This is a genomic window from Castellaniella sp. MT123 (genome assembly GCF_039614765.1).
GTDB lineage: Bacteria > Pseudomonadota > Gammaproteobacteria > Burkholderiales > Burkholderiaceae_B > Castellaniella.
The window spans coordinates 57,672-114,598 of the sequence record NZ_CP154879.1; the positions used below are offsets into that span (position 1 = coordinate 57,672).

Annotated in this window: 48 protein-coding genes, 2 tRNA genes and 1 CRISPR repeat array (2 of these 51 cut by a window edge); of the genes, 27 read left to right on the plus strand and 23 right to left on the minus strand. The window is 62.9% G+C overall.

The genetic code is table 11. The annotated features are described in order from the left end of the window. Window positions 1–1,599, plus strand: the final stretch of a protein-coding gene (gene cas3f, locus ABCV34_RS00280) for a type I-F CRISPR-associated helicase Cas3f (RefSeq protein ID WP_345797257.1). It extends 1,803 nt beyond the left edge of the window; 1,599 of the gene's 3,402 nt are visible here — the last part of the coding sequence; its start codon lies off the left edge, out of view; the stop codon is at window positions 1,597–1,599. A gap of 33 nt (window positions 1,600–1,632) precedes the next feature. On the opposite strand, the gene ABCV34_RS00285 is transcribed toward cas3f, so the two are convergent. Continuing rightward, window positions 1,633–1,944: a HigA family addiction module antitoxin gene (locus ABCV34_RS00285; protein ID WP_345797258.1), complete on the minus strand. Its 312-nt coding sequence runs from the start codon at window positions 1,942–1,944 to the stop codon at window positions 1,633–1,635. 50 nt (window positions 1,945–1,994) lie between these two features. After that, on the minus strand, window positions 1,995–2,276 hold the full coding sequence (locus ABCV34_RS00290) for a type II toxin-antitoxin system RelE/ParE family toxin (protein ID WP_345797259.1): 282 nt from the start codon (window positions 2,274–2,276) through the stop codon (window positions 1,995–1,997). 180 nt (window positions 2,277–2,456) lie between these two features. Here ABCV34_RS00290 and csy1 point away from each other — a divergent pair, with 180 nt between their 5' ends. The 5 genes from csy1 to ABCV34_RS00315 all read left to right on the plus strand — a co-directional run bounded on the left by csy1 (window position 2,457) and on the right by ABCV34_RS00315 (window position 12,687). After that, window positions 2,457–3,842: a type I-F CRISPR-associated protein Csy1 gene (gene csy1, locus ABCV34_RS00295; RefSeq protein WP_345797260.1), complete on the plus strand. Its 1,386-nt coding sequence runs from the start codon at window positions 2,457–2,459 to the stop codon at window positions 3,840–3,842. Between the two features lie 26 nt (window positions 3,843–3,868). Next, entirely contained in the window at window positions 3,869–4,882 is a 1,014-nt protein-coding gene (csy2, locus tag ABCV34_RS00300; RefSeq protein WP_345797261.1) for a type I-F CRISPR-associated protein Csy2, read from the plus strand. A gap of 36 nt (window positions 4,883–4,918) precedes the next feature. Continuing rightward, window positions 4,919–5,944, plus strand: coding sequence for a type I-F CRISPR-associated protein Csy3 (gene csy3 / locus ABCV34_RS00305; protein WP_345797262.1), 1,026 nt, complete (start codon window positions 4,919–4,921; stop codon window positions 5,942–5,944). Window positions 5,945–5,949: 5 nt separating this feature from the next. Then, window positions 5,950–6,516 (plus strand): type I-F CRISPR-associated endoribonuclease Cas6/Csy4, encoded by a 567-nt coding sequence (gene cas6f, locus ABCV34_RS00310; RefSeq protein WP_345797263.1) that lies wholly within the window; start codon window positions 5,950–5,952, stop codon window positions 6,514–6,516. A 130-nt stretch (window positions 6,517–6,646) separates the two neighbouring features. Next, window positions 6,647–10,877: a CRISPR direct-repeat array (repeat unit 28 nt; unit sequence GTTCGCTGCCGCGCAGGCAGCTGAGAAA). A 232-nt stretch (window positions 10,878–11,109) separates the two neighbouring features. Continuing rightward, on the plus strand, window positions 11,110–12,687 hold the full coding sequence (locus tag ABCV34_RS00315) for an MFS transporter (RefSeq protein ID WP_345797264.1): 1,578 nt from the start codon (window positions 11,110–11,112) through the stop codon (window positions 12,685–12,687). A 7-nt stretch (window positions 12,688–12,694) separates the two neighbouring features. On the opposite strand, the gene hutG is transcribed toward ABCV34_RS00315, so the two are convergent. The 5 genes from hutG to ABCV34_RS00340 all read right to left on the minus strand — a co-directional run bounded on the left by hutG (window position 12,695) and on the right by ABCV34_RS00340 (window position 16,593). After that, entirely contained in the window at window positions 12,695–13,627 is a 933-nt protein-coding gene (hutG, locus tag ABCV34_RS00320; RefSeq protein WP_345797265.1) for a formimidoylglutamase, read from the minus strand. A gap of 8 nt (window positions 13,628–13,635) precedes the next feature. Next, window positions 13,636–14,400: an amino acid ABC transporter ATP-binding protein gene (locus ABCV34_RS00325; RefSeq protein ID WP_345797266.1), complete on the minus strand. Its 765-nt coding sequence runs from the start codon at window positions 14,398–14,400 to the stop codon at window positions 13,636–13,638. Beyond that, window positions 14,397–15,065 carry an amino acid ABC transporter permease gene (locus ABCV34_RS00330; RefSeq protein ID WP_345797267.1) on the minus strand — a complete coding sequence of 223 codons (669 nt, stop codon included), beginning with the start codon at window positions 15,063–15,065 and terminating at the stop codon, window positions 14,397–14,399. The genes ABCV34_RS00325 and ABCV34_RS00330 overlap by 4 nt, the downstream gene beginning before the upstream one ends. After that, window positions 15,062–15,757 (minus strand): transporter substrate-binding domain-containing protein, encoded by a 696-nt coding sequence (locus ABCV34_RS00335; RefSeq protein WP_345798646.1) that lies wholly within the window; start codon window positions 15,755–15,757, stop codon window positions 15,062–15,064. Before ABCV34_RS00335 ends, ABCV34_RS00330 begins: the two co-directional genes overlap by 4 nt. Before the next feature lie 80 nt (window positions 15,758–15,837). Further along, window positions 15,838–16,593, minus strand: a complete 756-nt coding sequence (locus ABCV34_RS00340) for an IclR family transcriptional regulator (RefSeq protein WP_345797268.1) — start codon at window positions 16,591–16,593, stop codon at window positions 15,838–15,840. Between the two features lie 451 nt (window positions 16,594–17,044). On the opposite strand from ABCV34_RS00340, the gene ABCV34_RS00345 reads away from it, so the two are divergent. Continuing rightward, complete coding sequence (locus tag ABCV34_RS00345; RefSeq protein ID WP_345797269.1) at window positions 17,045–17,881, plus strand: mechanosensitive ion channel family protein; 837 nt, start codon at window positions 17,045–17,047, stop codon at window positions 17,879–17,881. A gap of 19 nt (window positions 17,882–17,900) precedes the next feature. Here ABCV34_RS00345 and cysE read toward each other — a convergent pair whose 3' ends face one another. Together cysE and ABCV34_RS00355 are read right to left on the minus strand one after the other, a co-directional pair. Beyond that, the gene (gene cysE, locus ABCV34_RS00350) at window positions 17,901–18,860 is read right to left on the minus strand and encodes a serine O-acetyltransferase (RefSeq protein ID WP_345797270.1); all 960 of its coding nucleotides are present in this window, start codon (window positions 18,858–18,860) and stop codon (window positions 17,901–17,903) included. Between the two features lie 6 nt (window positions 18,861–18,866). Then, window positions 18,867–19,691, minus strand: a complete 825-nt coding sequence (locus ABCV34_RS00355) for an RNA methyltransferase (RefSeq protein ID WP_345797271.1) — start codon at window positions 19,689–19,691, stop codon at window positions 18,867–18,869. Between the two features lie 40 nt (window positions 19,692–19,731). On the opposite strand from ABCV34_RS00355, the gene ABCV34_RS00360 reads away from it, so the two are divergent. Together ABCV34_RS00360 and ABCV34_RS00365 are read left to right on the plus strand one after the other, a co-directional pair. Continuing rightward, the gene (locus ABCV34_RS00360) at window positions 19,732–20,514 is read left to right on the plus strand and encodes an inositol monophosphatase family protein (RefSeq protein ID WP_345797272.1); all 783 of its coding nucleotides are present in this window, start codon (window positions 19,732–19,734) and stop codon (window positions 20,512–20,514) included. A 15-nt stretch (window positions 20,515–20,529) separates the two neighbouring features. Beyond that, window positions 20,530–22,110 carry a TerC family protein gene (locus tag ABCV34_RS00365; RefSeq protein ID WP_345797273.1) on the plus strand — a complete coding sequence of 527 codons (1,581 nt, stop codon included), beginning with the start codon at window positions 20,530–20,532 and terminating at the stop codon, window positions 22,108–22,110. Here the strand turns inward: ABCV34_RS00365 and ABCV34_RS00370 are convergent. The 3 genes from ABCV34_RS00370 to ABCV34_RS00380 form a co-directional block, all read right to left on the minus strand. Further along, window positions 22,102–22,887, minus strand: coding sequence for a UDP-2,3-diacylglucosamine diphosphatase (locus tag ABCV34_RS00370; protein ID WP_345797274.1), 786 nt, complete (start codon window positions 22,885–22,887; stop codon window positions 22,102–22,104). The two genes, ABCV34_RS00365 and ABCV34_RS00370, sit on opposite strands and share 9 nt — an antisense overlap. Continuing rightward, window positions 22,880–23,389: a peptidylprolyl isomerase gene (locus ABCV34_RS00375; RefSeq protein ID WP_345798647.1), complete on the minus strand. Its 510-nt coding sequence runs from the start codon at window positions 23,387–23,389 to the stop codon at window positions 22,880–22,882. The genes ABCV34_RS00370 and ABCV34_RS00375 overlap by 8 nt, the downstream gene beginning before the upstream one ends. Before the next feature lie 185 nt (window positions 23,390–23,574). After that, window positions 23,575–24,303 carry a tetratricopeptide repeat protein gene (locus ABCV34_RS00380; RefSeq protein WP_345797275.1) on the minus strand — a complete coding sequence of 243 codons (729 nt, stop codon included), beginning with the start codon at window positions 24,301–24,303 and terminating at the stop codon, window positions 23,575–23,577. Window positions 24,304–24,432: 129 nt separating this feature from the next. Between ABCV34_RS00380 and cysS the strand changes: the two genes are divergently transcribed. The 7 genes from cysS to ABCV34_RS00415 all read left to right on the plus strand — a co-directional run bounded on the left by cysS (window position 24,433) and on the right by ABCV34_RS00415 (window position 30,634). Then, window positions 24,433–25,875 carry a cysteine--tRNA ligase gene (gene cysS, locus ABCV34_RS00385; protein WP_345797276.1) on the plus strand — a complete coding sequence of 481 codons (1,443 nt, stop codon included), beginning with the start codon at window positions 24,433–24,435 and terminating at the stop codon, window positions 25,873–25,875. 8 nt (window positions 25,876–25,883) lie between these two features. After that, entirely contained in the window at window positions 25,884–26,528 is a 645-nt protein-coding gene (locus ABCV34_RS00390; protein ID WP_345797277.1) for a DNA-3-methyladenine glycosylase 2 family protein, read from the plus strand. Between the two features lie 27 nt (window positions 26,529–26,555). After that, on the plus strand, window positions 26,556–27,518 hold the full coding sequence (locus tag ABCV34_RS00395) for an acetyl-CoA carboxylase carboxyltransferase subunit alpha (RefSeq protein ID WP_345797278.1): 963 nt from the start codon (window positions 26,556–26,558) through the stop codon (window positions 27,516–27,518). 107 nt (window positions 27,519–27,625) lie between these two features. Next, on the plus strand, window positions 27,626–28,669 hold the full coding sequence (gene tilS / locus ABCV34_RS00400) for a tRNA lysidine(34) synthetase TilS (protein WP_345797279.1): 1,044 nt from the start codon (window positions 27,626–27,628) through the stop codon (window positions 28,667–28,669). Between the two features lie 69 nt (window positions 28,670–28,738). After that, a complete protein-coding gene (locus ABCV34_RS00405) occupies window positions 28,739–30,007 on the plus strand; it encodes an aspartate kinase (protein WP_345798648.1) in 1,269 nt (422 codons plus the stop codon). Between the two features lie 46 nt (window positions 30,008–30,053). Then, window positions 30,054–30,146: transfer RNA gene (locus tag ABCV34_RS00410), tRNA-Ser, on the plus strand. Between the two features lie 161 nt (window positions 30,147–30,307). Next, window positions 30,308–30,634, plus strand: a complete 327-nt coding sequence (locus ABCV34_RS00415; protein ID WP_345797280.1) for a single-stranded DNA-binding protein — start codon at window positions 30,308–30,310, stop codon at window positions 30,632–30,634. A 16-nt stretch (window positions 30,635–30,650) separates the two neighbouring features. On the opposite strand, the gene ABCV34_RS00420 is transcribed toward ABCV34_RS00415, so the two are convergent. The 5 genes from ABCV34_RS00420 to ABCV34_RS00440 all read right to left on the minus strand — a co-directional run bounded on the left by ABCV34_RS00420 (window position 30,651) and on the right by ABCV34_RS00440 (window position 36,078). Beyond that, a complete protein-coding gene (locus tag ABCV34_RS00420) occupies window positions 30,651–31,097 on the minus strand; it encodes a hypothetical protein (RefSeq protein ID WP_345798649.1) in 447 nt (148 codons plus the stop codon). Between the two features lie 184 nt (window positions 31,098–31,281). Next, window positions 31,282–32,511, minus strand: a complete 1,230-nt coding sequence (locus ABCV34_RS00425) for a nucleoside recognition domain-containing protein (protein ID WP_345797281.1) — start codon at window positions 32,509–32,511, stop codon at window positions 31,282–31,284. Between the two features lie 64 nt (window positions 32,512–32,575). Further along, window positions 32,576–33,742 (minus strand): alpha-hydroxy acid oxidase, encoded by a 1,167-nt coding sequence (locus ABCV34_RS00430; RefSeq protein WP_345797282.1) that lies wholly within the window; start codon window positions 33,740–33,742, stop codon window positions 32,576–32,578. Between the two features lie 138 nt (window positions 33,743–33,880). Continuing rightward, window positions 33,881–35,005 (minus strand): YncE family protein, encoded by a 1,125-nt coding sequence (locus ABCV34_RS00435; RefSeq protein WP_345798650.1) that lies wholly within the window; start codon window positions 35,003–35,005, stop codon window positions 33,881–33,883. 173 nt (window positions 35,006–35,178) lie between these two features. Beyond that, window positions 35,179–36,078 (minus strand): creatininase family protein, encoded by a 900-nt coding sequence (locus ABCV34_RS00440; RefSeq protein WP_345797283.1) that lies wholly within the window; start codon window positions 36,076–36,078, stop codon window positions 35,179–35,181. 140 nt (window positions 36,079–36,218) lie between these two features. On the opposite strand from ABCV34_RS00440, the gene ABCV34_RS00445 reads away from it, so the two are divergent. Next, window positions 36,219–36,293, plus strand: a tRNA-Arg gene (locus tag ABCV34_RS00445). Between the two features lie 9 nt (window positions 36,294–36,302). On the opposite strand, the gene ABCV34_RS00450 is transcribed toward ABCV34_RS00445, so the two are convergent. From ABCV34_RS00450 to hflK, 4 genes are all read right to left on the minus strand, one after another. Further along, window positions 36,303–37,286 (minus strand): TerC family protein, encoded by a 984-nt coding sequence (locus ABCV34_RS00450; RefSeq protein WP_345797284.1) that lies wholly within the window; start codon window positions 37,284–37,286, stop codon window positions 36,303–36,305. Between the two features lie 42 nt (window positions 37,287–37,328). Then, a complete protein-coding gene (locus ABCV34_RS00455) occupies window positions 37,329–38,495 on the minus strand; it encodes a divalent metal cation transporter (RefSeq protein ID WP_345797285.1) in 1,167 nt (388 codons plus the stop codon). A gap of 68 nt (window positions 38,496–38,563) precedes the next feature. Next, on the minus strand, window positions 38,564–39,442 hold the full coding sequence (locus ABCV34_RS00460; protein WP_345797286.1) for a protease modulator HflC: 879 nt from the start codon (window positions 39,440–39,442) through the stop codon (window positions 38,564–38,566). Continuing rightward, entirely contained in the window at window positions 39,442–40,647 is a 1,206-nt protein-coding gene (hflK, locus tag ABCV34_RS00465; protein WP_345797287.1) for an FtsH protease activity modulator HflK, read from the minus strand. Before hflK ends, ABCV34_RS00460 begins: the two co-directional genes overlap by 1 nt. Before the next feature lie 312 nt (window positions 40,648–40,959). On the opposite strand from hflK, the gene ABCV34_RS00470 reads away from it, so the two are divergent. Genes ABCV34_RS00470 through ABCV34_RS00505 form a run of 8 tightly spaced genes read left to right on the plus strand, consistent with a single transcriptional unit; the run spans window position 40,960 to window position 54,124 of the window. Then, window positions 40,960–43,620: a sugar ABC transporter gene (locus ABCV34_RS00470; protein ID WP_345797288.1), complete on the plus strand. Its 2,661-nt coding sequence runs from the start codon at window positions 40,960–40,962 to the stop codon at window positions 43,618–43,620. After that, window positions 43,613–47,410: a tetratricopeptide repeat protein gene (locus ABCV34_RS00475; RefSeq protein ID WP_345797289.1), complete on the plus strand. Its 3,798-nt coding sequence runs from the start codon at window positions 43,613–43,615 to the stop codon at window positions 47,408–47,410. Before ABCV34_RS00470 ends, ABCV34_RS00475 begins: the two co-directional genes overlap by 8 nt. Before the next feature lie 20 nt (window positions 47,411–47,430). Beyond that, window positions 47,431–47,964, plus strand: a complete 534-nt coding sequence (locus tag ABCV34_RS00480; protein WP_345797290.1) for a penicillin-binding protein activator LpoB — start codon at window positions 47,431–47,433, stop codon at window positions 47,962–47,964. 6 nt (window positions 47,965–47,970) lie between these two features. Beyond that, window positions 47,971–49,332 (plus strand): PelD GGDEF domain-containing protein, encoded by a 1,362-nt coding sequence (locus ABCV34_RS00485; protein WP_345797291.1) that lies wholly within the window; start codon window positions 47,971–47,973, stop codon window positions 49,330–49,332. Next, window positions 49,329–50,339 (plus strand): hypothetical protein, encoded by a 1,011-nt coding sequence (locus tag ABCV34_RS00490; RefSeq protein WP_345797292.1) that lies wholly within the window; start codon window positions 49,329–49,331, stop codon window positions 50,337–50,339. The genes ABCV34_RS00485 and ABCV34_RS00490 overlap by 4 nt, the downstream gene beginning before the upstream one ends. After that, window positions 50,336–51,898 (plus strand): GT4 family glycosyltransferase PelF, encoded by a 1,563-nt coding sequence (gene pelF / locus ABCV34_RS00495; RefSeq protein WP_345797293.1) that lies wholly within the window; start codon window positions 50,336–50,338, stop codon window positions 51,896–51,898. Before ABCV34_RS00490 ends, pelF begins: the two co-directional genes overlap by 4 nt. Then, the gene (gene pelG, locus ABCV34_RS00500) at window positions 51,886–53,262 is read left to right on the plus strand and encodes an exopolysaccharide Pel transporter PelG (RefSeq protein WP_345797294.1); all 1,377 of its coding nucleotides are present in this window, start codon (window positions 51,886–51,888) and stop codon (window positions 53,260–53,262) included. The genes pelF and pelG overlap by 13 nt, the downstream gene beginning before the upstream one ends. A 4-nt stretch (window positions 53,263–53,266) precedes the next feature. After that, window positions 53,267–54,124 (plus strand): endo alpha-1,4 polygalactosaminidase, encoded by an 858-nt coding sequence (locus ABCV34_RS00505; protein ID WP_345797295.1) that lies wholly within the window; start codon window positions 53,267–53,269, stop codon window positions 54,122–54,124. Window positions 54,125–54,133: 9 nt separating this feature from the next. On the opposite strand, the gene ABCV34_RS00510 is transcribed toward ABCV34_RS00505, so the two are convergent. After that, window positions 54,134–54,631, minus strand: coding sequence for an aminoacyl-tRNA deacylase (locus ABCV34_RS00510; RefSeq protein ID WP_345797296.1), 498 nt, complete (start codon window positions 54,629–54,631; stop codon window positions 54,134–54,136). 241 nt (window positions 54,632–54,872) lie between these two features. Continuing rightward, a complete protein-coding gene (gene xerD, locus ABCV34_RS00515; RefSeq protein ID WP_345797297.1) occupies window positions 54,873–55,778 on the minus strand; it encodes a site-specific tyrosine recombinase XerD in 906 nt (301 codons plus the stop codon). Between the two features lie 186 nt (window positions 55,779–55,964). On the opposite strand from xerD, the gene modA reads away from it, so the two are divergent. Together modA and modB are read left to right on the plus strand one after the other, a co-directional pair. Then, entirely contained in the window at window positions 55,965–56,714 is a 750-nt protein-coding gene (gene modA / locus ABCV34_RS00520; protein WP_345798651.1) for a molybdate ABC transporter substrate-binding protein, read from the plus strand. A gap of 4 nt (window positions 56,715–56,718) precedes the next feature. Continuing rightward, window positions 56,719–56,927 carry the 5' portion of a molybdate ABC transporter permease subunit gene (gene modB / locus ABCV34_RS00525; protein ID WP_345797298.1) on the plus strand. Its footprint extends 478 nt past the window's final position, so the window shows 209 of its 687 coding nt (coding positions 1–209); its start codon is at window positions 56,719–56,721; its stop codon lies off the right edge, out of view.

A 56,927-nucleotide genomic window follows, 5' to 3' on the forward strand; every position in this document is an offset into this window, starting at 1 on the left:
ATGCTGCGCTTGATGACGGGGGATCTGGTGCTGGACGAACCGGATGATTTCGACTTGTCCGACCTGCCGGCGCTGGCCCGTCTGGTCCATTGGGCGGGGTTGTTGGGCGCGCGCGTCCTGGTGTCTTCGGCGACCTTGCCACCGGCTTTGATACAGGGCTTGTTTACTGCCTATCTGGAGGGCCGCCGCTGGTTTCAGCGCAACCGTGGCGTGCGCCCATCGGAAGCTCCTGCCGTCTGTTGCCTCTGGGTTGATGAGTTCGCGCAGACCCATGCGGATTGTCCAGATAAAGAAGGATTCAGCCAGGCGCACCAGGCTTTTGCGGCGAAGCGCGCGCAGAGGTTGGTAGAGCAGGCGGTTCGTCGCCGGGCCCGTCTGCTACCGCTCCCGGGGGCGCTGGGAACTTTGGACCGGGCTGGCCGCCGGGAGGCCTTTGCCGGCATTCTGCGGGACGCCGCCTTGGGTTTGCATGCGCTGCACGGCACCGAAGACCCGCGTAGCGGCAAGCGTGTCAGCTTCGGTCTGATCCGTATGGCGAATATCGATCCGCTGTTCGAGGTCGCCCTGGCTTTGTTCCGCCTTGGGGCGCCCCAGGGCGTGCATATCCACCTATGCGTTTATCACTCCCAGTATCCGCTGTTCCTGCGGTCCAGGATCGAGAACCTGCTGGATACAGCCCTGGATCGGCGCCGGGAAGCGGCGGTGTTCGACTTGCCTGATGTGCGGCGGCGTATCGATGCCGTGGAGGCGCGGGATCAGTTGTTCGTGGTGCTGGGCTCCCCCGTGACCGAAGTCGGCCGGGATCACGACTATGACTGGGCCGTGGTCGAGCCTTCATCGATGCGTTCGCTGATCCAGTTGGCGGGGCGGGTCTGGCGCCACCGCCGCGACAGAGTCGCGTCACAGCCCAATCTGCTGGTGTGCGACAGCAATCTGAAGCATTTTGACCGGCCCGGGCAGCCAGCCTTCTGTCGGCCGGGTTTCGAGAGCCAGGAGTTTCCTTTGCGGCCGCATAACCTGGCGGCGCTTCTGGCACCCTGGCTGGGTGACGACCAGAGCATGCCGATCGATGCGCAGCTGCGGATCGTCGCCCGCGCCGAATCGGATCGTCGGCCTTCCGGCAACTTGGTCGATCTGGAACATGTCCGGATGGAATCCCAGATGCTGCCGCCGAGTCGGGCGCACATGTTGAACGCCACCAGCTTCTGGCTGCGGGATCATGCGCGGCTGACCGCCTTTTTGCAGCAGGCGCAGCCGTTTCGTGATCAGCCTCGCCCCGATGCGGAGGTGGTCTGGCGGCCCGATGAGGACGATGAACTTCGCTTGTATCGGGTGGAGGACGGGGAACGGAAGTTCCAGGAACTCTATGTCCGCATTGATGCCAGCAAGTGTTGGGACGTGCCGGAGGCCGCTGTTCAGGGGGAAGGAATCAGCTATTGGGGCGCCGAGGAGGGTTTTGCGCGTTGCATGGCGGAACAAGCCGAGGCTATGGACCTGCCCTTGGATGTGTTCGCCCTGAGGTATGCGCGGGCCAGCCTGCCCGCCAGCCAGGAAGGCTGGTACTGGCACCCGGCGCTGGGATTTTCGGTGAAGGGGTGAGCGTGAGATGTGGGTCGTATGGCGAGTTTGCCGCTATGCCGGAATGGACTCCATGGGTTGGAGCGACTCCAGTGTCGTCTGCAGAGCAGGGTTGCGCTCGGCGGTGCGCAGGTCAAAGGCGGTCTGTAGGTTCAGCCACGATTGTGCATCGCCGCCGAAATAGCGGCTCAGGCGTAATGCCGTGTCTGCCGTGATGCCGCGCCGCTCGAGCAGGATGTCGTTGATGCGTGAGGCAGGGACGAGCAGATGACGGGCCAGTGCATTGCCGCTCATCCCCAGGGGGATCAGGTAGTCCTCGCGCAGAACTTCGCCGGGGTGTACCGGGCGCATGCCATTTTTGATCATGTTCGGATCCTTCTGTTCTATTGACGTGTCGTTTCCAGTGAGGAGTCTTGTCAGTGATAGTCTACGATCTCGACTTTTGCCGGGCCTTCATCGGTCCAGATGAAGCAGATGCGCCATTGCGCATTGATCCGGACGCTGTACTGTTCCGATCGGTTGCCTGTCAGCTTTTCCAGCTGGTTGCCCGGTGGGCTTCGCAAAAATTCCAATGACACTGCGGCATCCAGCTGTGCCAGCTTGCGTTCGGCCACCCGTTGGATGCTTGTAAATCGGCGTGTCCTGCCAGTCGTGAACAAGCGCTGAGTTTCCTCACAAAGAAAGGACTGGATTGTCATGTGGCTACCATTTTATACCGTTTACCGGGATGAAGGATGCTGCCTGTTCGGCAGAAGGAGTGCCTGTCGTGAGGGCATCTTAGGGACAGTTTTCCAAGATGCTTATTGCAGCTGTTAATTAAAAAATGTTACATATAGTAGTGTTATTTCAGAGGCGGCATCTTCGACACTGGGGGATTAATGCTGGAAGCACAAGGTCATACAGGACAAATTCATCACATTCGTGATGCGATCACTGCCTTTCTGCAGGATCGTCTGCAGGCCAAACTCAAGAGTTCAAAGCTATCTGCGGAGGAACCGGCGTATGGTCTGTTGATTGACCAACACCAACCTGAAGCCTGGCTGGAAAATGCAGCTGGGCGTGTGTACCAACTTCAGGCTGTGACGCATGCGCTCAAAGCCGTTCATCCTGATGCGCGTGGCACCAACCTGTATGTGGATCCATCAGGGATGACGCCTCGCACGGTAGTGGGCAGCCATGTGCTGGGAGCCGAGTTCACCAGTGATGTAGTGGGTAATGCAGCGGTGTTGGATGTCTATAAATTCCTGAAACTGGAAGTCGACGGTCGCACGCTGCTGGATTGGCTGTCGGAGGATGACCCGGCTGCCGTGCGGGCGTTGAGTGATGACGAAGCCAAGGCGCGGGAGTGGCAATCGGCGTTCGTAGGCCTAGTGCATGCCCAAAAGGGCCACGGCGTGGCAAGCCATGCCCTAGCCAAGCAGACGTACTGGTTAGTGGGTGAGGATGTGGCTGATGATGCGCAATATCATCTTCTCGCGCCGTTGTTTGCGACATCCCTGGCACAGTCTGTCCATGAGGCTCTACAGGAAGATCGGTTTGGCGAAGCCAACAAGGCGGCTCGGGTTGCGCGACGGGAGGGCAGGGAGCATGAGAGCGCTTTCAGGGACTACCCCGCGCTGGCCGTGCGTAAGCTGGGCGGCACGAAACCACAGAATATTTCGCAGCTCAATTCGGAGCGTGGTGGAGTCAGCTATTTACTAGGCTCGTTGCCTCCCCAATGGAACCAGAACGTACCTCGTCAACTCTGGGGCGTGACTTCGGTGTTCGGGCCTGTATTGATGCGGTATGGCGATGTCAGGACGACGCTTCGAGCCTTGCTGCGGTTCTTGCAGAAGGATCCGCCGTCGAACATGGAAACCCGCGGTCGGGTGGATGCGTACCTGGACCGTCTGATCGATGAATTGGTCGCCATGGCAAGCGAAATCCGCCGTAGTTTGCCCAAGGGCTGGACGGCTGATCCTCGCTGCGTGCTGGTACGTGAAGAGCAGTTCTGGCTTGATCCATGGCGTGGCGAAGAGGATGGCGAGTTCCGCAGCAAATGGCTGTCCATGGACTGGCCGGCGCAGATCGGCCATCGCTTCGGCAATTGGCTGAACGAACGACTCAAGACACTTTCACCCTATCTGGGAGACGTTGAGCAGCGCCATTGGAGGAATGAACTGCTGCTCGATGAGGACGAGGCAGGCTGGGCGCGTGCACTGCATGGGTTGCAGACGGACCTGGATGCGCCGCACTACATTCCGACGCGAGGAGGCTCTGTATGAATCTGAAAGACCGGGAACCCGACGGCTTGTTGATTCTGCCGCATGTGCGCGTCCAGAACGCCAACGCGATTTCCAGTCCGCTGACGCATGGTTTTCCATCCATGACGGCATTCCTGGGATTCATGTGGGCGTTGGGACGCAAGCTGGCAGCAGCGGATATTCCCTTGAAACTGGAAAAGATCGGGGTGATCTGCCATTGGCACCAAGAGCAAACCCAGGAAGGGTATGTCCGGACCTTCCGTCTGACGCGTAATCCGGTGGACAAGGATGGCAGTACGGCCGCCATCGTTGAAGAAGGCCGCATCCATCTGGACCTGACCTTGGTATTCCAGCTAGGCGTGGTCGAGCAAGAGGGTGAGACTCATCTTCTGTTTCGAAGCGATGAGGCGCTACGGCAAAAAACCGCCTGGGAAATTAGGGAATTGGTGGGATCCATGCGGATTGCCGGCGGGACGGTACTGCCGCCGAAACCGAGTCCAGGTATTCGTGTCACACCAGCGCTGATTGGCTGGCCTGATCAGGAAATGGAGCGGCACACACTGTTCCGTCGCTTGCGCCGTCAGTGGCTGCCGGGATTCGCCCTGGTGGAGCGGGACGATCTGCTGCAGCAGCGCCTGGATCAACTGTGTCGTCAAGACCCGAAGAGCACACTGCTTGACGCTTGGCTGGATCTGTCGCGGTTCAATTTTCGCAGCAGCCAGGATGAGAAGGGTCACATCGCCTGGACCCATGATCGACCGAAGGGTTCCGGCTGGATCGTGCCTATTCCTATCGGTTATGCCGCGCTATCGGATCTATACGCCGGCGGACAGGTCGCCAACGCGCGTGACCAGAGTACTCCATTCCGGTTTGTAGAGGGGGTGTATTCCATCGGTCAATGGGTCAGTCCGCATCGCCTGCAAAGCGTACGCGATCTGCTCTGGTGGAGCGAGTCTCATGACGACGGTCTCTACCGCTGCTGCAACGACTATGCGCCCTTGCTAGTGGAAGATGACGCCGAATATTCATCCAATCCGCCGATCAGCGCGGAAACTCTTTGATTGCAATCCAACATTCATCAGGAAAGGAAATCTGCCATGTCCTTGAAGACCGCTTCCGTCCTTGCTTTTGAACGCAAGCTGGACCCGTCCGACGCCTTGTTTGCCGCAGGCTCGTGGGATGATCAGGCCAATGCCTCCCAGTGGCCTGCAGTTGGGATCAAAGAAAAGTCAGTGCGCGGCACTATTTCCAATCGGTTGAAGGCTGCGGAGCAGGACCCAGCCAAACTGGATGCCGCAATCGAGAATCCTAATCTGCAGACGGTGGATGTCGCCGCCCTGCCAGCCGACGCGGATACGCTGAAAGTCAGCTTCACCCTGCGCGTGCTGCCGGGAACCGGAAAACCTTCCGCCTGTAATAGTGCGGATTACGAGGCTAAGCTGCAGCAGGTTGTCGGCGGATATGTCGAAACCCATGGCTTCGGTGAATTGGCACGTCGGTATGCCCATAACCTTGCCAGTGGCCGTTTCCTGTGGCGCAACCGGGTCGGCGCCGAAGAGGTTCGCGTGATCGTAGCCTTGCTCGAACGCGGGCAACCCACGCAGAGCTGGGCCTTCAACGCGTTGTCCCTGAGCCTGAGGGGTTTTGAGGCAGGAGACGCTCAGGTGGATCGGGAAGCTGTGGCAGCATTGATTGCCGACGGGCTGGCTGGCAAGCGGCATGTTTTGCTGCAAGTCACGGCTTTTGCCCGTCTTGGGGCGGGGCAGGAGGTCTTTCCTTCCCAGGAACTGTTGCTGGAGCGCGGCCGAGGCGACAAGAGCAAGACACTCTACGATGTGGACAAGGTCGCCGCCATCCATTCTCAGAAGTTGGGCAACGCCATTCGCACGATCGACGATTGGTACAACGGGGCGGATAATCTAGGGCCGATTGCAGTGGAACCGTATGGCTCGGTTACTACGCAGGGCACAGCCTACCGTCAACCCAAGGTCAAGCCGAGCCTCGACTTCTACAACCTGTTCGATGATTGGGTACTCAAGGACAAGGCCCCTGGTATCGAGCAGCAGCATTTCGTCATGGCGGTGCTGGTGCGGGGCGGTGTATTCGGCGATGCAGGGAAGTGACAGCCATGGCAACTCATTATGTGGATATCAGACTTTTGCCTGATCCCGAGTTTAGTCAGGCTCATTTGCTGGGGGCCTTGTATGCCAAGTTCCACCGCGCCTTGGTGGGGCTGGGTACTCATGAAATCGGGGTCAGTTTCCCCCAATACAGTATGCAGCCCCGTACTCTGGGATGGATCATGCGGGTGCATGGTCGAGACGGCGCCTTGAATGCATTGTTATCCGCAGACTGGTTGCGAGGGATGCGGGATCATGTGGAGTTGGGAGCCTTGTCTGCTGTTCCACAAGAAGTCCAATACCGCCGGCTGTTGCGGCGCCAGTTCAAGACCAGCGTGGATCGTCTTCGTCAACGACGGATGCGCAGAAAGGGGGAAACCTATGAACAGGCGGCACAGGCCATCCCTGATGGCGTGGAACGACAGCCGGATCTCCCTTATGTGCAACTGCGCAGTGCCAGCACGGGGCAGCGGTTTTGCCTGTTCCTGTCATTGGGCGACCCTGAACTGAAGGCCGTGGTAGGAGAGTTCAACGCCTATGGCTTGAGCAGCACGGCGACGTTGCCCTGGTTCTAACCCTTTTCCACAAGGCCGATTCAAGTCTCTTATTAATCAGCAGGTTACGAAACACCCAAGAATTTGGGTGTTTCGTGTTTTCCCGCTTAGGATCTTTAACAAATCAATGAGTTGAGAGCTTTTTTCTCTAGTTCGCTGCCGCGCAGGCAGCTGAGAAAAGCATCCAGGCCCACAGGCCCCAGATAGCCCGGGTTCGCTGCCGCGCAGGCAGCTGAGAAAATACGATGCGACCGACCTCTATGGTGGTCATGGTTCGCTGCCGCGCAGGCAGCTGAGAAAAATCAGCTCGCGTAGCGCCGGCGTCACCCGAAGTTCGCTGCCGCGCAGGCAGCTGAGAAAATACTCGATACTTGTGGCCGGAGGCCTCTTTCGTTCGCTGCCGCGCAGGCAGCTGAGAAAAAAACCATGCCGGAACTGGCCCTGCTGCTGCAGTTCGCTGCCGCGCAGGCAGCTGAGAAATTCCTGGGGCAGATGGATTCTGGCCAGGCGCTGTTCGCTGCCGCGCAGGCAGCTGAGAAAAGTCCAGGACTGCCGCTATGACCCGAAGCAATGTTCGCTGCCGCGCAGGCAGCTGAGAAAAAATTCGAGGGCTTCGACATCGAGGATGGCGAGTTCGCTGCCGCGCAGGCAGCTGAGAAATTCCTGTCGATTCGAGATTCGTATCTGTCCCAGTTCGCTGCCGCGCAGGCAGCTGAGAAAAAGCACAAGGCACAGATGACCTCTGCTGGTGAGTTCGCTGCCGCGCAGGCAGCTGAGAAATTGGAGCGATACCCCGGCGCATCGGCCTTTACGTTCGCTGCCGCGCAGGCAGCTGAGAAAATAACGAAACCGGGAGACAGCGGCGGGAGTTTGTTCGCTGCCGCGCAGGCAGCTGAGAAAGGATCGCCCTTATCGATGTGGTCGCGCAGCATGTTCGCTGCCGCGCAGGCAGCTGAGAAAATATCGCGCGTTGGGACGACGACAGATACGCCGTTCGCTGCCGCGCAGGCAGCTGAGAAAATTCCCAGGCAGGCCGCCGATGCCAGACGAGAGTTCGCTGCCGCGCAGGCAGCTGAGAAAAGCCAGGCCGCCGGCTCAATCCTCACCCTCACGTTCGCTGCCGCGCAGGCAGCTGAGAAAAACTGCCCGTCGGGCCCCGGCAGCCAGTCGACGTTCGCTGCCGCGCAGGCAGCTGAGAAACTGCCGTCGCTGCACTTGATCCAGCCATGCAGCGTTCGCTGCCGCGCAGGCAGCTGAGAAAACGTGTCGCGGAAGGCGTGCTCGGGAAATTCAGTTCGCTGCCGCGCAGGCAGCTGAGAAATCGACAAGGCTTCCGGTCTTGCGTTCGTAGACGTTCGCTGCCGCGCAGGCAGCTGAGAAATATGCCGGTTTTGGTCGCGCCTGGGCGGTTATGTTCGCTGCCGCGCAGGCAGCTGAGAAAGCGAACATGACGATCTCAGAAGTGCTCAGCATGTTCGCTGCCGCGCAGGCAGCTGAGAAAAGTTGCGCATCCGTGCCAAGCGTCCAGCCAGTGTTCGCTGCCGCGCAGGCAGCTGAGAAAACCAGATGCGATCCTGTGCGAGCGATGCGAGCGTTCGCTGCCGCGCAGGCAGCTGAGAAAATCGTCGTGGCAGCATCAGCCAGCAATGGGAAGTTCGCTGCCGCGCAGGCAGCTGAGAAATGTTGGATTGCGCTCATGATTCCCTCTAGTAAGTTCGCTGCCGCGCAGGCAGCTGAGAAAAGTGTGATCTGCCAAAGAGCCGCACCCCCAGCGTTCGCTGCCGCGCAGGCAGCTGAGAAAACCGAAGATCGTCTTTTCGGCGTGAGCGTGGAGTTCGCTGCCGCGCAGGCAGCTGAGAAAAATTTCGCCCCCAGCAAAACGCAGTTCTCGGGGTTCGCTGCCGCGCAGGCAGCTGAGAAAACAAGCAGTGTCAGCCCTGCAACACCCACCTAGTTCGCTGCCGCGCAGGCAGCTGAGAAAAAGATCGTGGCCCGGTACTCCCTCGTGAAGGGGTTCGCTGCCGCGCAGGCAGCTGAGAAATCGCATGGCTCGATTGCCTGGAAGCTGCAGGGGTTCGCTGCCGCGCAGGCAGCTGAGAAAGTGCCCAGCATCTGGATGCGAAAACCGGCCATGTTCGCTGCCGCGCAGGCAGCTGAGAAATACTCAAAATCTACATCGTCGCCACCGCGTTCGTTCGCTGCCGCGCAGGCAGCTGAGAAAATCTGGTCGTACCACTTCGTCCAAGGACTATTGTTCGCTGCCGCGCAGGCAGCTGAGAAAATCGAAAAACTGGGTAAGGCCTTGTCGGCTGAGTTCGCTGCCGCGCAGGCAGCTGAGAAATGTCAAAGGGCGCGAAAACCTATCTTAGGAGCGTTCGCTGCCGCGCAGGCAGCTGAGAAAGCATCATCGCGGTTGCCTCTTTCATCTCGGCCGTTCGCTGCCGCGCAGGCAGCTGAGAAATACGGATCGTATGGCCTGCCGCTTTTTGGCGGGTTCGCTGCCGCGCAGGCAGCTGAGAAATTGAGCCAGACGAAATGATCCCAGCTACTGCCGTTCGCTGCCGCGCAGGCAGCTGAGAAAAATTTTTCGCGAGGGTTTGTAAATGAATCAGAGTTCGCTGCCGCGCAGGCAGCTGAGAAAAGCCGCGCAGCCCTGTCGGCAGCCGTGCGCAGGTTCGCTGCCGCGCAGGCAGCTGAGAAATCATAGCCAGATCCGCCCTCTGATGATAGTTGGTTCGCTGCCGCGCAGGCAGCTGAGAAATGCCGAAGCAGGCCGGAAGACTGGTTGATGGTGTTCGCTGCCGCGCAGGCAGCTGAGAAAATCCAGCGTGTGGATGTTCTCGGCGCCGAAAAGTTCGCTGCCGCGCAGGCAGCTGAGAAAGGATTGCGGCTTTGTCAGGCTCGCAGTTGCACGTTCGCTGCCGCGCAGGCAGCTGAGAAACGATGTTTGCCGCCAGGTTCTCGCGGAACCGCGTTCGCTGCCGAGCAGGCAGCTGAGAAAGCCACAGCCGGCCTAGAAATCGGCGGTCTTGAGTTCGCTGCCGCGCAGGCAGCTGAGAAATCTGCGGCAAAGAGACGCTGGATAGTAGCCAAGTTCGCTGCCGCGCAGGCAGCTGAGAAAACCAAGGCTCAGAGCGTGGCATTTCGCACGGCGTTCGCTGCCGCGCAGGCAGCTGAGAAAAAGGTAGGCCGGTCAAAACAGGCCATCGAACGGTTCGCTGCCGCGCAGGCAGCTGAGAAAATTGCAATCCTGGCGGTCGCCGGATTCACGGTGTTCGCTGCCGCGCAGGCAGCTGAGAAATGCCCCGGCCGTCGCTGCACCAGCCTGCGATTGTTCGCTGCCGCGCAGGCAGCTGAGAAAGGCGTACGCCGTAGGCCTGGCCGTCCTTCCAGGTTCGCTGCCGCGCAGGCAGCTGAGAAAACCCATGGACTTCACGATGGCGTCCAGGGCGTGTTCGCTGCCGCGCAGGCAGCTGAGAAAAGGGAGCGCGAAGGCGGAGAGCCAATGGCGGTGTTCGCTGCCGCGCAGGCAGCTGAGAAATGTTCGATACCGATGCGGCTTGTATATCCGGGGTTCGCTGCCGCGCAGGCAGCTGAGAAAATTCCAGACCGGCGCGGCTGCCGCAGCCATGGGTTCGCTGCCGCGCAGGCAGCTGAGAAATTCCCGGTCGCGTCGTAATCCCGCAGGGGCGTGTTCGCTGCCGCGCAGGCAGCTGAGAAAATAACGGGCAACTTCAAAAAGTCGCCCGGGGTGTTCGCTGCCGCGCAGGCAGCTGAGAAAAACGATGAGAGCCGCCGTCGTGGTGTCAGTAAGTTCGCTGCCGCGCAGGCAGCTGAGAAAACCTTGCCCTTGCGCGGGCCGCGCTTGAAACGGTTCGCTGCCGCGCAGGCAGCTGAGAAAGTAGTCGTCCAGCGAGGACATGCCGAGGGAGGCGTTCGCTGCCGCGCAGGCAGCTGAGAAAATGATCGTCCCGGCAATACGCGGTAGGCGGCTGTTCGCTGCCGCGCAGGCAGCTGAGAAATCGCGCAGACGCAGCACTTCATCCATCAGCGCGTTCGCTGCCGCGCAGGCAGCTGAGAAAATGGGCGTGAATTTCGTCGGTTACCGGATCTGGTTCGCTGCCGCGCAGGCAGCTGAGAAAATGTTGATCGTGCCGCGCTTTCAGCTTGAAGCGTTAGCTGCCGCGCAGGCAGCTGAGAAAAGACCAGTGATGGCGTCCGTGCTGCTGGTGCCGTTCGCTGCCGCGCAGGCAGCTGAGAAAATGTCGCGCAGTTGCGTCATAGTATCTGGCATGTTCGCTGCCGCGCAGGCAGCTGAGAAAACCCCGGCACCACGAATCAGGCCGTACAGGAAGTTCGCTGCCGTGCAGGCAGCTGAGAAGCCCGGCGGATACGGCCAGCAAGACAGTACCGATCGGGCGCTTGCTGATCTCCACCCCGCTCGGGCCGAACATAGCGGACATTCTCGCGTTGCGCCAACAGCTGGCACTCGATGCGTTGCTCGTCGACGGTTCCTGATGCGATGATGTTCGCATATGGGGTGTTTCAGCGCGAATCGAATGACGAGGGCAATCCGATGAAGAAGCCAATAACTTGCGATGTGAGCGGTTGCTGATGGCTGCGGGGACCTCGCCATTGAGTCCGTTCCGGCACCGCGCATTTGCGGTGATATGGACGGCGACCCTGGTTTCGAACATTGGCGTTTGGATGCAGAGCGCGGCCGGTGGTTGGCTGATGACGGCGCTCGCCCCCGAGCCGCGCATGGTCGCGTTGGTACAGGTTGCCAGCGCTTTGCCCATGTTCCTGCTGGGCTTGCCGGCGGGCGCCCTGGCCGACCTGTTCGACCGGCGCCGCCTGCTGCTCGCCATGGAAATCGTCGGTACCGCGCTGACGGCGGGGTTCGCGATCCTGGTTGCTCAGGGGCTCGTCACACCAGCTGTACTGCTCGCCTTTGTGTTCCTGACCAGCGCTGCGGCTGCGGCGATCGCGCCGGCCTGGCAGGCAATTGTCCCGCAGCTGGTCGAGAAAAGAGAGGATCTGGCGCCAGCGGTCGCGCTCGACAGCGTCAGTGTCAACATCAGCCGTGCCATCGGGCCGGCGCTGGCCGGCGTGCTGATCGGCAGCTGGGGCATGGCGGTACCGTTCGCGGCTTATGTCGTGCTCAACTTGGCCTGCATCCTGGCACTGTACCGGTGGCACCCGGCGGGCCGCCCGGTGGGGGATCTGCCGCCGGAGCAGTTTGGCAATGCTATCCTCGTCGGCCTGCGCCATGCCCGCTATAACCGGCCTCTGCGCGCGACGCTCGTGCGAGCCTGTGGTTTCTTTCTGTTTGCGAGCGCCTATTGGGCCTTGCTGCCGCTGGTGGCCAGCCGGCAGCTTGCGGCGGGCCCCGCAATCTACGGGCTACTGCTAGGGGCGATTGGCATCGGCGCCATCGCCGGCACGGTCGCACTGCCGCGGCTCAAGGCGTGGCTGGGCGTGGACCGGATTGTCGCTGTCGGCACGGCCGGCACTGCGGTGGCGATGGTGCTGTTCGCCCTGGCCCGGCAGGCGCCGCTTGCGCTGATAGCTGGGGCGCTCGCCGGCGCATCCTGGATTGCGGTGCTTGCCACGCTCAATGTTTCGGCCCAGATGTCGCTACCGGGTTGGGTCCGCGGCCGGGGATTGGCAACCTATGCGACCGTGATGTTCGGTGCGATGACAGTGGGCAGTCTGGCGTGGGGCGAATTCGCTTCCCTGTACGGGCTGCCGGCTGCGCATTTCGGCGCCGCCGCCGGTGTGTTGCTGACCGTACCGCTCTTGCGGCGATACAGGTTGCAGGCGGGGGTCGGCGCCGACCTGACGCCTTCCATGTACTGGCCACAGCAGGTGGTTGCCAGGGACATCGATGGCGATCAGGGGCCCGTCTTGGTGACGGTCGAGTACCGGATCTCGGTTGACGATCGAAGCGGGTTCATCGCTGCGATCCAGCGTCAGGGCGTGGCCCGCCGGCGCAACGGCGCGTACCGCTGGGGCATCTTTGAGGATGCCGCCGTTTCCGGTCGCTGGATGGAAACGTTCGTCGTGGATTCGTGGCTCGAGTACCTGCGTCAATTGAAACGCGTCTCTCACGCCGACCGAGTGCTGAACGAAGCCGTCTTGCAATATCAGCAAGGCGATCCACCAGTCGTCACATATTTCATTGCGCCTTGATTCTTGATCAGGCCAACAACCCCCAAGCCAACCGCGCCGCCACTCGCGCCGTATGCCCGTCGATGTCGAACTCCGGGTTCATTTCCGCCAGTTCCGCCAGGCGCAGCTTGCCGGATGCCCGCAGGTGCCGTGCGAATGCCTCGACGACCGACAGCGGTACGCCGAAGGCGGCCGGGGCCGACACGCCTGGCGCCACGCTGGCGGGCAGGCAGTCGATGTCGATGGTCAGGTACACGTGATCGGCCTGCTGGACCAGGGCGTCCAATTCCGCCAGGCGGGCGTCCAGGTGCCGTTCCTGCATCTCGGTGTCTTCGACATAATGCACGCCCAGTTTGCGGGCATGCTGGAATAGTCCAGCCGTATTGCCCAGGCGCGAGATGCCGAACACCGCATACTGGATGGCCTGGCCTTGCTCTTGGCAGTATTCCAGGATCTGGTCGAACGGGGTGCCGGAATTCCCCGGGCGCCGGGTTCGCAGGTCGAAATGCGCGTCCAGGTTCACGATCAGGATGGATCCGCCGCCCGCCTTTTTCAGATGGGCGTGCAGCCCCTGGAAGCTGCCCCAGGCGATGGCGTGTCCGCCGCCCAGGGTGACCAGCCGGGCGCCGGTGTCCAGAACCTGGGCGACTCGCCGGCCGAAGGCCGCCTGGGCATCTTCCAGGGCGTCGCCATGGCATTCGACATCGCCGGCGTCCCACAGGACGGTCATGTCGTGGGCTGGCAGCCCGGCGAGCTTCTGGCGGATGGCCTGCGGGCCGGACCGGGCGCCCGCGCGCCCCTGGTTGCGCCGCACGCCGGCGTCGCTGGCGAATCCCAGCAGGGCGGGGGTGCCCGGTGCGATGCCGGTATCGGCGGTGGTGACGATCTGGAACAGGCGGCGGGTGTCGCCGATTTCGGCGGAGTCGTCGCGCCCCTGCCAGAGATTCGAGGGTGCTTGCATGGAAAGACTTAACCTTCTTTCTTGAGTACGGCCTGCAGGAAGGACCGTGTGCGTTCTTCCCGGGGGTTTTTGAAGATGACGTCGGGGACGTCGGCCTCGATGACTTTGCCGCCGTCCATGACGACGACGATGTCGGCCATTTCGCGGGCGAAACCCATTTCGTGGGTGACGACCATCATGGTCATGCCTTCCTTGGCCAGCAGCTTCATGACGTTGAGCACTTCGCCGACCAGTTCCGGGTCCAGGGCCGAGGTCGGTTCGTCGAACAGCATGACCTTGGGCTGCATGGCCAGGGCGCGGGCGATGGCGACGCGCTGTTTCTGTCCGCCCGACAGGCTGGCGGGCATGGCGTCGGCTTTGTTTGCCAGACCAACTTTTTGCAGCAGCTGATGCGCCAGTTCGTCGGATTCCTTCGTGCCCATGTGCCGCAGGGTGCGCGGGCCGATGGTGACGTTTTCCAGCACGGTCAGGTGCGGGAACAGGTTGAAGGACTGGAACACCATGCCGACCTGGGTGCGCAACTGGTTCAGGTCCTTGTCGGACAGGATTTTGCCCTGGTCGACCAGGCGCTGGCCGCAGATGTCGATGGTGCCTTTTTGCGGGACTTCCAGCCCGTTGCAACAGCGCAGCAGCGTGCTCTTGCCGGACCCGCTGGGCCCGATGACGACGACGACCTGGGATTCGTCGACCTCGAAGTCCACGCCTTTCAGCACGTCGTTGCTGCCGTACGATTTATGCAGCTGGTCGATCTTGATCATGGCTTGGCGGCTCATTGCACCATTCCTCCTGCTTGCATCCGAAGTTCCACGCGGCGCAGCACGGTGGTCGTGAAGGTGGTCATGATCCAGTAGATGACGGCGATGACCAGGTAGATTTCCAGCGACCGGTAGGACACGCTGATGATCTTCTGCCCTTCGTGCATCAGGTCATGGATGGTGACCAGGGACACCAGGGCGGAATTCTTGATCAATGAGATGAACTCGTTGCCCAGCGGCGGGATCATCCGGATGAAGGCCTGGGGCAGGATGATCTTGATCATGGCCTGGCGCGACGACATGCCCAGCGACCGGGCGGCTTCCATCTGGCCGCGGTCGATCGACTGGATGGCGCCGCGCACGACCTCGGACACGTAGGACGCGGAATACATCCCCAGCCCCAGTACCCCGCAGACGAAGGCCGGCAGCAGGATGTTGAAGCGCGGCAGGCCGAAGAACCAGATGAACAGCTGGACCAGCAGCGGGGTGCCGCGAAACATGGACAAATAGACGCTGCAGATCCGGTAGGGCAGTTTGTGCTGCGGATTCAGGCGGCCGATGCCGATGAGCAGGCCCAGCAGACAGGACAGCACCAGGGCGCCGACCGTCACCTCGACGGTGACGGCCGCGCCGCTAAGCAAAGCCTGCCAGTTGGTCCAGGCGGGCGTGAAATCAAAGTTCATTGGTGGCCTTCCCCAAACCATTTCACGACGATCTTGTCATAGGTGCCGTTGGCCTTCAGGCGCGCCAGGGCGGCGTTCAGGTCCTTGGTCAGCTGGGGTTCGTTCTTGCTGACGGCGAAGCCGTATTCTTCCGTGGTGACCTGCTCGTTCAGCACCGTCAGGTTCGGGTGCGACTGGGCGTAGCGTTTGGCGGCCGGCTTGCCGGTGACGGCGGCGTCGGCCCGGCCCACTTCGACCAGGTTGAACATTTCTTCATTCTTTTCGACTTCGACGCGCTGGGCCTGCGGGTAGTGGTCCTGCAGGTATTTGACGGACTTGGTGCCGACCTGCACGGAGACCTTCTTGCCCGCCAGATCCTTCAGGGTTTTGATCGGACCGTCTTTTTTGGTCAGGACGACCAGGCCGCCGGCGTAGTAGGAATCCGTGAAGTCCACGACCTGCTTGCGCTCGGGCGTGATGTAGATGGCCGAGACGGCCATATCGGCGCGGCCCGACAGAATGGCGGGGATCAGGCCCTTGAAGTCGATGTCGGTCCATTCGATGGTCTTGCCCATTTCCTTGGCCAGGGCCGTGGTCAGATCGATGTCGAAACCGGTGCGGTGGCCGGCCTCGGTGAATTCCATCGGGGGGAAGGTCGGGTCGGTGACGGCGCGGATCGTGCCGGCGGCCTGGCTGGTGGCCGAGGCGCCCATCAGGCTGGCGGCGAGCAGCAGGGCGGTCAGGGTGGGACGAAGGGTCATGGCGGTTCCTTAGGGGGAAATGAGAAAGGGGGCTACAGGCTCTGCAGCCGGGAAGAAAGACGGGCGGCCACGTGGACCGTCATGTCGGTGAGCGCCTGGGCGCGGTTGCCGATCCGGGTGTTGGGCGCCATCAGCGTGATGGCGGCGACGGCATGGCTGGAGACCTGGAAGATCGGGGCGCTGATCCCCCAGACCCCGGCATCGACCTCGCTGTCGGTGCAGGCATAGCCCCGCGCCCTGATGTCGGAGAGTTCGGTTTCCAGGTGCCGGCGCTGGGTTTCGTCGAGCAAGCCATCGCGTTCCAGGTCGCGCAGGACGATGGCCTGGCGCTTGGCCGGCATGAAGGCCAGCAGGGTCTTCGCCGAGGCGCCCTTCAGCAGCGGCAGCCCGCGGCCTTTCACGAAGGAACAGCGCAGCTGCTGGTTGCTTTCGATCATTTCGATGCAGACCACCTGCTGGTTGACTTCCATCAGCAGTCCAGCCGATTCGCCCGTCTGGCGCGACAGCTGTTCCAGTTCGGATCGGGCTTCCAGCCGCAGATAGGAGGATTGTTCGAACCCCCGGACCAGCGGCAGGCACATTGGCCCAGGCAGGAACTGATCGTCGTGGTCCATGACGAAGCCCCAGCGCCTGAGCAGCGCCAGCTGGCGGTACAGGGTGCTTTTCGCCAGACCGGTTTCGACCATCAGGTCGCCGATGGAGGCCGGGCGTTCCAGGCGACCCAGGGTGGACAGAACCAGCAGCATGCGTTCTGCGCCTCCTTTGATCTCGGTGTCCTTTGGCGTCATGGATTGTGTCTTGCGGGTGGTTGACCCGTGCCCGGCGGTCGTTGGGGGAAATTCGATGGGTTCATTATGAGATCCTGTTCTCAAAAAATGTTTTCCATAATCCTGTTTTATGAGAATCAAAGGGTAATCCCTAATCGATGATGCCGTCGCCGACAACAGTGCGTAGTTTTCGCCCAGCGTCTTTAAGTCCTTGAGCGGCCAACGGAACTTGGGGTAACCCGCAGTTTGTCCAGGGGTTTGTCCACAGTCGGCGTGGATAAATGGGGCACGGTCGCCTGGGCCACAGGCTGGTCAATTTTTTATCTGTAGTTCCAACTATCTGATTTTTAGTCTGAAAATCGGGTGATCCAGCACTTGTCCATGAGCTTGTCCACATTCCGCGTGGACAAATCCGGCCTGGTCCGCCCGCACACTAAAATGTCTGGATCCCATTTCGTTGAATAGGATTTCCATGGAACAGTTTCAGGCCTTCTGGGCGTCGATGCCCGATTTTCAGGATGCCGCCGTGCATCTGCTGGTGACGCTGATCATCCTGGTCGTGGGCTGGACGGTCTCCAACCTGCTGGGGAACTGGGTGCGGCGGCTGTCGAGGCATTCCGCGCGGATCGATCCCACGATCATCCCGATCGTGCGCAGCGTCACCGTCTGGTCGGTGCGCACCGTGGTGCTGCTGGCGGTACTGGCGCGGCTGGGGGTGCAGACCGCCAGCCTGGTGGCCATGCTGGGCGCGTCAGCCTTGGCGATCGGCCTGGCCCTGCAGGGAACCCTGCAGAACTTCGCCGCCGGCATCATGCTGCTGCTGTTGCGGCCGGTGCGCGCCGGGGAATATGTCTCGGTCGAGGGCAAGGGCGCCGGTACGGTCGATGAAATCGGCCTGTTCATGACGCGGCTGGTGCAGTCCGACGGCATCCAGGTGCTGCTGCCCAATTCGGCGGTCTGGGGCAACCCCATTGTCAATTACAGCCGCAACTCGACGCGCCGTCTGGACATGCTGCTGGGCGTGCGCCACGATGATGATCTCGAGACCGCCTTGGGCGTTTTACGGGATCTGGTGGCCCGGCAGGCCGACGTGCTGCCCGACCCGGCGCCCGAGGTCATGGTGATGGAATACCGCGACAGCGCCGTGATGCTGAACATCCGCCTGTGGACGCTGGCCGACAAATACTGGGACGTGCGCTTCGACCTGCATCGCCGCGCGCCGCAGGCGCTGCGTCAGGCGGGCCTGCGCAGCCCGATTCCGCTGCGCGAGGTGCGCACAGTGGACGCGCCCGCCGCCAGTGATTCCTGAACCCCGCGCCGGTTAAAGCCTATTCGTCCACCATCCGGTTCAGGCGGTCCGCATCCAGCGGCCGCTGGCCGTTTTCGATGCGTTGCCCCAGGTCTTCCATGGCCTGGCAGAGCTTGTGGATGCGCTGGTCCTGCTGCGCACTGTGATTGATCAGTTCGTGCAGCACCTGGACCAGCGGGTCGTCGTCCGAACGCCCGACCCCATAAGGCGCGAAGTCCTCGGGGCGGTCTTCCGCCGCGCCACCCGTCCGCGCGCGGCCCTCGTCCGCCCGTCCGCGCTGCAGCAGGTCCTGCAGGGGGCGTGCGGCCCATTCGGACTGACAGGGCAGGCCCTGGGCGGTGGCGGATGCCGTATCGCCCGGCCGCGCGGTCACGCCGTCGGGCGTGGTCGCCGATGGGAATGGGGCGGGTTGCGCCTCGGTGTGGTCCGGCACGTTCGCCGGATCGGGCGCGGCCTCGTGGTCCTGCGGCAGGATGATGCGGGCCGGATTGCCCACCGCAGTGGCACCCGCCGGTACCGGCTTGATGACGACGGCGTTGGACCCGATGCGCGCATGGGCGCCGACGGTGAAGCCGCCCAGGATCTGCGCGCCGGCCCCGACCACGACGCCTTCTTCTAGCGTGGGATGGCGTTTTTCGCCTTTGTACAACCGTGTGCCGCCCAGGGTGACGCCCTGATAGATCGTGCAGTCGTCTCCGATCTCGGCGGTCTCGCCGATCACGACGCCGAAGCCGTGGTCGATGAAGACGCGGTTGCCGATCCGGGCGCCCGGATGGATCTCGATGCCGGTCAGCAGCCGCCCCAGGTGCGAGACGAACCGCCCCGCCCAGTACCAGTGCCGGATCCACAGACGGTGGGCCATGCGGTGGATCAGGATGGCGTGCAGGCCGGGATAGCAGGTCAGGATCTCGATACGGCTGCGGGCGGCCGGGTCCCGTTCGTGGATGCAGGCGATGTCTTCGCGAAGCTGATCAAACATGATGGTTCAGGTAGGGTCCTGGGGGTGTGTGTGGCGGGCGGTGCGGATCATGGCGGTGCACAATCCTCGCATCATATCCACTTCGTCGGTGGTCAGGCGGCTGCGGGTCCACATCTGCCGCATGCGTGGAACGAGCTTCTTCGGGTGCTGCGGATCCAGGAAACCCACGGCGATCAGGGCTTGTTCGAAATGGTCGAGCATGGCCTGGAGCCGTTCGCTGCTGGCCGGATCGGCGCCCGGGTCGTGGCGCCCGTGCGTGTCGGGCAGGCGGGCTTCGTGCGTCAGCGGCAGCAGCGCGTAGCGCATTTCCCATGCCGCCAATTGCAGCGCCTGGGATACGTTCAGAGAGCTGTATTCCGGATTGGCCGGAATGTGGCAGACCTGCTGGCACAGCGTGATGTCGTCGTTGGACAGGCCGGATCGCTCGGTGCCCAGGACGATGGCGATCCGCGCGCCGGCCCGCGACAGTTCGGTCGCGGCCTGCGCGGCGGCTTCGCGGATGTCACAGGGTGGTGGGCCCAGGGCGCGGGCGCGCGCCGTCAGGGCGAAGGCCAGGGTCGTGGGACCCAGCGCGTCGGCCAGGCTGGCGTGGATGCGGGCCTGTTCCAGGACGTCGCCCGCTCCGCTGGCCAGCGCCTGGGCATCCGGATGCCGCAGCACGTCAGGGTCCCCGGGGGTGACCAGATGCAGCGCGTGGAACCCCATGGTCTTGATGGCCCGGGCAGCCGATCCGACGTTGCCGGGATGGCTGGGGCTGACCATGATGAAGCGCACGCGGGCGAACGGATCGGGGGCCGTCGCAGCGGAATCGGAGGAAACTGGCAGAGTCATTTAAAATAGAAAACTTATTACCCGTGATCTTTGGAAACCTATGCATCCGATGCTCAACACCGCCATCAAGGCGGCACGCCGCGCAGGCGCCATCATCAACCGCGCCGGCCTGGACCTGGAACGCCTGAACGTGGCGCGCAAGGGTCCAAAGGACTACGTCACCGAGGTCGATCGGGCTGCCGAGGAATCCATCATCGACATTTTACGCACAGCCTATCCCGATCATGGCTTTCTGGGCGAGGAAACCGGTGTGCACGCGGTCGCCGGCGGTCGCGCAACGCCTGAATTCCAGTGGGTGATCGATCCGCTGGACGGCACCACGAATTTCATCCATGGCTTTCAGCACTACGCCGTGTCCATCGCGCTGATGCAGCGCGGGCAGGCCACTCACGCGGTGATTTACGACCCGACCCGCAACGAGATGTTCACCGCCAGCCGGGGCAGCGGCGCCTTCCTGAACGATCGCCGCGTGCGCGTGTCGTCCTGCCTGCGCTATCACGACGCCTTGCTGGCTTCGCATATTCCGCAATCCACGGCACTGCCGGCCACTTCGCCCTTCGTGCCGCTGCTGGCCGAATGCGCTGCCGCGCGCCGCACCGGCTCGACGGTGCTGGATCTGGCCTGGGTCGCCAGCGGGCGGCTGGATGGTTTCTGCGGCGTGGGCCTCAAGCCCTGGGATATGGCCGCCGGCAGCCTGCTGGTCCTGGAAGCCGGCGGGCTGATCGCCGATTTCCAGGGCGAGCAGGGCTGGCTGGAATCCGGCAACGTGCTGGCCGCCACCCCCAAGATCTTCGCCCAGATGATGGCCCATCTCCACGTCTGACAAGGAATCCCCAACATGGAGTGGTTGCTGGATCCGGCAGCCTGGGTGGGCCTGTTCACCCTGATCGTCCTCGAAATTGTCCTGGGCATCGACAATCTGGTCTTCATCGCGATTCTGGTGGACAAGCTCCCGCCCAAGGAACGCGACCGTGCACGGGTGACGGGGCTCAGCCTGGCATTGGTCATGCGGCTGCTGCTGCTGACGCTGATGTCCCACCTGGTGACCTTCACCACGCCCTTGTTCCATGTGGGCGACATGGGGTTTTCCGGCCGGGACGTGATCCTGATCGTCGGCGGGTTCTTCCTGCTGTTCAAGGGCACGTTCGAACTGCATGATCGGATCGAGGGCCGCACGCAGCGGGCCTCGGGGTCCCGCCTGCACGCCGGCTTCGCGGTGATCGTCACCCAGATCGTGATCCTGGACGCGGTGTTCTCCATCGACTCAGTGATCACGGCGGTGGGGATGGTGGATCATCTCGCCATCATGATGGCGGCGGTGGTGATCGCCATGGGCATCATGCTGGTGGCGTCCAAGCCGCTGACGACGTTTGTCAATGCCCACCAGACCGTGGTCATCCTGTGTCTGGGGTTCCTGCTGACCATCGGCTTTTCACTGATGGCCGACGGCTTCAAATTCCCGGTCCCCAAGGGCTACCTGTACGCCGCCATCGTCTTTTCAGTGCTGATCGAGACCCTGAACCAATGGGCCAAACGCAACGTCCGGCGTGCCGAGATGCGCCGGCCGCTGCGCGAACGCACCGCCGAAACCGTCCTGCTGATGCTGGGGCGCAAACCGCTGGTCGGCCCGGAACCTGAAGACGGCCAGGCGGCCGCCAAGCCCATCGAGGTGTTCGGCGACGAGGAACGCAATATGGTCAGCGGGGTGCTGACGCTCAGCGATCGCAACGTCCATTCCGTGATGACCCCCCGCACCGATGTTTCCTGGATCAATCTGGAAGCGCCCGTCGAGGAATTGCGCGAGCAACTGATCCGCGAGCCGCACAGCTTTTTCCCTGTCTGCCGGGGCACCCTGGACGAGGTCGTCGGGGTCGGGCGCGCGAAAGATCTGCTGCTGGACCTGATCGAACACGGCGGCATCCGCGAAACCCGCCTGCGCGAACCGATCATCGTCCATGAAAGCATCCAGATCCTGTCGCTCATGGAAACGCTCAAGCGCGCCCATGGCCTGCTGGTGCTGGTGGCCGACGAATTCGGTTCCATCGTCGGCGTGGTGACGCCCATCGACATCTTCGAGGCCATCGCCGGTGAATTCCCCGACGAGGACGAGGCCCCCGACATCATCGACCAGGGTCAGGGCCGCTGGCGGGTGGACGGCGCCGCCGACCTGCACCATCTGGAACAGATCCTGCATACCGACGGCCTGGTGGACGAGGACGAGGAATACTCCACCATCGCCGGCTACCTGCTCAGCCGCTTCGGCCGCCTGCCAGACGTCGGCGACCAGTGTGAACTTGTGCACGACTACGACGGCTTCCGCTTCACTGTCGCCGCCCTGGAAGGCCGCCGAATCTCCGCCGTGCAGATCGAACGCATCCCCCCTCTCGACACAGAACCCGAGGTGGAACAGTTAGGGTGAACCGCCTGCAGGCGGCCACCCATGCATCCGGATTCCGTCCGTATCGATCGAAATCCAGCCCCCGCGCGTCGGCGCGGCATGATCGAATTCCCAGTCGGGCAGCACGTAGCGCCGGCCCTCATGATCGCCCAGCGGCACCGTGTGGACCGCCGGCCGGTGCGTATGACCGTGAATCAGTGTCTCGCAGCCGGCGGATGCCATGGCCCGGCTTACCGCATCCCGGTTCACGTCCATGATCCGCATCGGCTTGGTGCCGTGGGCCCGTCGGCTGCGTTCGCGCGCCCATCGGGCGATCGCCCGGCGCAGCGGCAGCGGCAGGGCCAGGAACATCTTCTGTATCCAGGGGGTGCGCACCACACACCGGAAGCGCTGGTAGGCGACGTCATCCGTGCAGTATTCGTCCCCGTGCGCCAGCAGGATTGCGCCGGCATCGGTGTCCAGGCGGATGGGGGCGGGGATCAGTTGCGCGCCCAGCGCGCGGGCCAGGGCCGCGCCCATCAGGAAATCCCGGTTGCCGTGGATCAGCCACAGCGGGATTGCTTGCGCCGTCAGGCGCAGTTCGCGCAGGGCGTCTTCCAGCCAGGCGGGCGGCTGACGCAGCGCGTGGTCGTCGCCGATCCAGGCATCGAAGATGTCGCCGCACAGGATCAGTGTCTGGGCCTGCGTGCGGGCCTGCGCCAGAAAATCGTAAAAGGCGCCCGCCGTCCGTGGAACGGCGGCGCCCAGGTGGATGTCCGAGGCGATCCAGAGGACGCCTGGAAGTCTCGCCTTATTCAACCAGGGTGGCGCTTTCGATGACGACGTCTTCCACCGGGACGTCTTGGTGGAAGCCCTTGTTGCCGGTCTTGACCTTCTTGATCTCATCGACCACTTCCGTGCCTTCGATGACGCGGCCGAACACCGTGTAGCCCCAGCCGTTGGAGGTGGGCGCCGTGAAGTTCAGGAAGTCGTTGTCCGCCACGTTGATGAAGAACTGGGCGGTGGCCGAGTGCGGGTCGGACGTGCGCGCCATGGCCAGCGTGTAGCGATTGTTCTTCAGGCCGTTGTTGGCCTCGTTTTCGACGGGGGCGTGGGTCTGCTTTTGCTTCATGCCGGGTTCGAAACCACCGCCCTGGACCATGAAGTTGTTGATGACGCGGTGAAAGATCGTGCCGTCGTAGAAGCCTTCCTTCACGTAGGTCAGGAAGTTTTCGACCGTCTTGGGTGCTTTGTCGGCATCCAGCTCGATGAGCATGTCGCCCTTGTTGGTGTGCAGCTTGACGTGCGGATTGGTGCTCATGGGTTTGCCTTGGGTGGAGTTGAGGGGACCGGAAGCGGCGCCTGCCAGGCCGGGGGCCATGGCCAGGGCGCAGCCCAGGCTGAGGACGCGCATCCAGGACAGGATGCGGGTGGAAAAAAACGGATGGGACATGAGTATCGGCGGCGGTCGGTTGAAGGGACGCGAGCGGTTGGCGCGGGTGCCGCCTAGCGCATGGTGGCTGGTGCCGTGGGCAGTGGGCGTTTGCCGGGCTGATTCTGGAGCGGTTCGGGGGTAGCCGGGACGATGGTGGCCGGATGGGTCTGGGCGGCGCGTGCCCGGGCGAAAGATTCTTGCGCCAGCGCCATCTGCACATGGCCCAGGTTTTCCAGCGCGGGGGCGAAGGACGGGTCCGAGGCCAGCGCCATGTTCAGGGCGTCGTGTGCCATCTGCAGTTTGCCTTGTCCGGCGTATTCGATGGCCAGGGCATTCCAGGGTTCGGGCAGTTCGGGGAAGGCTTCCGTCATCCGCTGCCACAGGGCGATGGCCTGGTCGTGTTCGCCCAGAGCCGCCAGCGCGCGGCCTTTCTGGTATTCGAGCTGGACGTCGGTGCCCACCGGGGCCGATGCGGCGCGCGCGGTTTCGCGTTTCTGGATGACGTCCAGGGCTTCGCGGGCCTGCCCCGCATCGATCATCGCCGCGATGTGGTCGGTGACCTGCGACGGCGTCAGGGGGATGGCCGTGTTGACCGACGGCGTGGCTTTTTGCAGCAGATCGGCGAAGGCTTTCCAGCCGCCGTCCGGGGCTTCGGGCAGCGTGAACTCACCCGTCTTCGGGTTGAAATTCAGGTCTTGGAGCGCGGCCCCGGACGCGTTAGTATCATGGGATGCGCCGGTCGCCGGCCCTGCCGCCAGGCCCGCGCACAGAGTCAAAACAGTCAGAAAAACACGAATCACGACACGCAGCGCCTATGGGAGGGTTCAGGGATGGAGCCAGGGGACGGTATACTTGGCAGTTCATTTTACATCCCATCGCGCAGCCGGCAGGCCCGGCGTGTGGGGATCGCTTGACCTTGCCCATCCGACATGCTGCACATTTATAACACCCTTTCGCGCCAGAAAACCCCACTGCGAACCGTCGAACCGGGGGTGGTGCGCATGTATGTCTGCGGCATGACGGTGTATGACTTCTGTCACCTGGGCCATGCCCGCATGCTGGTCAGCTTCGATGTGGTGCAGCGCTGGCTGCGGGCGTCCGGCTACCGGGTGCGCTATGTGCGCAACATCACCGATATCGACGACAAGATCATCCGCCGCGCCGTCGAGCGCGGCGTGCCCATCCGCGCGCTGACCGAATTCTTCATCGCCGCCATGCGCGCCGACGAACGCGCCCTGGGGGTCCAGGCGCCCGACGACGAGCCGCGCGCCACAGAACACGTGACCGGCATGCTCGACATCATCCGCATCCTGGAATCAAAAGGTCTGGCCTATCGCGGCGCCGACGGCGACGTCAATTTCTCGGTGCGCAAATTCCCGGGCTACGGGAAACTGTCCGGCAAGTCGCTCGACGACCTGCGCGCCGGCGAGCGCGTGGCGGTCGCGGCGGGCAAGCAAGACCCCCTGGATTTCGTGCTGTGGAAATCGGCCAAGCCCGCCGAACCCGCCGATACCCGCTGGGATTCCGACTACGGGCCCGGGCGCCCCGGCTGGCATATCGAATGCTCGGCCATGAGCCACAGCCTGCTGGGCATGCCGCTGGATATCCACGGCGGCGGTCCCGACCTGAAATTTCCCCACCACGAAAACGAGATCGCGCAAAGCGAAGGCGCCTTTGGCGGCGCGCTGGCCACGACCTGGATGCACTGCGGCCCGATGATGGTGGACGCCGAAAAAATGTCCAAATCGCTGGGCAATTTCCGCCGTATCCGCGATACCGTGACCGACGGCGTGGCCGACGATGCCTCCGACTATGTCGCCAACCCGCGTGAATCCGAAATGCTGCGGTTTTTCCTGGTGCGCAGTCATTACCGCAGCGTGCAGAACTACACGCCCGACAACCTGCAGGATGCGCAGCACGCGCTCGACCGGCTGTATCAGGCGCTGGCCAACGTGCCGCCGGCCGCCACGGTCATCGATTGGGACACGCCCGCCGCGCAGGCCTTCCAGGCCGCCATGGATGACGATTTCAACACGGCCGGCGCCGTGGCCGTGCTGTTCGATCTGGCCAATCAGGCCAATCGTGATGCCAGCCCCCAGGCCAGCGGCCTGTTGCGCGCGCTGGGGGGCATCCTGGGCCTGCTGCAGACCAATCCTCAGGTCTATCTGCAATCACCCACCCGATTCCTGTCTGGCGGGACACAGGCCGCGCCACTGACCGCCGACGCCATCGAGGCGCTGGTGGCCGAACGCATCCAGGCCAAGGCGTCCCGCAATTTTGCCCGTGCCGATCAGATCCGCGCCGAACTGCGCGAACAGGGTGTCGAGCTCGCCGACGTTGCCGGCGGCCTGACGCAATGGCGGCGGGTGTAAACGTGGACATGCACTACCCAGACACTCAGCTGCGCCCGGTCTACTGGGCAGAGGCCTGCCAGGACCTGATGCAGCGTGACCGCATCCTGCGCAAACTGATCCCGGTCTATGGCGAGGAGCGCATCCAGGTGCGTCAAAGCCCCTACCAGACCCTGATCCGCATCATCGTGGGCCAGCAGATTTCCCTGGCGCTTGGCCGCAAGCTCTGGCAGCAACTGGTCCGGGCCTGCGGGCCGGACACGCTGCCCGATGCGATCATCCAGCATTCCGAAGCCGAATTGCGCGCCATGGGGCTGTCCCTGCGCAAGGCCCAGTACGTCCGCGACGCGGCCGTGTATTTTCAGCAGTCCGAACGGATGGACCCGGCCTGGTGGCAGGCGCAGGACAATGCCGCCATCCTGTCGCAGCTGTGCGAAATCCGCGGGGTGGGGCGCTGGTCGGCCGAAATGTTCCTGATTTTTTTCCTGGGCCGCCCGGACGTGCTGCCGCTCGACGACACCGCGCTGCTCAAGGCCATTTCCCATCACTACTTCAGTGGCGAACCCGTGTCGCGCTTCGAGGCCCGCGAGGTCTCGCAGGCCTGGGCGCCGTGGCGCACGGTCGCCAGCTGGTACCTGTGGCGCAGCATGGATGCCGCTGCCGTCGAATATTGATCTTTCCATCCTGGAAATCCTGTACTCATGCGAAATACCTTTCTTGAATTCGAACAGCCCCTGGCCGAACTCGATCAGAAGATCGAGGAACTGCGCTACGTGCAGACGGATTCCGCCGTGGACATCTCCGAGGAAGTCGGCCGTCTGCAGCAGAAAAGCCAGACCCTGGCCAAGAGCATCTATGCCAAGCTCACCCCCTGGCAGACGGCGCTGGTGGCGCGCCACCCGCAGCGCCCCTACACCATGGACTACGTCCATGCGCTGTTTACGGATTTCCACGAGTTGCACGGCGATCGCATGTACGCCGACGACCAGTCCATCGTGGGTGGGCTGGCGCGATTCAACGGCACGCCCTGCATGGTGATCGGTCACCAAAAAGGCCGCGACACCAAGGAACGCGCCATGCGCAATTTCGGCATGCCGCGCCCGGAGGGCTACCGCAAGGCCCTGCGCCTGATGCGTCTGGCCGAGAAATTCCGCCTGCCGATCTTCACCTTCGTCGATACCCCGGGTGCCTACCCCGGGGTTGGCGCCGAGGAACGCGGCCAGTCCGAAGCCATCGGCCACAACCTGTTCGCGATGGCTGGGCTCAAGGTGCCCATCATCGTCACCATCATCGGCGAGGGCGGCTCGGGCGGGGCTCTGGCGATCGCGGTCGGCGATACCGTCATGATGTTGCAGTACTCCACGTATTCGGTGATCTCGCCCGAGGGCTGCGCGTCCATTTTGTGGCGCAGTGCCGACAAGGCTGCGACTGCGGCCGAAGCCCTGGCCATCACGGCGCCCCGCCTGAAGGATCTGGGCCTGATCGATCGCGTGGTCAACGAACCGGTGGGCGGCGCCCACCGTGACCCGGCCACCATGGCGCGCCAGCTGCATCGGGCCCTGGCCGATGCGCTGCGCGAATTGTCCGGCCTGGAAACCGACGAACTCCTGCGCCGTCGCATGGAGCGTATCTCCGCCTATGGGCGCTTCCAGGAAGCCCGCTGATCCACGGCGCCTGATTCCGATGGCGTGCCTGACCGCTGGTGGCTGCCCGATGATCGGGTGGGTCATCGGCGCGTGGCGCATCGGCTGTATGACGCAGGAGTGTCCCCATGAAGCCTGTCGCGGCGGATCGGTGGTGTGCCACTTATGATGATGATCTGCTGACCGCGGTGCGCGTCGCGCTGGCCGACGTTCCCGCCGGCGCGGCCCTGGGTGTGGCGCTCAGCGCCGGGGCCGATTCGGCCATGCTGGCCCTGCACGCTGCGAGGGTGGCCGCCGATACCGGCCGGCACCTGCACTGTTTCCACATTCATCATGGCCTGCAGGCTTCCGCCGACGAATGGCTAAATCAAGCGCATCGTCTGGCCGGGCTGATCGGCGTTTCCTGCCATAGCCGGCGCGTCCGGGTCGATGCGCAGGGAACCGGCATGGAGGCCGCCGCCCGAGCGGCCCGTTATGCCGCCTTGGCCGATCTGGCCGCACAGGCCGGGGTGGGGCACGTCCTGCTGGCGCATCATCAGGACGATCAGGCCGAAACTGTGCTGCTGCGCCTGTTGCGCGGTGCCGGACCGCTGGGGCTGGGTGCCATGGCGCCGGTGATGCGGCGCGATGATCTGCTGTATCTGCGCCCCTGGCTGGATCAGCCGCGCTCGCACATCCTCCAGGCCGCCGACCGGTTCGCCGCGATCAGCGGCTGGCAGCCCGTGCACGATCCCAGCAACCGGGACGCGCGATACGCGCGCGGCGCCGTGCGTGCCGATCTGGCGCCCGTCCTCGATGGGCGATGGCCTGCCTGGCGCCGCACGCTGGCGCGCCACGCCCGCCAGGCGCGCGAACTGGAACAGTGGGCACTGGATGCCGTGCGCGAGGACTGGCCGCGTCTGGATCCGGATGCCGATGGTCTGGGCTTTTCCCTGGCCTCCTGGCGTCTGCTGCCGGCCTCGCGCCAGGCGCCTGTGTTGCGATTCTGGCTGCGGTCCCAGGGTTTGCGCATGCCCACCGAGGCCCGCCTGGATGCGTGGCTCAAGCAGCTGCGCGAAGTCCATGCCCTGGGCCATGACCGTCAGGTGCGCTTGCGCCATGAATCGCACTGGATCGTGGTGCAAAAGGGGCGGGTCCTGCTGGTTCCGGAAACATCCTCAAAACCCAGTTAGAATAATCAGCTTATCTTCAGTTCGGTTGCGCTGCCTGTGGGCCTGATCGCAGCCTTTCACTTCCTCGTTATCATGCTCATCGTTCAGAAATACGGCGGGACCTCCATGGGGTCCGTCGAACGCATTCAGAATGTCGCCCGGCGCGTGGCCAAATGGCACGCCGCCGGCCATCAGGTGGTCGTCGTGCCTTCGGCCATGTCCGGGGAAACCAATCGCCTGCTGGGGCTGGCCAAGGAAATCTCGCCCCAGCCCGACCCGCGCGAACTGGACATGCTGGCTTCCACGGGCGAACAGGCCAGCAGCGCGCTGCTGGCCATCGCCCTGATGCGCCAGGGTGTGGCGGCCCGCAGCTACGCTGGTTGGCAGGTGCCGGTGCTGACCGACAGCGCCTACACCAAGGCCCGGATCAAGTCGATCGACGATTCCCGCATCCGCGCCGATCTGGACTCCGGCCGGGTGGTGATCATCACCGGTTTCCAGGGCATCGACGACGACGGCCATATCACCACCTTGGGGCGCGGCGGGTCGGATACCTCGGCGGTGGCGGTGGCGGCGGCGATGAAGGCCGACGAATGCCTGATCTTCACCGACGTGGACGGGGTCTACACCACCGATCCGCGCGTCGTGCCGGAAGCCCGCCGCATGAACGTCATCTCGTTCGAGGAAATGCTGGAAATGGCCTCGCTCGGGTCCAAGGTCCTGCAGATCCGCTCTGTTGAATTCGCTGGCAAATATCAGGTGCCTCTGCGCGTACTGTCGTCACTGACCGATCCCATGATCCCGGTCGACGAGGAAATGCATTCGGGCACGCTCATCACTTTCGAGGAAGATCAGAAAATGGAATCCGCTGTTGTCTCCGGCATTGCGTTCAGCCGCGACGAAGCCAAAGTCACCCTGCGCAATGTGCCCGACACCCCGGGCGTTGCCTATTCGATCCTGGGCCCCGTGGCCGCGGCCAACATCGACGTGGACATGATCCTGCAGAACATCTCCCAGCAGGGCATGACCGACTTCTCCTTCACCGTCAACCGCAACGATTTCCTGCGCACGCTGGACCTGCTGAAGAACCAGATCGGGCCGACCGTGGGTGCCGGTGAAGTCGTCTCCGACGACAAGGTCGCGAAGGTCTCGATTGTCGGCATCGGCATGCGCAGTCACGTGGGTGTGGCCAGCCTGATGTTCCGCACCCTCGCCGAGGAAGGCATCAACATCCAGATGATCAGCACGTCGGAAATCAAGACCTCGGTGCTGATCAACGACAAATACATGGAACTGGCGGTGCGCGCCCTGCACAAGGCCTTCGAACTGGACCAGGAACCCGTCAAGGCCGAATCCTGATCAAAGTCGACAGCGCCGGTTCCTGTGCTAGAATGCCGGTCTTGCCGGAGACATGGCCGAGTGGTTGAAGGTACTCCCCTGCTAAGGGAGCATGCGGCTTATACCCGCATCGAGGGTTCGAATCCCTCTGTCTCCGCCAGTGCTGTTTATACAACACTGTTATACAGCTTTATGCAAAGCCCGCATGTTGAACGACATGGCGGGCTTTTTTGTTGCTAAAGTAACAACAGTCATTCGTGGCAATACCGTTGTAACGACACTGTATTACTGTGTCATTTCGACCATGAGAGGCAAGCACTGATGATTGATGCACTGGTCCAAGGCAAGTTGTTCGGCAGTCCCAGACAAAGCACCGGGAAGGCCGGCAATCTCTATGTCACGGCCAGGGCCAAGGTCTGGACCAACAACGGCGACCTGCTGATGTGCGATGTCGTCGCATTCGAGGATTCCGTACAGACCGCCCTGCTGGCCCTGACCGACGGCGACAGCGTGGCGCTGTCGGGTCATCTGGTGCCCAAGGTTGTCCAGACCCCCTCGGGCGAGTACCGGCCGGGCATGAACATGGTGGCCCATGGTCTGCTGTCGACCTATCAGGTGCGGCGCAAGCGCCACGCCCTCGAAGAATAGTCAATTCTCGGGCACTTCAGAATATCGGTTCCCGATCCTCGTGGTCGTACATGGGATCGGGCCCCGGGTGGAATTTCGTGACGTGATCCCCGTCACGGCCGAAAAACACGAACATCAGCGAATTCCAGACGTGATCCTGCTTGTAGCGGTAGTTCCAGACAATCTGGCGCACGCTGGGCAGGCCCACCGCGTCGGTGAAGGCCGGGGGGCCGAATTCGCAGCGCACCTGGTCCGGCGTCCAGGTACCCTGTTTCAGGACCTCGAAGTGTTCGTCCGTCAGGATCGGCTGCACGGATTCCACGCGGCCCTGGGGGTCCACCGTGGATGCCCAGGCGTATTGCCCGAAAGGCTGTTGCGACCAGATGACGCGCTCGCGCCCCTGCCGGTCCGTGCATTGCAGCGTGGGGACGCCGAATTTCGCTTCCACCTGGGCGAGCGGGGTGCCCGGCGGCGTGTCCGCCATATTGGCGCAGCCGACCAGCCACAGGCAGGCGCCCGCCGCGAGGATGCCCCGGATGGATGTGCGTGGGTTGAAACGGACGGACATCGAGGTCTTCCTGTGGTGTGTTCGAAAACGGACCCGCGTGCGGGAAACGCTATGCCGGTGCCGCGGGGCATATGAACCATTGTAGCGACGCGCCGGCGACTTATCCGAAGAACCAGTAGCACACGCCGATGGATGCCAGGACGCCGGCCAGATCCGCCAGCAGGGCGCAGCCCACCGAATGGCGGGCGCGCTGGATGCCCACGGCGCCGAAATACACCGCCAGCACGTAGAACGTGGTTTCGGTGCTGCCCTGGACGGTCGCGGCCAGCAGGGATGCGAAGCTGTCCGGCCCCGTGTGCTGCATCGTTTCGATCAGCAGGGCGCGCGCCGCGCTGCCCGAAAACGGCTTGACCAGGGCCGTGGGCAGCGCATCGACGAATCGCGTGTCCAGCCCGGCCACACTCACCGCCCAGCGGATGGCGTCCAGCACCAGATCCAGCGCGCCCGATGCCCGCAGGACGCCGACGGCGCAGAGCATGGCGATCAGGTAGGGCAGCAGGTTCTTGCAGACGTCGAAGCCGTCCCGGGCACCCTCGATGAAGCTTTCGTAGACGGGAATCCGTTTCCAGGCGCCGGCGATCAGGAAGGCGATGATGATGCCAAAGAGCACCAGATTGCCCAGCAGCGACGATAGGGCAGCCACGGCGCTGGCGCTGATGGTGGCCAGCAGGGCCATGAATCCGCCCAGCAGCAGGGCGCCGGTGCCCAGCCAGGCCAGCACGACCGGGTCGATCAGCCGCAGCCGCTGCATCCAGGCGACGGACAGCAGGCCGGTCAGCGTAGAGGCCGAGGTCGCCAGCAGGATGGGCAGGAACACCAGGGTCGGGTCGGGCGCGCCCTGCTGGGCCCGGTACATGAAGATCGACACCGGCAGCAGGGTCAGGGACGAGGAATTCAGCACCAGGAACAGGATCTGCGCGTTGGTGGCGGTCTTGGGTTCGGGGTTCAGCGTCTGCAGTGCGTGCATGGCGCGCAGCCCGATGGGGGTGGCGGCATTGTCCAGCCCCAGCGCGTTGGCGGCGAAATTCAGGGTCATCAGCCCCAGGGCGGGGTGCCCCGGGGGAACCCCCGGCATCAGGCGGCGAAACAGCGGCCCGAGCAGCCGCGCCAGTCCTTGCACCAGACCCGCGGATTCGGCGATGCGCAGGAATCCCATCCAGAGCGTCAGCGTGCCGAACAGCAGCAGCATGACCTTCACCGACAGGTCGGCCATGTCGAACAGGCTGGCGATCAACCGGGCAAAGATGCCGGGGTCACCCAGCACCAGCCACTGAAACAGGGCGCTGACCGCCGCGATCAGGAAGAATCCGAGCCACAGGACGTTCAGCATGAAGGATTGGCGTCCAGTCGGTGAGCGTGGTCTGATTGGTGGGTCTGGGTCATGGCGCGGACCCTTACAGGGCGCCTGCCGCGGCCGGGTTTACAAGGACGCTGCGATCCACGTCCTGGATCCGGGTACGGCCGCAGAACGCCATCGTGACGTCCAGTTCGTTGGCCATGAGTTCCAGCGCCCGGACCACCCCGGCTTCACCGGCGGCGGCCAGCGCGTACAGGAAGGCTCGGCCGATCAGCACGCCGCGTGCGCCCAGCGCCACGGCGCGCAGGATATCCTGACCACTGCGGATGCCCCCGTCCATCAGGACTTCGATCCGGTCGCCGACCGCCTGGGCGATGGCAGGCAGGGCGGCGATGGACGAGGGGGCGCCGTCCAGCTGGCGCCCGCCATGGTTCGACACGATCAGGGCATCGGCCCCGGCATCGACCGCGTGGCGGGCATCCTGCGGGTCCATGACGCCCTTGACGATCAGCTTGCCGCCCCAGCGTTCCTTGATCCAGGCCAGATCGTTCCAGTTCAGCGTCGGGTCGAACTGTTCGACCGTCCAGGATGCCAGCGATCGCATGTCGGCGACGCCGCGCGCATGACCGACGATGTTGCCGAAGCTGCGGCGTTGTGTGCGCAGCATGTCCAGACACCACTGGGGCTTGGTGCCCAGGTTGATCAGGTTGCCCAGGGTGGGACGCGGCGGCGTGGACAGGCCGTTCTTGATGTCCTTGTGGCGCTGGCCCATGACCTGCAGGTCCAGTGTGACGACCAGCGCGGAACATCGTGCCGTGCGGGCGCGGTCGATCAGGCGGCCGATGAAATCGCGGTCGCGCATCACGTACAGCTGAAACCAGAAGGGCCGGCTGGTGTGCGCGGCCACGTCCTCGATCGAGCAGATGCTCATGGTCGACAACGTGAACGGTACGCCGAAGCGTTCAGCCGCCCGGGCCGCCAGGATCTCGCCATCGGCGCGTTGCATGCCCGTCAGGCCCGTGGGCGCCAGGGCCACGGGCATCGCGACGTCTTCCCCCAGCATCCGGCTGCGCAGGCTGCGCTGGGCGATATCCACTGCGACGCGTTGGCGGAACTTCAGCGCCCGCAGGTCCGCCTCGTTGGCCCGATACGTGGATTCCGTCCATGAGCCCGAGTCCATGTAGTCATAAAACATGCGGGGCACGCGCCGCCGGGCGATGCGTTGGAAGTCTTCGATGCAGGTGATCTTGTTCAGGGCAGGCAAGGGGGTCTCCGGTTGTCGGTGCCTGTTTTATACCCCTTTTTGGATAGCCCCGGTGCCGGCGCGCGAAGTCCGCGCGACCGGCGCTGGCGACCCGACGAGACTGCGTTTTATGTCCATCGGGTCGCTGCCCGGCCTGCTTCAGCGCAGGTTGCCGGTGTGGCCCAGCGAGTAGCGTCCGGGTTGCGGCCAGACCGTCAGGCCGTGAGGTTCCTGGCCGACCTTGATCTGGTTGACGGCTCCGGTCTTCGTGTCGATCCGGTAGACCATGTCGTCGAACCGGCCCGACAGCCAGAGCCATTTGCCATCGGCGCTGACGTTGCCCATATCGGGGCTGCCGCCGCCGGGAATCGGCCAGTCGGCGACGATCTTGTCGGTGGCGAAGTCCATGACCGCCACACCGCCCTTGCCTTTAGGTTTGCCATGAATCGCGTGCGTGCCGCGGCTGGTGATGTACAGCGATTTTCCGTCGCGGCTGGGATACAAGCCGTGAGTGCCCAGGCCGACCGGGATGAAGCCGATCACCTTGAATGCGTCGCCATCGACGATGTGCACGCCGTCGGCTTCCATGTCGGCGATGTAGAAGCGCTTGCCGTCGGGCGAGATCCGCACGTCCTGCGGCATGCCTTTCCGGGGCATCTTCATTTTTTTGGCGTGCTTGGCATCAGCCGCGGTTTTTTCCTGCATGCGAGTCGCGGGCATGGGCAACTGCAGATAGCCGATGACCTTGTGGTTGACCATGTCGATCTTGGCCACGCTGCCGTCGAATTCGCAGGTGAACAGCGCGTATTTTCCGTCGATGGAAAAATCCGCGTGGTTCAGGCCGCCGCATTGCGGCACGTCGATGGAATACTGCATGGCCATCGTGTGCGGATCACGGAAGTCCAGCCGCTTGCGCGCTTCGGCCACCACGATGGCGGACTTGCCGTCGGGCGTGAAGTACATGTTGTAGGGATCGTCGACAGCCACTTCCTTGCCAGGTTTGCCCGTAGCGGGATCAATCGGCGTCAGGCTGCCGTCATTGCTGCGCTCGGCATTGTTGGCGACCCACAGGGTACGCAGGTCCCACGAGGGCACCACATGCTGCGGACCCTTGCCGACCTTGAACTTGTCCACGACCTTCAGCGTGTCGGGGTCGATCACGTAGACGTCGTTGGAGCGCAGATTGGGCACGTAGACGCGAGGCAGGTCCTTTTGCACGGCGGCGCTCAGGTGGCCAGGGCCTGTTTCGCTGTAGAGATTGTGCGGATTGATCACTGGCGGCATGCCCGGCACCGTCTGGATGGCGGCTGGTGCAGCCGATGCCTGGGCCGGCGCGGATGCCGCGGTTCCCGCTGCCTGGGCAGCCTGCGCCGCCGACAGGCCGATGGCCAGGATGGCGGCTGCGGACAGGACCGCGCGCGGCGCGGACACTTTTTTCAATACCACGATGAAACTCCCTATTTTTTGGCGGAGTGACTTTGAGAAGAGGGGACTTGAGCCGGGCGGCCTCCGGCCGCGTGCTGTTCGACCTGTCGACGGATGCTGGCGACCGACGTATCGACGATGAGGCGCACGCCGATCTGGCCGAGTTCGGCGCTGGATCGGGTGGGGTTGCCGTAGACCCCGTCGTGCACGGTCCATTGCCCGCCGTGCGGCAGCAGCTGGCTGCGTACCTGGGCAGGGTCCAGCGCCATCGACAAGGATGTATCCGCCAGCCCCGCATGGGTGCCGATTTCGGCCGTGGAATAGCCACGTTTTTTCAATGCGTCGATGAACGCGGTCTGGGTAACCTGGTAGTAATCGAGCAAGGCATAGGCGCGCGCCCGAGGATCCGCCGCCCATTCCTTGTTCAGCCGGGTGGCGGCCTTTGTCTCGTTGCGCTGGTAGCCGCCGTGATCGCCCAGAAAGAAGATGTCCTTGAAGCCGTGCTGCCGGAAGCTGCGGGCGGCCGATTCCAGCACGGATTCGAAGACGGGTTCGGGCACCGAGATGGTGCCTGTGAAGCGCATATGGGCCGTCGGGGGCGTGATCGAACCTTCCGGGACGTAGGCGATGGTCGGCGCCACCACCGCGTTGCCCAGTTCCTGGGCGATCCTGCCGGCCAGGATATGGACGCGGGCATTATGCTTGCCCAGCGCGATGTTCGGTCCGCTTTGCTCGGTGCCGCCGATAGGGATCAGGATGGTGGTGGTGCCCGCCGCGATCCGGTCGCGCAGCTCGGGCGAGGTCATGTCTTCCAGATAGACGGTGGATGGCGCACGAGCCAGGGCGGCGGTGTCGAACCCCGCCACACAAGTCAGGGTCAGGCAGATGGCGGACAGAGTGCGCCAGCGCTGCGGGTGATGCGATCGAAGCATGAAAAGCCGCCTTTGCTCGGAAAAACCGGCAACGACGACCGTGTTGCCCGGGTGCGTGTTTTATACTACCAAGCTGCCGCGACGTGTTTGTCCACCTGTGACGCGGTATCCCGGGTGTTGCGTTCATGCACCGCCGCAGTGTCTCCTTAGTTAAATGGATATAACTTTCCCCTCCTAAGGGAAGATTGCAGGTTCGATTCCTGCAGGAGACGCCAGTACGGCGATCAGCCGTGCTTTATCCAATACATGACGCCCCATATCAAAGGCCATGTCGCCAGACTTACGCAAAGAATGATCGCGAAGCTCCATAGCGCCACAGGATGGGATCGCGGACGATTTGTCGGGCCGTTCGCATCGGCCTGTCGTTGATCCATCATGTTGCCATCGACAGCCGGTCCTGCTGACGACCGAGCAGGTTCGATCGGGCGGGTGACCGTGTCGTGTGCCAAAACAAGTTCAACATCACCAAGTGCGGCATCGAGAGTCGTCTTGCGCGTGAATAAGCTGCCCGCTGGCGGCGCTCCCAAACGCTGACGTTGGCGGCGGATAATGCGGCTTTCGCAAAGGACAAACACGACGCACAACAAAGGCACGACGATGGTCAGCGCCGGTGCCTGGGTATCGACCCAGGTAGACAGGAGCGGGTCCGAAACCGCCAGTTGCCCGGCAATCCAGCCAAGCAAGATGCTGCCGGCAGGGACAAGTTCCGGGTATTTTTGGAACAACCGGTTGACAAACAGGCTCCCGGTCATCAACAGCGGCATGCTCAACAACAGGCCCAGTATCAGATAGACCACATCTCCTTGAGCGACGGCGGCAATCGCAACGACATTGTCCATGCTCATTGCAAAATCCGCCGCGACAACCATGGCTACCGCGGATCCCAAGCTGCCAGCGGCCGATGACCCGGCTTCGTGCGATGGGTCTTCGAGCGCCAGCAGCAGCTTGATCGCAATGACCGCCAATAACACGGCCCCGATCAATTTCAGAAAAGGAACTTCAAGCAGGAAACTGACGACCGTCGTCAGCAGAATACGCGATACGATCGCAATCGCGGTGCCTATCATGATGGCGCGTGCCATCAAGGGCCTTGGCAAAGAACGACAGGCCAATGCAATCACAAGCGCGTTATCGCCGCTCAGGATCAAATCCAGAAAGAAAATCTGGAATATCGCGCTTGGCGCATGGACAAGGCTATTGAATTCCATTGTGGACACCCTGGTGCGCGGGCCGGCAGCCACGGAGAGTTCTCATCCCAGTGCCCCGCTGATACCAGCGTACAAACCGACGCTGGCGGTAATGAGAAAAATAGCCGCTACACAACATGCATAAGCGCCCTTCAGGCGATGCTGCGCGGGTAATTCGTTCCGAGCCAGCCAGTAAAGAAATCCCAACGCCACGGGCAACAACAAGGCGTTGATGACTCCCGTGGCAATCGCCAGGCGCACCAGATTGACGCCCGACGAAACCAGTATGGCGCCCGCCAGCAGCATCAAGCCAAATGCGGCGTAAAACCACGGCGCATCGCGTGGGTGGTCGGCCAGGGAATGGCGTCTGCCAGAAATTTCGCCCATCGCCCACGCGGCGGATAGACACACAACGATGGTAGCGACCAGCGCGCCGCCGCTGAGTGCAATGGCAAAGGTTATCCGCCCGGCGTTTTCGCCTAAAACCGCAGTGAACGCCTGCGCAATTTGCGGCACACTGTCCAGGATCATGCCGCCGCCGTGCGCGCCAAAGGCCGCGGCTGCTGCAATCAGCACGGCTGCTGTAATAATCTGACATAATACAGCGCCGCTGAATGTATCCAGCCGGGCTGCCTTGAGATGAGAAATATCCAGGCCTTTGTCAATCAAGGCCGATTGCTGATAGAAAATGGTCCACGGCATAATGCTGGTGCCCAGATTGGCCGCGAGTAAATATAAATAATTGCGGTCAGTCAAAGGCATGTCCTTCAACTGGGCAAGCATTTGTCCATAATCTGGCCGAGCGTGCCAGGCCACGACAAAAAACGCGAACTCGAAAACACCCAGCACAAGGGCAACCCGCTCGACGGTGTTATAGTTGCCCGAGCACACCATCGCAAATATGGCCAGTGCAACGATGCCAACTGTTTGCCAGACGGGTACCCCGAACAGCTGTCCGACTCCAGCCAGGCCGCTCATTTCGGTGACCAGGGCGCCGAAGCAACTGATGATCAAGGTCACCATGGGCACGGTGGCGACCCAGGGGCCAAAGCGTTTCAAAATCAGCTCGCCATAACCTTTGCCGGTTGACAGTGCAAGCCGGACGGTGAGCTCTTGGGCGACGAACAGCAAGGGAATAATGAGAAGCTGCAGCAGCAGCAGCCGGTAGCCCCACTGGGCTCCGCTCTGGGCGGCGGTAATCACGCTGCCGGCATCGGTATCGGCTAGCATGACGACCAGACCGGGCCCGGCGACAGAAGCAAACCTTTTCAGGCGAGTCAGCGATAAGGTCTGAGTGATCACGGCTTGGGGGTGGCGGGGCCATGCTCGAAGTCGTGCAGCACAGCAGCGTCTGGAGACAACACCAGCGTAATCGCGGAATTGGCCAATGCTTCGCGATAGGTTTGTAACGAACGGTCGAATTTATAGAAGCCGGGGTCGCTGCGGAAAGCATTCGCCATGACGTCGTTGGCTTGTGCGTCGGCCTGGCCATAAATAATGGCGCTTTGGCGCTGAGCTTGCGACAAGATGACGGTACGCTCACTATCGGCTTTTGCGCGTATCTGCTGTGCCCATTCGTTGCCTTGCGCGCGGAGTTGGCTGGCCTCTTGCTGCCGAGCGGATTTCATCCGGTTATAGATGGCTTGGCTGGTTGCCAGAGGCAAATCCGCACGGTGCAATCGGACTTCCGTTACCTGCAAACCCAAAGGCGGCGCGTGCTGCACGACCTCTTGCTGAATCAAGGACGCAATCTTGCCGCGCTCCGACGACAATAGTTCCTGGATCTTGACCTTACCCAGTTCACGGCGCAGCGACGTGCTGACCAATTGCGTCAGTTGTATCCTGGCTTGCTGCTCGGTGCGCACAGACTGGTAAAACCGCAAAGGGTCGGTGATGCGGTATCGGGTATAGGTTTCCACTTCCAGGCGTTTCTCATCGCCCAGAATCACTTCCTCCGGAGGCGGTGCGAGCGTTTGTAGACGATCGTCGTAATACTGCACCGAATCCACCAGCGGCAATTTAAACTTGAGTCCTGGCTGCTCATCCACCTTTATGGCCGCGCCAAGCCGGATGACCAAGGTTTTCTGTCCTTCTTCCACGGTATAAACACTGGAGGACAGCAGCCACAATACGGCTACCGCCGTCACCGCGACCGTAATGCGTATAGCCCGCTGCATCAGTGTGCTCCAGCCGGTTGGACTTTGTCTTGCAACGACATATAAGGCACGACGCCGGACACGCCCTTTCCGGACGAGTCAATCACGACCTTGCCGGCCTTTTTAAACACTTCATCCATGCTTTCCATATAAAGGCGCCATGACGTGACGTCCTTGGCCTTGGTGTAGCTTTGTTCTATTGCTTGAAATTGCTGGGCTTTGCCTTGCGCCAGATTGATGGTCTTGGTTTTGTAGGCCAATGCCTCCTGCATAATGCGATCGGCCTGGCCACGCGCTTTGGGGATGACGTCATTGCTATAGGCTTGAGCCTCATTTCGCTCCCGCTCCTGGTCGGCCCGAGCGCGCTGGACGTCATTGAAAGCGTCAATCACGGCAGACGGCGGGTCTACCCGCTGCATCTGTACCTGCGTCACCAGAATACCGGCATGTTCCTCGTCCAGCCACTTCTGGAGCAAGGTGCGGGTTTCGTCAGCCACCTGCTGGCGCTGATTGGACATGGCCGCTTGAATGGGGGTGTGCGAGACCGTATGGCGTAAGGCACTTTCGGCTGCAATGATTAGCGAGATTTCTGGATCTTTCACCTTGAACAGAAAGTCTCCCGCGTTCTTGATGCGCCAAAACACGGTGCAATCGGCCTCGACAATATTTTCGTCTCCCGTCAGCATCTGCTTTTCGCGCGAATTGGTGCTCTGCGTCTGAGGGCCGCCTTCGTACAAATTGGCCAGATGGATCTGATTGATCTGGGTGACCTTGGGGAGGTAAACAGTTTCTATCGGCCACGGAAAATGGTAATGCAAACCAGGTTCGGTTGTGCTTATCCATTTTCCAAAACGCAGCTCAAGTCCCTGTTCTTCGGGCTGGACCTTGTAGATGCCGCTGGCCAGCCAGGCAATCACGATGAGGGATGAGAGCAACCACAAGCCGCGGCCTTCAAGTCCCAGCACACGCAGGCCATAACGCATTCTGTGAAATAGCCCATTGCCGGTTTGATTGGGCGCGGAGGCATCCGGGTGCGCAGCATCGGGCATAACGCCACCTTCATCATTTTGTGAAGACATGGTGCTTTGAAATACTCGAAATAGGGGAATCCTGGCCCAGGAAAGCCTACATGCTTTTGGGAACTCAGCATTAAATAACAGAAATGCTGAATAAACGCTTAATCGAAGTTTCCGCTGGCTAAGCCGGTTTTTGTAGGTATCCATCATGTGGGTACCGTGATTTCCATCGCTTCAAGAGCCGCCAGTCTGGCCGGCCCCAGACGCCTGCCCATGCGCGTTCAGCGTCGCGCGGCGGGTTCTGTTTCTATTTTGCAACTCGCTATTACTATGTGTTTATTGTATATTTATTTATGTCATAATTGACATGGGTTCATCGGGCCGTACTTTGATTCCCATTTTTTTTGACAGTTTTTGAGGGTGTGTTCCTGCACTTTCATGATGGTTCCCTGAGGTAACGGCCGGATGTCGGCATCGATGTGCACACGGTGCAGTCTTTTTTTGTGGTTGGCGCTTGGTCTGATGGCCGCAGGGGTGGCGGGGGCTGCGCCGCCGGATGCGGCGTCGGTACCCGACATCGCCCTGTATTACCAGGCCGATCCCCCGGCCGATCAGCTCAAGGCCTTCGACATCGTCGTGCTGGATCCGGCCCAGACCCGATTACCGGATGCCGCCGCCAGGCCAGGGCCAAGTCAGTGGTTTGCACGTCTGCGGACAGCGGATCTGATCCAGCTGGTTCGGGATCCGTCCGCTGTCGTCCATGGGCGGCTCGCCACTCTGAAAGCGCAAGGCTACACGGGTTTTCTGCTGGATGACGGGGTTGCCTTGGGCCAGGACGACCCCCAGGCCCGGGAACGCATGCGGCAGGTGCTGCGGATATTCCGGCGACATGACGCGGGCACACCGCTGATTCTGCGCAACCATGTGGATCTGGCCCTCGCCGATGCCAGGCGGCTGCGGGCGGTGGTGGTGGACGGCCTGCATACGCGCGGAATCGTTCGCAATGGGCTGGTGGAGCAGACGTCGCCAGTCTTGCAAGCCCGCGCCCTGGATGATGTCCGCCGTTTGCGGGCAGTCGAAAATCTGCCTGTCGTAACGGTGGATTACTGCAAGCTGCATGATCTGCGCTGTCGCCGGACACGGGCACAGGCGCTCGTGCAAGAGGGGCTGACGCCGTACGTCACGGATCCCGACATGTCGGTGATCGGTGTCGGGGCGCTCGAGGTCTTGCCCCGGAAGATCCTCGTGGTGCAGCCGGTATCCAAGGAACCGATCGATCAGAGCACCGGGGTGCGCTTGTATGCGATGCCCCTGAATCAGTTGGGCTATGCGCTTGATTATGTCGATGTGGACCATCTGCCGGCCCGCCTGACCCGGGACCGGTACGCGGGCGTGGTCGTGGCGCTCAATGATCGGCCTGCCCACCCCCGCGCTTGGCGGGACTGGCTGCTCGACAGGGTCCGCGAAGGCATGCCGGTGGCCGTCATGGGTACGTTTGGTTTCGACGTTGGGCCATTGCAGGCGCGCGCGCTGGATTTGCAGCTCAGTCCGGGGAAACCGGACCCGCTGGCCAGGGTCCGGATTGTGCATCGCGACCCGATCATGGGGTTCGAGACCATGCCGGCCCCCGATCCGCGGGCGCTCAGCGGTTTTCGGGTCGGGTCCGGCGGGCGGGCATTGCTCACGGTGGGGGTGGGCGATCGGCAATATGACATGGCGGGGCTGACGCGATGGGGCGGTTTCGCGCTGGACAACATGACGGTCGTGTCGATTGCCGGTTTGCCCGGCGATCGATGGGTGCTACAGCCGCTCGAATTTTTCCGCCAGGCCCTTCGGTTGCCGCTGATGCCCGTTCCCGTCGTGACGACGGAAAACGGCGTGCGGCTTTTATTCGTTCATATCGACGGCGACGGCTTTGCGTCCAAGGCGGAATTCCCGGGGAACCAGTTCAGTGCGCAAGTGCTGCGGGACAGGATACTGAAGAAATACCCGATTCCCCATACCGTGTCCGTGATCCAGGGCGAGATTGGCCGCGACGGCATGTATCCTCGGCTGTCGGGCACGCTGGAACAGTATGCGCGCGAGATATTCGCCCTGCCCAACGTGGAACTGGCCAGCCATACGTTCTCGCATCCCTTCGAGTGGGACAAAGTCGAAGGCTCTCAAGCGGGGCGCGCCGATATCGAACAGAATCAAAGCGAGGGATCGTTCTATCTGAAGATTCCAGGGTATACGTTCGATCTCGACAAGGAAATCAGCGGGTCGATCGACTACATCAATACGCGTCTGGCCCCCCCGGGGAAGCGGGTGCTTGTCCTTCAGTGGTCGGGGGACGCCATGCCTTCGGCGCGTGCGTTGGCCAAGACCGCGCAGGCGGGTGTCCTGAACATCAATGGCGGGGATACGACCATCACCGAGGCGAACAAGACCTGGACGGCAATCGCGCCTATCGGTGTTTCCAAGGGGCCTGGCGATTCGCATTACCAGGTCTATGTGGGCGCGATGAACGAGAACGTCTACACCGACGACTGGCAGGGACCCTACTATGGCTATCGCAATGTCCGGCAAACCTTCGCGCTGACCGGATCCCCAATCCGGTTCAAGCCGATCAACCTCTACTATCATTTCTACTCCGCCACCAAGATCGCTTCCTTGAAGGCGCTCGAACAATCCTATGATTTTGCGCTGAGGGAGCCGGTTTATCCCATCTACACCAGTGAATACATCCACCGGGTACTGGATTGGCGGCATGTGGCTGTTGGGCGCAAGGGCGGCCGCTGGCTCATCCAGTCCGGCGAGTGGCTGCGGGAGCTGCGCTGGCCGCGCCAGCAGGTGCCGAGGCTCGACGGATCCCGGAATATCGCAGGGTACTGGCCGGGTCCGGATGGCACCTATGTCCACATGGGGGCATCCCGCGCCGCGTTCGCGCTGGCCGACCAGGATCGCGGACGGTATCCGCAGGTGGCCGAAGCGGCCGGCATGATCCGGTCCTTCCAGCGGGAAGGCCGCAATATGCGGTTTCGGTTCGGCGGATATTACCGGCCCTTCCTGGTTCTGAAAGGGGCCGATGGCTGCCGGGTTCAGGTGGACGGAGAACATAGATCAGCCAGGCAAACGATCTGGCTGAGCGGCACGGCGGCCAAACCGGTTCAGGAGCATCAGGTCGAGGTGTCGTGTGACTGATTCTCCCGCAGCCGAGCCTCGTCTGGTTTCGCCCTGGCTGCTGGCGGCGTTGGCCATCCTGGTTTTGCTGATGCTGGCGCTTGCGCGACCGGAGATGGGGCGCATGGCCCGGGATCTAGTGTCCGGCAAACCGTCGGATCTGTCCATTTCGTACCTCGATGCCTGGCTGCGGGTCCAGCCGGATTCGCCCCGATTGCAGGAGATCCTGGCGCGGCAGTATCTCGGGTTGGGCCGGTGGGACGATGCCTATCGTGCCGCGGTGCGCCTCGATGCGATCGGGGATGCGACGACCCGTCAGGCCGCCATGAGGCTGCAGGTCAGGGCGGTGGCGCAAAAGACCTTCGAGCATCCTGTTTCGGATCCGGAGCGGACCGTACAGAAGAGCAGACTGATCAAGCTGTTGCATGATCTGGCGGGACGGGACATGGACGTCCCGACCATGGCCTATCTTGCCGGCACCGCGTATTCGATCGGTGCCGGGGATGTCAGCCTCGTCTTGTATCGGCGGTTAGCCAGGACGGACGTTCCGCGGGCGGGGCAATGGTATGCCACCCTGGGCCAGGTGGCGCAATCGTCGGGGCAGTACGAGCTGGCGGCCCAGGCGTATTTCAGCGCCCAGCAGCGGTCGGGGTCGCTGTCCGGACAACGTGAGAATTTCCTGGCGGCATTGCGCGCCCTGGAATCGGGAAACCAGGCTGACCGGGCGTGTGATCTGGCCGAAAAATACCTGGGCGCCCTGGCCGACGATCCTCATGTCCTGCGGTTTCTGATCCGGCTGGCCGAGCAGGCGGGCAGGGCGGACATGGTCCGGCATTACGGCAGGGCGCTCGCGCGTCAGCTTGCTTTGGGCCCCCGATATCTGGATGGTGAGCGGGGAGCGATCCTGTCGGGCTGGATGCCGTCGGGGAACCTTTATCGAGTGGCCGATGCGCCGGTCGGGCAAACCCCCGCCCAGGTGCGGACTCACGAGGACTACGAGCTGCTGTATCGCGTTTTCGTCGAAAGCGGATCTTTGCAGGATGCCATGGATATCGCCCAGCGGGCCTTGCGCAAGCCCTTTCTGGACCGACGCGTCTGGTTGCCGCGTCTGGCGCAGGTGGCCGAATGGGATGGGCAGCCCAAGACTGCCCTGGCCGCATGGTTCGCGGCTGGGCGCGAGTTCGACGATGCCGCCGCCTGGGGCCGCGTTCTGCGGATGGCACCGCAGCTGGGCGACGATGCCATGTATCTGCAGGCCTTGCTGCATGCGCCGCCACAGTCGCTGCCCGAGGGGGTGGATCTGGTGACCGAAGTCGTGGCGGCCTACGAACGGCTCGGCGATCCCGAGGAGGGGCTCGGCTATCTGAAGCAGCAGCTCGGCCACGGGCAGGATCGCCACGTGCTGGAGCTACAGGCCGCCCTGGCCCTACGGGCCGGCGATGATGCACTGTCGCTGGATACCTGGAAGCAGCTGCAGCGGCGCTATGGGCCGGACCCATCTTATGCATTGCATGAAGCAGCACTCTTGTATGCCCACGGGCAGCCCCAGGATGCCCTGCAGTCTTTGCGGCAAGCTCAGGCAGCCGCAGCCGGACACGCCGCGCCTGCGGACTTTTGGGATTCCTACGTCGGTCTGGCGCGCCTGCTGGGCGATGATGCGGATGTTCAGCGCGGCATGCGGGGCCAGCTCGCGCAGGGGCGGGCGGATAAGGATGACTTCGCCGGCATGCTGTATTTTTACAGCGGCCACCCGATCGATGTCGGCCGGGTGGCCGAAGCCGCCTATCGCCGGACGGGTTCGCTGGCTGATCTTCAGCTGGCCATCGAGTCCTATCACCAGGTCCATGCCTGGTCCCGCATCGGGATGCTCCTGACCAATTTGAATGCGTCGCAGCAAACCGCTTTCGAAGCGTCTTCCGGTTTGCTGGAGGCGCGTGCGGCCTATCGGCAGGCAACGGGACAGCCGGCCGCCGCGCTGAACGATCTGCGGCGGGCATATCGGTTGCCGGGAAGCCAGCCTGGCACCGGGATTTCCTATCTCTGGGCCTTGCTGGCCGACGGCGATCTGGATTCCGTGCGAACGGTCGCCGGGGATCTGGCACGGAGGCACGGCAGCGAACCGGAATACGCGTCGGTCCTCGCGGCTGCGTCGCTGCAGCTTGGCCGGCCCCGCCAGGCGCTCAGGTATATGGATCTCGAGGGGGTGCGGGATCGGCAGGATCCGCTGTGGCTGATCACCTACGCGGATGCGCGCGAGGCGGTGGGCCAGCCGGAGATGGCCTGGCGGATCCGCCGGCAGGCATGGCGCTTATTGCTGCAACGACGCGAAAGCCAGGGTGGCTCGCAGGATGAGCGGGACGCACTGATCAGCCTGGCGCAAACCTATCGGGCGGGGGACGTCTCTTTGGGTCTGCTGATACGGCGATTGCGCGAGGGTGCCCCCGATACGCTGAAGCGGGCGGTTGCGCGGTCGCTGCTGGGCGATACACCGGGAGTGCCCCGCCTGGCCAGCCTCTCGCCGGCGGAGGCGTCTTCCGGCGTCGATCATGTCCGGCATGTCGATGCCGCAGCGCGTGCGCTCGTCCTGGCGTGGGCCATGAGCGGCGAACATCAGGCCCTGGCTCGCGCCTGGCTGGCGGATCGGTATGTGGCGGACATGCTCAAGCCTGATAACGTTCGTCTGGCCCTGGCGCTGCAGGATGATGATCGCGCGGCACTGGCGGATGTCCTGACGCGCAATGCGGCGGCGCTGACCAGCGACGCGAGAATCCAGGCTCTGGACAGACTGCATCGCGTGCCAGAGGCACAATCCCTGGCCTTCGAAACATTCGAGCAAGCGCCCGATCACGATGAGCACGCTGAAGTCTGGCGGGATGTGGCGATGCGTCATCGGCCCTCGGCGGGACTTGCGATGGATTTTTCATCGGTCGGCGACCTGAAGACCCGCTCCGCGATCCTGGACGCCGGCCTCGCGCTGGCCAGCGGCCTGCGGCTCAAGGTTCAGCGCATCGATCGCTGGTATGCCAGTCGCGACGACAGCACCTTGCCCGGGGTCCCCGCGCGCGATCGCAGCAGCAGCCTGAGCTTGCTGCACGCGGGACGTGACCATGACGACGCGTTGCAGCTCGGATGGCGCCAGGGACTGAGCGCATTCGGGATGGCTCGCGCATCGACCGATTGGGTGCTGAGCGACTATTGGCGGGTGAGCGCCTCGGCGGGCGTCAATCAGGACACCGATATCACGTCCATCATGACGGTCGGCGGCAGCCGGGACTTCGGTTCGCTCGGATTGTCCTGGGATAGCCAGCATGACTGGTTTGCCAATGGCAGCGTCGAGATGGACCGATACCGGGCGCAAGGCGGCGCGACGGTTGGAACAGGGCGCGGATTTCTTGGCACCGTCGGCTATCACCTGCGGATGGACGGGCCGCCGCTCAATCTCGAGACCCGGTTCAGTCATTGGAATTACGCTGCCAGGGCGGGGCCGGTCCCCGAATTGGCCCGCATGATGCCTGACCAGAAAGTGCCGGATGCCGCCGATCTGATGCCGGCCGATTCCAGACAATATGGACTTGCGCTCACCTTGGGCGACGAACGTCGCGATCGGTATCAGCGAGGATGGCGGCCGTTTCTGGAGTTGTCCTGGATGCATGACCGGCAGCAAGGTTGGGGCCTGGGGGTGCTGGGTGGGCTGGGCGGCAGCGTTCTGGGTCGGGACCGTCTGGGCATTTATGCCTTGCATGAGGCCGCCGGGCAGGGAGGTGGCCAGCCCACCACCCGTGTGGGTCTGTTTTATCGCTTGTTCTATTAACGATCTTTTTTTTGGGGTTCATGATGATTCGGACACTGCGGGTTTGTTTCTTCGTCCTGGGTGCCGCTCTGGGGCTGAGCGCCTGTTCAACCGTGGATATGGCGCCGGCTCCCGATATTCAGCGCCAGGACGCGATAGCGGTCCTGCCGATGGCCAACTACACGGAAACCCCGGAGGCGGGGCATCGCGCCGCCAGCATCGCCTTTGGCATTCTGCAGACACAGGGACACGCCGAGGTGCTGCGCAATGCGGATCAGGATGCGGGTGATCCGCTTTTCGGTGACGCCCGGACTCTGGCTCAATCCTTGGAATGGGCGCGCCAGACGCATGCCCGTTATGCCCTTGCCGGATCGGTACAGGAATGGCGCTACAAGGTCGGTGTGGATGGCGAACCGGCGATTGGCCTTGGGTTCAGCCTGATCGACCTGCAAAGCGGGGCGACCATCTGGAGCGCGACCGGCAGCCGCACTGGCTGGAGCCGATCGAGTCTGTCGGGTGTGGCGCAGAGTCTGGTGCGCAGCTTGCTGGATCCGCTACGTCCCCGGAATCGTTGAGCCGCCATGAGCTTACGTCCCACCGGCAGCGGCCGCCGACGCAATCCGGGTGATTCCGAAAGGCAGCCGCATTGGCAACGATGGCTGATGCCCTCGGCGCACGGTTTTCTTCCCTTGATCGAGATCGTCGTCGGGATGGCGGCCGCCACGCTGCTGCTGGCGTTCCTGAGTCCCGAGGACCCATTGCTGCTGCGGCTGGGTTTCCCCTGGCTGGGGGTCTATGCCCTGATCTTCTCCCTGCGCTACGGTGCCTTGCTGGGCGCCGTCGGGGGGGGATTCCTGCTGCTGGACTGGTGGGTGTTCTATGGCGCGGGTGGCCAGTTTCCGAAGGACTATTTCGCCGGCACCTTCGTGATGCTGATCTTCGTGGGCCATTTCGCCGACCGCTGGATAGCGCGGCTGGGGCGCGAGACCAGCGCCAACCGCTATCTGAACAGCCGGCTGGTGTCCGTCACCAACAGCCATTATCTGTTGCGGGTCTCGCATGACCGGCTGGAGAAGGAACTCCTCTCCCGGCCGACTTCCCTGCGCGATACGCTTGCCCGCCTGCGGGCGGGGGTCGTGCCGGGATCGTCGGACGAAGCTCTGCCGCATGCGCGCGCATTTCTCGATTACCTGGCCTCGGTCACGCAGATCAATCAGGCTGCGATGTTTGCCGTGCACGATGGGACTGCCGTCTTGCAAGCCTGTGCGACGGTGGGTCCGGATTTCCCGCTGGACGTGCAGGATCCGCTGGTCCAGGAATGCCTGGAAAAGGGCAAGCTGGCGCACTTGCGAGAGCTGGATGGCCGGGAGTCGGGATATCTGATCTGTGCGCCGGCGCGTACCGCGGCGGGAGAGTGCCTGGGGATTCTGGTGATCCGACGTATGTTCTTCATGGCGTTGAACTCGGATACCCTGCAGCTGATTCAGGTCATGCTGGCCTATTATGCGGATAGTTTGCGCGACCAGCCGCTGATTCGCAGCGTGCAGCGGCAAGTCCCGGATTGTCCGCCCGATTTTGCGCTGGAACTCTGCCGCCTGGCACATCTGGCACGCGAGAACGGTCCGGTGTCGCAGCTGGTGGCGCTGGTGTTCCGGCGCGATGGGACCGACCGCCCCGTGTTCGCTCAGATGGTCCGGCAGCGCCGTGCCCTGGATCTGGCCTGGCCGCTGGAAACAGAGCAGGCGCAGGTCTTGGTGGTGCTGCTGGTGCTGGCCGGAGAGCAGGGAGTCAATGGATATGTGGCGCGCATGGAAGCTTCCTTGCAGGCTCAGTTCGGCCTGGATTTCGAACAGGCGCGCATCGGGGTGTACAACCAGGCCGTGGATTCGGATGACCCGGGGCTCACCTTGCAGCGGTTCATGTCCCAGTGGGATCGGTCATGATTCGGCGGGATATTCCGCGGGCGGTGGGTTGGGGCGGGGTGGCGCTGCTGGTGCAGGCCTTCGCTCTGGGCCAACTGGGCGATCCGTCAGGCAGCGCCGTCGCTCCTTTGCTGCGATTCTGGGGGCTGCAGGCGGTGGCTGCGCTATCGAGCGCCGCGTGCTTTTTCCACTGTATGCCGCTTCGCATGCGGCATCCGGCCTGGAAGCCGCTGCTGTTCAACACGAGTTTCATCCTCTTTCTGCCGGTCGGCGGGCAGCTGGTGCTGGGCGGAACGCTGCTGATGCGCGCGCTGCTGCCGAGCGGGGGCCGGCGGCTGGATGTCGCGACGATCGAAATGCCGTCCTTCGAGCCCAAGCTGCTGGATCGTGTCCGTCCCGGCGCGGCTTCGCGGGCCCGCAATCAGGTCAGCCATCCGGTTGTGCAGGTGCAGGAACGGATGGCCGCCATGATGGCGATCAGGACCTTGCCCTTGCATGTCACGGGCGAGCTCTTGCGAAGCCTGCTGGGGGATTCCCAGGATGAGGTCCGCCTGCTCGCTTACGGCATCATGGACCGGGAGGAGAAACGCATCATGCAGCGGATCACCGAGGCTCAGGCGCGTCTGGGACATCGCAGCGGCACCCGTTGGGCTGCCGTGGATCACGCCCGTCTGGCGGAACTCTATTGGGAGCTGGTTTATCACGGACTGGTTCAGGGGGATATGCGCCGCTATACACGGGACCAGGCGGTGAATCATGCCCGGGAAGCGCTGGAATTGCGTCCGGGGCTGGCAGGCATCCATTTTCTGCTGGGGCGGGTGGCCCTGGCCGATGGGCACCCAGATCAGGCGCGGGAACATTTTCAGGCCGCGCGCCAGCATGGCATGCGGGAGGCGCGACTGGCGCCCTGGGTGAGCGAGGCCCTTTTCCAGGAAGGCCGGTTTTCCGAGATCGGACCATGGATGCGGCAGGTCGGGGAAATGGGGGGCAGCAGTCAATTGGCGTCGGTTTCCAGGTACTGGGCATGAAACACATCACAGCGCGCCGCGGCAAGCAGGCGGACATCGCCTTATTGCTTGAGGGTACGTACCCTTATGTGACGGGGGGCGTCTCTTCCTGGGTGGCCGACATGTTGCGGGCGTATCCGCAGTACCGCTTTGCCATTGTGTTCATCGGCGGCCGGGCGGCGGATTACGGAGCGCCGCGCTATGCGCTGCCCGACAACGTCGTCCATTTCGAGGAGGTTTTCCTGTTCGATCCGGATCGCCAGGTTCCCGTGGATGAGCCGCCGCGATGTCCGCAGGCCGCCATGCAGCGGATTTTCGATCTGCACGATGATTTCGGCCTGATGGGAAAGGAAACCGGGATCCGGTTGGCCGATGTGTTGCCGCTGATCGTTCCCGGCGGGCCCGTCACCGAGCAGCTCTTCCTGCATGGACAGCAATCCTGGGACGAAATACGGGCGCGTTACGAACAATTCTGCACCGATCCGTCGTTCACGGATTATTTCTGGACTGTGCGGATCATGCACATTCCTCTCTGGAAGCTGATTCGGGTGGCCGAGACCCTGATTCCGGTCAAAGTCTGTCACGCGGTGTCGACGGGGTATGCGGGATTTTTGGGGGCGCTGCTGCATATCCGGCGGCAGATCCCCTTGCTGTTATCCGAACACGGGATTTATACGAAGGAACGCCAGATCGATCTGTTCCAGAGCGAATGGATTCACGACAACCGGTCGCTGCTGGAGCGCAATTTCGTGCAGGTCCCGTATTTCCAGGAACTCTGGATGCGCTTTTTCCGCACGCTGGGGGCGATGACCTATGACGCCGCGGCAATTGTTTCGGCCCTGTACGAGGGCAATCGAGCGCGTCAGATACAGGATGGCGCCGCACCGGACCGGACCCGCGTGATTCCCAACGGCATCGAGATCGATCGCTATCGGCCTTTGCGGGACCAGCGGCCTGCCGTGGCTCCCCCGGTGGCCGTGCTGATCGGCAGGGTCGTGCCGATCAAGGATGTCAAGATGTTCATCCGCGCGATCTTCATCGGCGCGCGTCGACAGGCTGATCTCCAGGGCTGGATCGTCGGTCCGGAGGATGAGGATCCCGATTACGTGCAGGAATGCCGGGCGTTGATTGCCGCGCTGGGGTTGCAGGACCGCGTGCAGCTACTGGGTTTTCGCGACGTGCGCGAAATTTTGCCGCAGGCCGGTCTCGTCGTGCTCAGTTCGATCAGCGAGGGTTTGCCGCTGGTGATCCTGGAGGCCTATGCGGCAGGCGTACCGGTGGTGGCGACCGACGTCGGAGCCTGTCGCGAACTGATCGAAGGACAGGGATCGGAAGACCAGGCGATCGGCCCGTCGGGCCGGATCGTCCAGATGGCGGATTCTGTTGGGCTGTCCGACGCCATGCTCGAGATGCTGGGCGACCCGCAGGCTTGGCGCCAGGCGCAGCAGGCAGGCATCGAACGCGTCGAGCGCTATTACTCGCGCGCCCGCATGGTCGACACGTATTCGCGCCTCTATCAGGATCTCGGCGCCGGGGCGGGCCATCATCCGAAGCACCAGGAGGCGCCATGGCCGGAATAGGATTCGAGTTGCGCAGGATTCTTGCGCGCGACACGCTTGGCAGCACGATCAAAGCCTATTTTTATGCGGGGATGATCAGCTCGGGCCCGTTCATTCTGTCAATTCTGGGAACCCTGCTGATCGGTCTGCTGACGACCTCCGTGGTCGATCCGCCAGCCAAGGTCGCGCAATTTCAGGTGTCGGTCACGTATCTGATCGCGGTCAGCCTGATTTTGTCCGGTTGTTTTCAGCTGGCCTTTACCCGCTTCATGTCGGATCGCCTGTTCGCGCGTCAGGATAACCTCGTGCTGCCTTGCTACAACGGCGTGTGCCTGGCGGTGACCCTTCTGTGCGGCGGGGTCGGCCTGGTATTGACGTTCACGGCCTTTTCCGGGCAATCGTGGGCGTATCGTATCCTGATGTTGATGGGGCTGGTGACCTTGGGCAATATCTGGATGGCGGTGATTTTCCTGGTCAGCGTCAAGCAATATCGTTCGATCCTGCTGATCTTCGCCATAGGCTACGGACTGGCCGTCCTGTGTTCCGTGGGTTTGCACCGCTACGGCACTGAAGGCCTGCTGGGGGGCGTCGTGATCGGGCATCTCGCGCTGCTTCTGGGCGCCAATGGGTTGATCTGGTACAACTATCCGTCGGACCATTATTTGAGCAGCGGTTTTTTCCGTCGAGACGCCTTGTATTACAGCCTGGTGTTCGTGGGGTTGTTCTTCAACCTGGGCGTCTGGGTCGACAAGTTCATGTTCTGGTATTCGTCCGCGGGACAGGATGTCATCGGGCCGCTGCGCGCCTCGTTGATCTACGATATTCCGATTTTTCTCGCCTATCTGTCCGTCATACCGGGCATGGCGATGTTCCTGCTGCGGATCGAGGCTGACTTTGTCGAGTACTACCATGCGTTCTATCAGGCGATTCTCGATGGTGGAACATTGGCGGAGATCGATCTGATGCATGGCAATATGGTCCGCAGCGCCCGGGAAGGGCTCTATGAAATCCTCAAGATCCAGGCGCTGGTCTGCCTGCTGATCGTGGCCTTCGGCCGGCCGCTGCTGCAGGTGCTTGGGATCTCCGACCTGTACATGCCTTTGCTGCAGATCGACGTGGTGGCCGCCGGCCTTCAGGTGCTGTTCCTGGGGGTGATGAACATCTTCTTTTATCTTGATCGGCGGGATATCGTCTTGTGGCTGAGCGCGCTGTTTCTGGTGCTGAATGCCGGCCTGACGGGGCTGACCCTGTGGCTCGGCCCCGCCTATTTCGGTTTCGGATTCGCTGGCGCGCTGCTGATCGTTTCGGTGGTCGCCGTTTACTGCCTGGACCGCTGCTTTGGCCGCTTGCAGTTTCGAACCTACATGATGCAGCAATATGGCTAGACGCATGGTTTCTGTCCTGGCGGTCGTCGGTGCCTGGTTCCGGCGCGGGATCCTGTGGATGCCCCTGGTCCTTTGGGGGCTGGCCAGGCCTGCGGGCGCTGCGGATTTCTCCAGTATCGTGTTCTATTACGGTGGCGCGGCGCCAGTGTCCGAATTGTCCCGCTTCGATGTGGCTGTGCTCGAACCCGATCACGACTTCGTGCCGCCGCCGCGAGGGCAGGGTCGGACCCGCTGGCTGGCCTATGTCAGTGTGGGCGAGGTGTTGGCCTCGCGGCCCTACTTCGCCCAGATGCCACGGCAGTGGCTGGCGGGCCGCAACGATACCTGGCAGGCGCGGATCATCGATCAGTCGGCCCCAGGCTGGTCCGATTTTTTTGTTTCCCGCGTGGCGGCGCCTTTGTGGAAGGCCGGCTACCAGGGGTTTTTCCTGGATACGCTCGATTCCTATCAGTTGCTGGGAAAGGATGCCGCGATGCTGGAGCGTCAGCGCCAGGGACTGGTGCGGCTGATCCGTGCCCTGCGGCGGGCGTATCCGCAGGCCATGCTGATCCTGAACCGGGGTTTCGAACTGTTGCCCGATCTGCATGACCAGGTGGATGCGGTCGCCTTCGAATCCTTGTATCGCGGCTGGAGCCAGGCCCAGGGGAAGTATGTGGTGGTTTCCGAGACGGACCGGGCCTGGCTTCTGGGGCAGACGCAGACTGTCCGGGAGTACGGCCTGCCCGTGGTCGCCATCGATTACTGCCCGCCCGAGGATCATGTCTGTGCCCGGGACACCGCGCAGAGAATCCGTGCGCACGGCATCATCCCCTATGTCGGCGACGGGCACTTGCAGACGGTGGATGTCGATGTGCTGCCCTGAGTTTTCCGGTCAGTGTTCGTCGCCTAGCGCCACCTGCACCGGCTTTCCTCCCAATTCCCGAGTCAGCACGCTGGATGCGATGCTGATCAGATACCCGCGCCGCCCGCCGTTCAGATAGATCGTGTCGTAGTCCAGCAGGGTCTGCTCGACCCACACGGGCATCTGCTTGCGCGTGGCGAACGGCGATGTGCCGCCGACCTGGTAGCCGGAATTGCGCTGGGCCGTGTCCGGCGTGCAGGGGACAATTTTTTTGGCGCCGGTCTGGCGCGCCAGGTTTTTGGTGGAAACCTCGCAATCGCCGTGCATCAGCACCACCAGCGGATGGCCGTGCTCGTCTTCCATGATCAGGGTCTTGGCAACCTGGTGCGGTGGTACCCCCAGCTGATGCGCCGCTTCGCGCGCGCCGCCGTGGTCCACGTAGTCGTAGGGGTGTTCGCCGAACGGGATTTTCCGCTGCCGCAGCCAGTGGGTGGCCGGCGTTTCAGAGGTGTGCTTGGTCTTTGACATGGGTTTCCGGTGGTGTAAATCACCCACCGTGAATTGTGTCCGATTTCTTCGCTTCAGTGTGTTGGGTGTTATCCGTATTCGGAAGGGGGCCGGTTGCCTGGTGGTCCCGCATCGACCGCGGAACCTCAAACCCGCGCCAGGTCTGGCTGTGACGAATCTGTCCTACGGTTGTCCATCGAGTTATCCACGGGGGATGTGGGTAAGTGGGCTGGGATCCGGTGGGTGGCCGTCCGGCCGGTCGTCATGCCCGTGGGTGATGCTGCGCGTGCAGGGTTTTCAGCCGCTCGCGGGCGACGTGGGTGTAAATCTGCGTGGTGGAGATGTCGGCATGGCCCAGCAGCATCTGCACGACGCGCAGGTCGGCGCCGTGGTTCAATAGATGGGTGGCAAAGGCGTGACGCAGCACGTGGGGCGAGAGCGGGACCCGGATGTCGGCTTGGTGGGCGTATTTCCGGATCAGCAGCCAGAACGCCTGGCGGGTCATGGCCGCCCCGCGTGTCGTGGCGAACAGGGCATCGCAGAGACGCGCCCCCAGGATGGCGGGGCGGCTTTCGCGCAGATATCGTTCGATCCAGTGCAGGGCTTCGGCGCCCAGCGGCACCAGACGGTCCTTCGCGCCTTTGCCCATGACCACGCGCACCACTCCGTCGTTCAGGCTGGTGTCCTGCACTGTCAGGTGCACCAGTTCGCTGACGCGCAGGCCCGTGGCATACAGGGTTTCCAGCATGGCGCGGTCACGCAAGCCCAGCGTGGTGTCGGTGTCTGGGGCTTCCAGCAGGGCATCGACCTGGGCTTCGGACAGGGTCTTGGGGAAACGGGCGGGCTGGCGGGCGCTGTGCAGGCCCAGGCAAGGGTCTTCGTGGCACAGGCTGCGACGCAGCGCCCACAGGTAGAAGCGGCGCAGTGCCGCCAGACGGCGGTTGGCCGTGCTCGCCTTGGTCTGCTGGTGTTGCGCCGCCAGCCAGGCCTGGATGTCTTCGCGGTGCGCCGATTCGGGGGGGCGGTCCTGCGCGGCCCGCAGCCAGTGGGCGAATGCGGTGAGGTCCCTGCGGTAAGCCGACAAGGTGTTGTCCGCCAGGCCGTCTTCCAGCCATAGGGCATCCAGAAATGCATCGATCGTGGGAAAGGGCGAAGGCGAAATAGCCATGTCTGGGCAGATCAGGCGGGAAACACGGGAAACGGTGCGAAAGTGGCGGGCAACGGGGGTGGTCCGGCGCCTATTTTACCGCCCCTGCCGGAGGCGTCTCCATTTGTGGTCGCAGCCTGATAGCGGAATATACCTATATATATTACGATACCGGAAATCAGTTCGAGACTACCGGAGTTGTGAATGATGCCGTTTCACCGTGTGTTGATTGCAGGGGTTTTGTCCTGCGCCATGGTCCCCGTCATGGCGGGCGAGGTACTGGTATCGGGGGCCGCCAGCCTGACCAATGCATTCAAGGATCTGGCATCCCGGTACGAGGCCGCCCATCCGGGCACGAAGGTGCTGACTACGTTCGGGGCTTCGGATGTCGTGTTGCGCCAGATTATCGAAGGGGCGCCGGCCGACGTTTTTGCGTCCGCCGACCAGAAGGCCATGGACAAGGCGGCCGCCGCCGAGGCGATCGACCCGGCCACCCGGGTGAACTTTGTGCGCAACGAAATCGTGCTGGTCGTGCCGGCCGACAATCCACGTCACATCGGGTCGCTGAAGGATCTGGAAAAACCCGAGGTCAAGCGGATCGCGCTGGGCAACCCGGATTCGGTGCCGGTGGGCAGGTATGCCCGCGTGGCGCTCGAAAAGGCCGGCGCCTGGGATGCGGTTCAGTCGCGCGAGATCCTGGGCCAGAACGTGCGTCAGGTACTCAGCTATGTCGAGCGTGGCGAGGTGGACGCCGGGTTCGTGTTCGCCACCGATGCCGCCGTCATGAGGGACAAGGTCAAGGTCGTGCGGACCGTCGACACGCCCGAACCGGTGGTCTATCCGATCGCGCTGGTGCGGCGCGACGGCCTGGCGCCGGAAGCCGCCGGCTTCCTGAAATATGTCGTCTCGCCGGACGGCCAGGCTGTGCTGGCGCGATATGGGTTTGCCAGGCCCTGACATCATGTCCGGTCTCTGGGTGCCCTTGCTGCTGTCCCTGAAAGTGGCCGGCTGGGCGACCGTCCTGGCGACGGTCGGCGGGGTTGCGGTCGCCTATGGCCTGTCGCGCTGGTCGTCGCGTGCCAGCGATGTGGTCGATGCCTTCCTGACCTTGCCGATGGTGCTGCCGCCCACCGTCACCGGCTATTACTTGCTGGTGCTGTTTGGCCGGCG

What these genes read in the sequence shown, in the direction of transcription:
- ABCV34_RS00285 (WP_345797258.1), bottom strand. Translation starts at nt 1,944, where the DNA reads ATGATCAAAAATGGCATGCGCCCGGTACACCCCGGCGAAGTTCTGCGC.
- ABCV34_RS00290 (WP_345797259.1), bottom strand. Translation starts at nt 2,276, where the DNA reads ATGACAATCCAGTCCTTTCTTTGTGAGGAAACTCAGCGCTTGTTCACG.
- csy1 (WP_345797260.1), top strand. Translation starts at nt 2,457, where the DNA reads ATGCTGGAAGCACAAGGTCATACAGGACAAATTCATCACATTCGTGAT.
- csy3 (WP_345797262.1), top strand. Translation starts at nt 4,919, where the DNA reads ATGTCCTTGAAGACCGCTTCCGTCCTTGCTTTTGAACGCAAGCTGGAC.
- cas6f (WP_345797263.1), top strand. Translation starts at nt 5,950, where the DNA reads ATGGCAACTCATTATGTGGATATCAGACTTTTGCCTGATCCCGAGTTT.
- ABCV34_RS00315 (WP_345797264.1), top strand. Translation starts at nt 11,110, where the DNA reads ATGGCTGCGGGGACCTCGCCATTGAGTCCGTTCCGGCACCGCGCATTT.
- hutG (WP_345797265.1), bottom strand. Translation starts at nt 13,627, where the DNA reads ATGCAAGCACCCTCGAATCTCTGGCAGGGGCGCGACGACTCCGCCGAA.
- ABCV34_RS00325 (WP_345797266.1), bottom strand. Translation starts at nt 14,400, where the DNA reads ATGAGCCGCCAAGCCATGATCAAGATCGACCAGCTGCATAAATCGTAC.
- ABCV34_RS00330 (WP_345797267.1), bottom strand. Translation starts at nt 15,065, where the DNA reads ATGAACTTTGATTTCACGCCCGCCTGGACCAACTGGCAGGCTTTGCTT.
- ABCV34_RS00335 (WP_345798646.1), bottom strand. Translation starts at nt 15,757, where the DNA reads ATGGGCGCCTCGGCCACCAGCCAGGCCGCCGGCACGATCCGCGCCGTC.
- ABCV34_RS00340 (WP_345797268.1), bottom strand. Translation starts at nt 16,593, where the DNA reads ATGACGCCAAAGGACACCGAGATCAAAGGAGGCGCAGAACGCATGCTG.
- ABCV34_RS00345 (WP_345797269.1), top strand. Translation starts at nt 17,045, where the DNA reads ATGGAACAGTTTCAGGCCTTCTGGGCGTCGATGCCCGATTTTCAGGAT.
- cysE (WP_345797270.1), bottom strand. Translation starts at nt 18,860, where the DNA reads ATGTTTGATCAGCTTCGCGAAGACATCGCCTGCATCCACGAACGGGAC.
- ABCV34_RS00355 (WP_345797271.1), bottom strand. Translation starts at nt 19,691, where the DNA reads ATGACTCTGCCAGTTTCCTCCGATTCCGCTGCGACGGCCCCCGATCCG.
- ABCV34_RS00360 (WP_345797272.1), top strand. Translation starts at nt 19,732, where the DNA reads ATGCATCCGATGCTCAACACCGCCATCAAGGCGGCACGCCGCGCAGGC.
- ABCV34_RS00365 (WP_345797273.1), top strand. Translation starts at nt 20,530, where the DNA reads ATGGAGTGGTTGCTGGATCCGGCAGCCTGGGTGGGCCTGTTCACCCTG.
- ABCV34_RS00375 (WP_345798647.1), bottom strand. Translation starts at nt 23,389, where the DNA reads ATGAGCACCAATCCGCACGTCAAGCTGCACACCAACAAGGGCGACATG.
- cysS (WP_345797276.1), top strand. Translation starts at nt 24,433, where the DNA reads ATGCTGCACATTTATAACACCCTTTCGCGCCAGAAAACCCCACTGCGA.
- ABCV34_RS00390 (WP_345797277.1), top strand. Translation starts at nt 25,884, where the DNA reads ATGCACTACCCAGACACTCAGCTGCGCCCGGTCTACTGGGCAGAGGCC.
- ABCV34_RS00395 (WP_345797278.1), top strand. Translation starts at nt 26,556, where the DNA reads ATGCGAAATACCTTTCTTGAATTCGAACAGCCCCTGGCCGAACTCGAT.
- tilS (WP_345797279.1), top strand. Translation starts at nt 27,626, where the DNA reads ATGAAGCCTGTCGCGGCGGATCGGTGGTGTGCCACTTATGATGATGAT.
- ABCV34_RS00415 (WP_345797280.1), top strand. Translation starts at nt 30,308, where the DNA reads ATGATTGATGCACTGGTCCAAGGCAAGTTGTTCGGCAGTCCCAGACAA.
- ABCV34_RS00420 (WP_345798649.1), bottom strand. Translation starts at nt 31,097, where the DNA reads ATGGCGGACACGCCGCCGGGCACCCCGCTCGCCCAGGTGGAAGCGAAA.
- ABCV34_RS00425 (WP_345797281.1), bottom strand. Translation starts at nt 32,511, where the DNA reads ATGCTGAACGTCCTGTGGCTCGGATTCTTCCTGATCGCGGCGGTCAGC.
- ABCV34_RS00435 (WP_345798650.1), bottom strand. Translation starts at nt 35,005, where the DNA reads ATGCCGCCAGTGATCAATCCGCACAATCTCTACAGCGAAACAGGCCCT.
- ABCV34_RS00440 (WP_345797283.1), bottom strand. Translation starts at nt 36,078, where the DNA reads ATGCTTCGATCGCATCACCCGCAGCGCTGGCGCACTCTGTCCGCCATC.
- ABCV34_RS00450 (WP_345797284.1), bottom strand. Translation starts at nt 37,286, where the DNA reads ATGGAATTCAATAGCCTTGTCCATGCGCCAAGCGCGATATTCCAGATT.
- ABCV34_RS00455 (WP_345797285.1), bottom strand. Translation starts at nt 38,495, where the DNA reads ATGCTAGCCGATACCGATGCCGGCAGCGTGATTACCGCCGCCCAGAGC.
- ABCV34_RS00460 (WP_345797286.1), bottom strand. Translation starts at nt 39,442, where the DNA reads ATGCAGCGGGCTATACGCATTACGGTCGCGGTGACGGCGGTAGCCGTA.
- hflK (WP_345797287.1), bottom strand. Translation starts at nt 40,647, where the DNA reads ATGATGGATACCTACAAAAACCGGCTTAGCCAGCGGAAACTTCGATTA.
- ABCV34_RS00470 (WP_345797288.1), top strand. Translation starts at nt 40,960, where the DNA reads ATGGCCGCAGGGGTGGCGGGGGCTGCGCCGCCGGATGCGGCGTCGGTA.
- ABCV34_RS00480 (WP_345797290.1), top strand. Translation starts at nt 47,431, where the DNA reads ATGATGATTCGGACACTGCGGGTTTGTTTCTTCGTCCTGGGTGCCGCT.
- ABCV34_RS00485 (WP_345797291.1), top strand. Translation starts at nt 47,971, where the DNA reads ATGAGCTTACGTCCCACCGGCAGCGGCCGCCGACGCAATCCGGGTGAT.
- ABCV34_RS00490 (WP_345797292.1), top strand. Translation starts at nt 49,329, where the DNA reads ATGATTCGGCGGGATATTCCGCGGGCGGTGGGTTGGGGCGGGGTGGCG.
- pelF (WP_345797293.1), top strand. Translation starts at nt 50,336, where the DNA reads ATGAAACACATCACAGCGCGCCGCGGCAAGCAGGCGGACATCGCCTTA.
- pelG (WP_345797294.1), top strand. Translation starts at nt 51,886, where the DNA reads ATGGCCGGAATAGGATTCGAGTTGCGCAGGATTCTTGCGCGCGACACG.
- ABCV34_RS00505 (WP_345797295.1), top strand. Translation starts at nt 53,267, where the DNA reads ATGGTTTCTGTCCTGGCGGTCGTCGGTGCCTGGTTCCGGCGCGGGATC.
- ABCV34_RS00510 (WP_345797296.1), bottom strand. Translation starts at nt 54,631, where the DNA reads ATGTCAAAGACCAAGCACACCTCTGAAACGCCGGCCACCCACTGGCTG.
- xerD (WP_345797297.1), bottom strand. Translation starts at nt 55,778, where the DNA reads ATGGCTATTTCGCCTTCGCCCTTTCCCACGATCGATGCATTTCTGGAT.
- modA (WP_345798651.1), top strand. Translation starts at nt 55,965, where the DNA reads ATGCCGTTTCACCGTGTGTTGATTGCAGGGGTTTTGTCCTGCGCCATG.